The 40,890-nt window shown below is 43.6% G+C and carries 37 protein-coding genes and 1 tRNA gene (1 of these 38 running past the window's edge); 27 read left to right on the top strand and 11 right to left on the bottom strand.

The features are described 5' to 3' along the window. The 7 genes from RBB12_RS04300 to RBB12_RS04270 form a co-directional block, all read left to right on the top strand. A partial coding sequence (locus tag RBB12_RS04300) for a T9SS type B sorting domain-containing protein (RefSeq protein WP_306012924.1) occupies window positions 1-1,536 on the top strand: 1,536 nt, incomplete at its 5' end. Window positions 1,537-1,549: 13 nt separating this feature from the next. After that, complete coding sequence (locus RBB12_RS04295; RefSeq protein ID WP_306012923.1) at window positions 1,550-2,494, top strand: type IX secretion system membrane protein PorP/SprF; 945 nt, start codon at window positions 1,550-1,552, stop codon at window positions 2,492-2,494. Between the two features lie 25 nt (window positions 2,495-2,519). Continuing rightward, on the top strand, window positions 2,520-3,527 hold the full coding sequence (locus RBB12_RS04290; protein ID WP_306012922.1) for an alpha/beta hydrolase: 1,008 nt from the start codon (window positions 2,520-2,522) through the stop codon (window positions 3,525-3,527). Window positions 3,528-3,739: 212 nt separating this feature from the next. Beyond that, on the top strand, window positions 3,740-4,114 hold the full coding sequence (locus tag RBB12_RS04285) for a hypothetical protein (RefSeq protein ID WP_306012921.1): 375 nt from the start codon (window positions 3,740-3,742) through the stop codon (window positions 4,112-4,114). Between the two features lie 271 nt (window positions 4,115-4,385). Further along, on the top strand, window positions 4,386-4,973 hold the full coding sequence (locus RBB12_RS04280) for a hypothetical protein (protein ID WP_306012920.1): 588 nt from the start codon (window positions 4,386-4,388) through the stop codon (window positions 4,971-4,973). 1,029 nt (window positions 4,974-6,002) lie between these two features. Next, window positions 6,003-7,670, top strand: coding sequence for a sensor histidine kinase (locus RBB12_RS04275; RefSeq protein WP_306012919.1), 1,668 nt, complete (start codon window positions 6,003-6,005; stop codon window positions 7,668-7,670). A gap of 11 nt (window positions 7,671-7,681) precedes the next feature. After that, window positions 7,682-8,434 (top strand): LytTR family DNA-binding domain-containing protein, encoded by a 753-nt coding sequence (locus tag RBB12_RS04270; protein ID WP_306012918.1) that lies wholly within the window; start codon window positions 7,682-7,684, stop codon window positions 8,432-8,434. Window positions 8,435-8,438: 4 nt separating this feature from the next. Here the strand turns inward: RBB12_RS04270 and RBB12_RS04265 are convergent, their stop codons facing one another. The 5 genes from RBB12_RS04265 to RBB12_RS04245 form a co-directional block, all read right to left on the bottom strand. After that, window positions 8,439-9,020, bottom strand: coding sequence for a bifunctional precorrin-2 dehydrogenase/sirohydrochlorin ferrochelatase (locus tag RBB12_RS04265; RefSeq protein ID WP_179383550.1), 582 nt, complete (start codon window positions 9,018-9,020; stop codon window positions 8,439-8,441). A gap of 80 nt (window positions 9,021-9,100) precedes the next feature. Next, window positions 9,101-10,039, bottom strand: coding sequence for a type IX secretion system membrane protein PorP/SprF (locus RBB12_RS04260; RefSeq protein ID WP_306012917.1), 939 nt, complete (start codon window positions 10,037-10,039; stop codon window positions 9,101-9,103). A gap of 2 nt (window positions 10,040-10,041) precedes the next feature. Continuing rightward, the gene (locus tag RBB12_RS04255; RefSeq protein ID WP_306012916.1) at window positions 10,042-14,187 is read right to left on the bottom strand and encodes a gliding motility-associated C-terminal domain-containing protein; all 4,146 of its coding nucleotides are present in this window, start codon (window positions 14,185-14,187) and stop codon (window positions 10,042-10,044) included. A 274-nt stretch (window positions 14,188-14,461) separates the two neighbouring features. Further along, window positions 14,462-16,252 (bottom strand): ribonucleoside-diphosphate reductase subunit alpha, encoded by a 1,791-nt coding sequence (locus RBB12_RS04250; protein ID WP_293281935.1) that lies wholly within the window; start codon window positions 16,250-16,252, stop codon window positions 14,462-14,464. Window positions 16,253-16,254: 2 nt separating this feature from the next. Further along, window positions 16,255-17,529, bottom strand: coding sequence for a ribonucleotide-diphosphate reductase subunit beta (locus RBB12_RS04245; protein WP_293288614.1), 1,275 nt, complete (start codon window positions 17,527-17,529; stop codon window positions 16,255-16,257). A 405-nt stretch (window positions 17,530-17,934) separates the two neighbouring features. Here RBB12_RS04245 and RBB12_RS04240 point away from each other — a divergent pair, with 405 nt between their 5' ends. Then, window positions 17,935-18,426, top strand: coding sequence for a PAS domain-containing protein (locus RBB12_RS04240; RefSeq protein ID WP_306012915.1), 492 nt, complete (start codon window positions 17,935-17,937; stop codon window positions 18,424-18,426). Between the two features lie 223 nt (window positions 18,427-18,649). Here RBB12_RS04240 and RBB12_RS04235 read toward each other — a convergent pair whose 3' ends face one another. The 3 genes from RBB12_RS04235 to RBB12_RS04225 form a co-directional block, all read right to left on the bottom strand. After that, window positions 18,650-18,925: a hypothetical protein gene (locus RBB12_RS04235; protein ID WP_306012914.1), complete on the bottom strand. Its 276-nt coding sequence runs from the start codon at window positions 18,923-18,925 to the stop codon at window positions 18,650-18,652. 881 nt (window positions 18,926-19,806) lie between these two features. Beyond that, window positions 19,807-19,953 (bottom strand): ribbon-helix-helix protein, CopG family, encoded by a 147-nt coding sequence (locus RBB12_RS04230; protein WP_306012913.1) that lies wholly within the window; start codon window positions 19,951-19,953, stop codon window positions 19,807-19,809. Window positions 19,954-20,401: 448 nt separating this feature from the next. After that, window positions 20,402-20,486 (bottom strand) — tRNA-Leu (locus RBB12_RS04225). A 160-nt stretch (window positions 20,487-20,646) separates the two neighbouring features. On the opposite strand from RBB12_RS04225, the gene RBB12_RS04220 reads away from it, so the two are divergent. The 3 genes from RBB12_RS04220 (at window position 20,647) to pth (ending at window position 23,037) form a co-directional block, all read left to right on the top strand. Further along, on the top strand, window positions 20,647-21,588 hold the full coding sequence (locus tag RBB12_RS04220; protein ID WP_179383544.1) for a ribose-phosphate pyrophosphokinase: 942 nt from the start codon (window positions 20,647-20,649) through the stop codon (window positions 21,586-21,588). 79 nt (window positions 21,589-21,667) lie between these two features. Then, window positions 21,668-22,318, top strand: coding sequence for a 50S ribosomal protein L25/general stress protein Ctc (locus tag RBB12_RS04215; RefSeq protein WP_293281930.1), 651 nt, complete (start codon window positions 21,668-21,670; stop codon window positions 22,316-22,318). Window positions 22,319-22,407: 89 nt separating this feature from the next. Then, a complete protein-coding gene (gene pth, locus RBB12_RS04210) occupies window positions 22,408-23,037 on the top strand; it encodes an aminoacyl-tRNA hydrolase (protein ID WP_306012912.1) in 630 nt (209 codons plus the stop codon). 1 nt (window position 23,038) lies between these two features. Here the strand turns inward: pth and RBB12_RS04205 are convergent, their stop codons facing one another. Beyond that, on the bottom strand, window positions 23,039-23,725 hold the full coding sequence (locus RBB12_RS04205) for a hypothetical protein (RefSeq protein ID WP_306012911.1): 687 nt from the start codon (window positions 23,723-23,725) through the stop codon (window positions 23,039-23,041). Continuing rightward, a complete protein-coding gene (locus tag RBB12_RS04200) occupies window positions 23,722-27,516 on the bottom strand; it encodes a reprolysin-like metallopeptidase (RefSeq protein WP_306012910.1) in 3,795 nt (1,264 codons plus the stop codon). Before RBB12_RS04200 ends, RBB12_RS04205 begins: the two co-directional genes overlap by 4 nt. Window positions 27,517-27,573: 57 nt before the next feature. Between RBB12_RS04200 and RBB12_RS04195 the strand changes: the two genes are divergently transcribed. The 16 genes from RBB12_RS04195 (at window position 27,574) to RBB12_RS04120 (ending at window position 40,163) form a co-directional block, all read left to right on the top strand. Next, window positions 27,574-28,503, top strand: a complete 930-nt coding sequence (locus RBB12_RS04195; RefSeq protein ID WP_179383539.1) for a bifunctional riboflavin kinase/FAD synthetase — start codon at window positions 27,574-27,576, stop codon at window positions 28,501-28,503. Further along, on the top strand, window positions 28,504-29,820 hold the full coding sequence (locus tag RBB12_RS04190) for an HTTM domain-containing protein (RefSeq protein WP_306012909.1): 1,317 nt from the start codon (window positions 28,504-28,506) through the stop codon (window positions 29,818-29,820). It abuts the gene before it with no gap. A gap of 50 nt (window positions 29,821-29,870) precedes the next feature. Continuing rightward, on the top strand, window positions 29,871-31,142 hold the full coding sequence (gene serS / locus RBB12_RS04185; protein ID WP_293288628.1) for a serine--tRNA ligase: 1,272 nt from the start codon (window positions 29,871-29,873) through the stop codon (window positions 31,140-31,142). Window positions 31,143-31,219: 77 nt separating this feature from the next. Then, window positions 31,220-33,004, top strand: coding sequence for a tetratricopeptide repeat protein (locus tag RBB12_RS04180; RefSeq protein WP_306012908.1), 1,785 nt, complete (start codon window positions 31,220-31,222; stop codon window positions 33,002-33,004). A 90-nt stretch (window positions 33,005-33,094) separates the two neighbouring features. Beyond that, the gene (locus RBB12_RS04175; RefSeq protein WP_179383536.1) at window positions 33,095-33,412 is read left to right on the top strand and encodes a DUF4286 family protein; all 318 of its coding nucleotides are present in this window, start codon (window positions 33,095-33,097) and stop codon (window positions 33,410-33,412) included. Window positions 33,413-33,415: 3 nt separating this feature from the next. Beyond that, window positions 33,416-33,724, top strand: coding sequence for a gamma-glutamylcyclotransferase family protein (locus tag RBB12_RS04170; RefSeq protein WP_306012907.1), 309 nt, complete (start codon window positions 33,416-33,418; stop codon window positions 33,722-33,724). 19 nt (window positions 33,725-33,743) lie between these two features. Then, window positions 33,744-34,616, top strand: a complete 873-nt coding sequence (gene rsmA, locus RBB12_RS04165; protein ID WP_306012906.1) for a 16S rRNA (adenine(1518)-N(6)/adenine(1519)-N(6))-dimethyltransferase RsmA — start codon at window positions 33,744-33,746, stop codon at window positions 34,614-34,616. Continuing rightward, window positions 34,603-35,955: a magnesium transporter gene (gene mgtE / locus RBB12_RS04160; RefSeq protein ID WP_293281915.1), complete on the top strand. Its 1,353-nt coding sequence runs from the start codon at window positions 34,603-34,605 to the stop codon at window positions 35,953-35,955. The genes rsmA and mgtE overlap by 14 nt, the downstream gene beginning before the upstream one ends. Before the next feature lie 8 nt (window positions 35,956-35,963). After that, on the top strand, window positions 35,964-36,329 hold the full coding sequence (locus tag RBB12_RS04155; RefSeq protein WP_306012905.1) for a cupin domain-containing protein: 366 nt from the start codon (window positions 35,964-35,966) through the stop codon (window positions 36,327-36,329). A gap of 19 nt (window positions 36,330-36,348) precedes the next feature. After that, complete coding sequence (locus RBB12_RS04150) at window positions 36,349-37,281, top strand: 2-hydroxyacid dehydrogenase (protein ID WP_306012904.1); 933 nt, start codon at window positions 36,349-36,351, stop codon at window positions 37,279-37,281. Between the two features lie 9 nt (window positions 37,282-37,290). Then, entirely contained in the window at window positions 37,291-37,701 is a 411-nt protein-coding gene (locus RBB12_RS04145; RefSeq protein WP_306012903.1) for a response regulator transcription factor, read from the top strand. 98 nt (window positions 37,702-37,799) lie between these two features. Then, window positions 37,800-38,306, top strand: a complete 507-nt coding sequence (locus tag RBB12_RS04140) for a DUF4199 domain-containing protein (RefSeq protein ID WP_306012902.1) — start codon at window positions 37,800-37,802, stop codon at window positions 38,304-38,306. Window positions 38,307-38,313: 7 nt separating this feature from the next. After that, the gene (locus RBB12_RS04135; protein WP_306012901.1) at window positions 38,314-38,772 is read left to right on the top strand and encodes a DUF1801 domain-containing protein; all 459 of its coding nucleotides are present in this window, start codon (window positions 38,314-38,316) and stop codon (window positions 38,770-38,772) included. Beyond that, window positions 38,769-39,122, top strand: coding sequence for a VOC family protein (locus tag RBB12_RS04130; RefSeq protein WP_306012900.1), 354 nt, complete (start codon window positions 38,769-38,771; stop codon window positions 39,120-39,122). The genes RBB12_RS04135 and RBB12_RS04130 overlap by 4 nt, the downstream gene beginning before the upstream one ends. An 84-nt stretch (window positions 39,123-39,206) precedes the next feature. After that, window positions 39,207-39,593: a YtxH domain-containing protein gene (locus RBB12_RS04125; RefSeq protein WP_306012899.1), complete on the top strand. Its 387-nt coding sequence runs from the start codon at window positions 39,207-39,209 to the stop codon at window positions 39,591-39,593. Window positions 39,594-39,671: 78 nt separating this feature from the next. Further along, window positions 39,672-40,163, top strand: coding sequence for a GNAT family N-acetyltransferase (locus RBB12_RS04120; RefSeq protein ID WP_306012898.1), 492 nt, complete (start codon window positions 39,672-39,674; stop codon window positions 40,161-40,163). Here the strand turns inward: RBB12_RS04120 and RBB12_RS04115 are convergent. Then, on the bottom strand, window positions 40,160-40,890 hold the 3' end of the coding sequence (locus RBB12_RS04115) for a lysophospholipid acyltransferase family protein (RefSeq protein ID WP_293281900.1). 1,090 nt of this gene lie beyond the right edge of the window; the window shows 731 of its 1,821 coding nt (coding positions 1,091-1,821); its start codon lies off the right edge, out of view; the stop codon is at window positions 40,160-40,162. The two genes, RBB12_RS04120 and RBB12_RS04115, sit on opposite strands and share 4 nt — an antisense overlap.

The following is a 40,890-nucleotide window of genomic DNA, read 5'->3' as shown; positions in this document are numbered from 1 at the left end:
GGAACCTACCGGTTTGCCTATACCGTATCCTCGACAGGGGCATGCCCAGACGACTCCGCAACCGTGGAGGTACAGATCGACGGGGCCAACGAGGCCGGAACGCCCACGGACCTCGCCATCTGTGAAGGGGACGCCACAGCCTACGACCTCTCCGCACAGCTCGCCGGTGAGGACCCAGGGGGAACATGGACCGACGTGGACGACGCTTTCGGCAACGGGGCCAACTCCGTGGTGGCAGACCCCGCCAACATGGACTTCAACGCCATAGCACCGGGAACCTACCGGTTTGCCTATACCGTATCCTCGACAGGGGCATGCCCAGACGACTCCGCAACCGTGGAGGTACAGATAAACAATATCCCGACGGTGGACGACCTCGAGGACGTCACCTCTTGTGATTCCTATACATTGCCCGAATTAACGAATGGAAACTACTTTACTGGAAGTGGTGGTACAGGAACACCATTGTTTGAAGGGGATGTAATAAACACATCTCAAACAATTTTTGTATTTAGTCCTGAACAAGGGAATTGTCCGGATTCGGAGGAGAGTTTTGAGGTAACCATAACTGGATTCACCGTTACCACCAATGTTGAACATGAATCCTGTTGGGAAAGTGATAATGGTTCTGTTTTTGTCGTAATTGGAGATGCTGAATTCCCTATTACAGTTCAGCTTAATAATATGGCGCCTATGGTTTTCAACACGGATTCTTTCTCCATAGACGATTTATCTCCTGGAAATTATGAAATAAGCGTAATTGATGACACGGGTTGTGAAACCAATACAAGTTTCAGCATTCAACCTGGCGGAGCTAATCTTGGTGGTTCGGTTGATGTATTGTATTCGTGCGATGCAAACCTTCCATCAAATACCATTGCAGTTACCTTGTTCGACCCATCAGTCAGTAACGATGTGCTCTATGCGCTGGATTCTACCGACCCAAATGATTTCACTCTAAGTCCTGATTTTGGGAATATTAGTCCAGGTGATCATAGTTTATTCATAATGGACAACAATGGTTGTATAGGTGAGATTCCATTTGAAGTTGAAAGCTTTGAACCATTGGAGTTGACATTGACCAGTGAATATGTGAATCAGATTACAGCAAATGTTACTGGAGGAACGGCTCCATATACCTATTATTTTGACAACAATAGCGGAACTGATTCCAACACGTACACCATCAACAGAAGTGGAACAGTAACGGTAAGGGTTGTGGACAGCAATGGTTGTGAGGTTTTTGAAAGCACAACAATGAATTTGATGGAAATAACCATCCCGAATTTTTTCACTCCGAACAACGATGGACAAAATGATTTTTGGAGACCAAGAAACATTGAGCAATTCCCTGATATTGAAACTTACATTTTTGATCGATATGGAAGGAAAATATGGATTATAGGACCTCTGGACCAAGGTTGGGACGGCACCTACGAATCCAGACCTCTTCCATCCGGGGACTACTGGTACATTGTTAGATTGAACGATGGCACAGGTCGTGAATATGTAGGGAATTTCACCCTATACCGTTAAACAGAAAAATACAATGAGAAAAACTCTAGTCTATGCAATGTTGATGAGCACTATATACACATACGGACAAGAATTGACCATCCCGCAGTTGTCACAATATTTAGCGGACAACCCCTTTATCATGTCTCCCGCTTATGCAGGCATCGGAAACTATGTAAAGGTTCGGATGAACGGACTCACACAATGGGTAGGTATCAGGGATGCTCCCGATACCCAGTCCCTATCCGCAGATGTTCGACTTGGAAATAGGTCAGGTATTGGATTATTGATGTACAATGATTCCAACGGCGAAACCAAGCAAAGAGGGGCAAAAATCGCCTTTGCCCATCATTTGACTTTAGACAAGTATGAGGGAAATTATCTTTCGCTTGCCCTTTCGTTTAACCTGAACCAATTTCGTATTGATATTGAGAACTTTGAGGACAATACTGATCTTGCGGTGACGGACGACCGCGCTTCCAGCAATCCCAATTTTGATCTTGGTGCCTTATACCGTAGGGGTGAATTTTATTTGGGGCTTAATGTATCCAACATTTTCAACAAAGACTTTAATAAGTTCAATCCCATTCTTGAGCCTAACACTCTCAGAAACTATTACCTCTATTCTGGATATAGTTTTAGAAAAAGTAAAAGGGCAGATTTTGAAATTGAACCCTCTGTTTTCTTTCAATATTTTGAAAGTGATGGGCGATCCGTCACCGATGTAAACACCAAATTTAAATGGTATGATTTCCTTGACTACTATTATGCCGGCTTTACCTATCGTTTTTTGAACGACCAACTGGGAAGTCCACTTTATGTAGCTCCAATGATGGGCCTTAAGAAAGATGACTTTTACTTTGGGTATAGCTATCAAATCATAGCCAATGAAATTTTGGGATATTCAAAAGGAACCCATGTAATCACTGTGGGTGTGGATTTGTTCCAAGGGATTTCAAACTGTTCCTGCACCTATTGAACGAACTCTTAAAAACTTTTAGCTTATGAAAAAGATTCTTAAAAATTTCAGCATTGCTCTTTTAAAAGTAACTATCCTATTATTGTCTTCTTGTAGCGAAGATGAGAATCCCTTTGGACAATCTGCTAAAGATGCGCCAATCACCCTAAGCAGCAAGTCTAGCGATACACTCGTATACACAAAGGTTGGAAATGCAGCTATTCCTGTTTACATAGCAGTACCTGAAAGTTGTGACATGGAAAATTTTCCGGCGGTTATGGTCCTTCATGGATCAGACGGCATGTGGTTAGACCATGATGCTAGCACAGGTAAAATGTCAGGTCAATTTAACGAATGGAAAGAACTTTTGAACAACAACTGCATTGCCGCGGTTTTTGTTGACAGTTATTCCGGACGCGGCGTACAAACACGAACAGGAAAATGGACCACCGCTCCTGACAATTTCAAAATAAGCTCCCAATTTATACGACCAAGGGATGCCAATGCTGCGCTACGTCTATTGCAGGAAATGGAGTTTAGCAACGGCGAACCTGTAATCCGTAGCAACCAGATTGCCTTAGTGGGTTTTTCGGATGGTGCAAGTGCCGTAGCATCCACTTTATACAATACCGATTCCACTCCTGATGAGTGGCAATGGACCCAAACCTTTGATGGAAAAACCTACGACACCAACTCAGGAGTAATACCTCCCGGGCCAAAACCCGAAACTGGGTTTGCCGGCGGCATTTTTTATTATGGCGGTTCTGGCGCCTATAATTATTGGGGCAAAAGTCCTTGTAGCGATGATGCGGCAGAGGGCAACATATTTCAGCCCTACGCTCCAATGCTCTATCAAGTTCCATCAGAAGGATACCTGAGCGAGAACACACTTTGTCAGGTTGCTCTCTTGAAAGAAAAAGGATTGCCGGTGGAAGTACAGGTTTATCAAGGCGTAGGCCATGGTTTTGACTTTGACAAAGTGGAACAAAGTAAACAGGCAAGAACTGTTTCCATACAATGGTTAAAACAACTTTTTGCCAACCTTGAAGATTAATACAAACCACATAATTACATATAAAAAGCGTCAAATAGGGAACATTACTGAATTTCAATCTCAAGAAACTAGCCTTTTGGAACCACAAGGCGATAGGGAACACCAATATTACTATTGGCCGCCTTTTGAAAAGCTAGCAAATCATCCTCATAACAAAAATGAATGAACGGCCTGGGGCCAAAAAAATCAGAACACCTGAAAAATGAGTTGATATGAGAGACAACTTTCTTGAAAAATGGATTTTGGATTTGGTAAAATCCGAACATGAGTACGGAAACATCCCGAATCACGCCACCTACAGATTAAGGGAGCGATTGCATGATTTTATTGAAGTGACCATTGAATGGATGGATTATGAAGAAAACAACCATAAAATAGTTTACCATGCCCGATCGTATGGTAGAAACAAAATTGGAGCCTCGATAGACCCAATGGAAGATTCCATTTTTGAACTGGAAAACTATTATACATTGGAAATACACACTTATATAAACCATGTTAAAAGGAATTATAGCACTCGAAAAATTGCAAATTATGATGTGATGGGTGTTGTTAGACAGTTAGAAAAGACAGCAAACAAAAAATAAGGCCCCTTAGAAGGCAAATTTGACGAAATCGGAGTGCATTTCATCGATAAAAACTCACTCTTAATCGATGATTTTGTATCCGTCAATTCAAAAGGGCCATCCGTCAATTGGTGGGGCAAAGTGTACTTTTTTATTTGTTACTTGGTATCAGGAAAATTCCCAAATTCTTAAAATAAAACCTGTTATGCATCTATTAACCATTTTTTGGACACTTATTTGTGCCTTCGCCATTATTGGATATCCCATTTATCTTTTACATAAATCCTCATCCATGATGAAGGATCATCACGATAACTGCATACCGTCGGAACCCAATACGGTAGAACTACTATCGTTTGACATAAAAGAACAACTGCCAGGCTGGTCCTTTAGCTTGGATGTCCCACAATTAACCGAGGAAATACTTCGTAAAAATCCAATTCTTTTTTATTTGGAATCGGATAAAGATTGTTTAAAGCTTCCTTTGAATAATGCCTCCATGGGCTACATGGCCAATGTGTACAAAAATGTTGGAAAAGTCTACGTCACCTTTAAGTCCATAAAGGATGGGGTTTCCAACTATTATGTTCCCGCCTCACATTTAAAAAGACTCAAGGTATTGATCATCAAATCGAAAGATGAGCGGATATGCGGTAACCAATTCGTATCGCCAAGCAAAACTGTAATGCACAACAGTATGGCCAAGGCAGGAGTCAATATCAACGATTACGAGGATGTTTTGGGGTATTTCAGCAATTTTGCCTCGATAGATTTTAAAGGACATTTTATCTCAAAAGTCCCTAAACGGAACAAAGTCCAAAGAAAGCCCATGAAGTCTTTGGCAACTTTAAAGAAAGAGGAATTATGTGCCACGGTTTGAAAAACTATCTTTTAGTGTTCTCCTGTAAATGTAAAGTGGGGTTCCTCCATTATTGGAATCCCATTTTACCACTAAAAAAACAAGTTGAAAAATGACCCAAAAATTGCATCCGTTGACTGGGAAGGGGCATCCGTCAGATCAGAAGGGGCATTCGTCAATTGACCACAAATTTTTTATAAAAACCGAAGTAGCTTTATCGAAGATTTTAAAACAAACATACGGGCTGTAGTTGAACTGTAAAGTTCCTGTCTTCGGTTCTGGCGATGGAGACAGTACAGCCCAAAAAAAATATAATTATTAAGCATTATTACACACTAACCAAAACTCACCATTAGTATTTTCTTCAGCTGAGAGCAAGTATGGGGTTATGCTGCGCAACAGTTAAAAATGAGAAAAGAAAGTGGTGAGTCCTTTTTAGAACAGTTTTAGTAATGCAGTTTTTTGAAAAATACAACTATCCTAATTCAAATTGTATAATTCTTCCCCCAAAATGCTTATTTTAATTAGTTAAAAAGCATACTAACATTTAACCAATCAAGGGCTTACCCCTAAAATAAGCTCTGTAACTGATTTACAACTGAGCAAGTAAGTGTGATTTAAGCCCATTTAACATTGCTGTTTTTAGGTACTAACGCAATGATAATACAATGCTCAGAGACAAATGGATAGTCTGAATTAATTGGATATTAAATTCTAAATATAGAAAAATAATTTAATTCTTACAATATCTGAAAGAAATATAATCAACCTACTTGGAGTCATTAACCTTGTAACTCCCTTCTTTGCTGAATGATTGCGGCCACACATATAAACAGACCCTCCTGCACACAAGACTTTCTTGTTGTTTCATTTGCTCGTTTATTCCCAATTAAAACCGTCAAGACTCTATGCCGCTTCCTACTGTGTTTTTGTATTCTTTTGGGGCATTTTGCCCATTCTCAGGAATCTCAGGTTAATCAAGATCGTAAATTAAAGCAGCTTCCGTTCACTTATGCCATAGTAAAAGATTGGGATAGTAGCTTTTCCGAAATGTTGGAATCTTCGTTTTCCAAACCCCATACAAATGTTTTACTCGATGTAGGAAAAACGTATTGGTTCAAAATTGACCTGAAGAATGAACTTGACACTCTGCAGACCCAAGATTTATGGCGATTAAGGTCTAACCATTTTAATAGGGCACAACTTTATTTTAAAGATGGGGATTCCATCGCCACCCATTCCTTTGGACGATTCAAGGAAAACATTGAAAAGAGGTCTTTAAAACACGGTAATGGTGCGGTGTTCCGATATGAAAGCTTAATCTCCGGGAGATACCTTTATGTAAAAGCAAAAAATCATTTTGAATACCCATACCCCGTCCATTTCGGATATTTGTCAAATGAGGCAAACCGATTTTACACCGATTACTACAGCGACCAAGACCTTGAACAGATCACCCCTTCCCTACTCTTTTTGGGGGGCTGCGCCATTTTATTCTTAACATTCGCGGTCATATTCCTAAACGTAAGAAGGTTGGAATTTCTGTTTTATTCATTTTATGTGCTTTTTTTATGTGGCTTCCTTACCGGTCTCGATATTCCCAGAGTATTCACTCTGTTCGATAGCGAGCTTGGCTTTTGGGCTCTCACCATTTCCCAAGTCCTCATCAACCTGTTTTATGTATTGTTTGCCAAATTTTATTTGAACACCGAAAAGCAATACCCTTTACTGGATATCATCATCAAAATCATTGTTTTGGTATTAATTCTCATTGTGCTTGCACATGGAATAGCTTACTTTTCAGAACATTACCAACTGCAAAGCAACATTTTGAATTTCCAAAGACTACTGATGACTCTTTTTGGTCTTTTCGCCATGGTTTACCTCCTTTTGTTGCGCAAGGATATATTGGCCTGCTTTATTGTTGCAGGCTCATTTTGCTATATGCTGGGTGCACTTGCCTTTTGGCTAATATATTCAAAACACTATATGATCTTGGGTTCCATGTTGGAAATCATGATTTTTTCACTCGGTCTCGCTTATAAAATCAAATTGGAGTATGAAGATAAAGTTATCTTGCAAAGAGAAGTTTCCCTTAAGGACATCAGCGCCAAAAGAGCTCAAATAAACCCCCATTTCTTCTTTAATTCCCTGGGTTCCATCCAACATTTGATACTGCACGACAAAAAAAATGCTGCCTTAAATTACCTGAACAAGTTCAGTAAACTCGCTCGTAGTGTTTTGGAAAGTTCGTATGAAACCACGGTGACCCTGACCGAGGAAATAGAACTGCTACGCTCCTATCTGGAACTCGAGTCCTTACGTTTTGATAAAGCTTTCTCATACACCATTACGGTAGCTGATTCCGTTAACACGGATGCTGTGGAAATTCCCTTGATGCTCATTCAACCCTTTGCCGAAAATGCCATTATCCATGGGTTGATGGGAAAAAAGACAGGCGAAAAGAAACTTGAATTCCGTTTTTTCATGGAAACGGAATATCTTGTCATAGAAATTGAGGATAATGGGGTAGGCAGGTATTATGAAAAAACCAAGAAAAGCAAGAAAAAATCCAGAGGTATGGAAATCACCAAAAAGAGACTAAAAATGCGGGACACCTCCGACCTCAATAAAAATAGCATTGAAATCATAGACAAATACGACACCCAAAGCCAGCCCAGCGGCACCAAGGTCATTATACGATTGAATAACCCCTAAAAAACAACCCAATGGTACTAAAAGCAATAATCATCGAAGATGAAAAGCACAGCAGGGAAACCCTTAAATCCATGCTGGAAGAGTTTTGTAAAGGCGTGGAAGTCATCGCCATGGCAGGCACTGTTGATGAAGCGGTCAGAGTCCTCTCCGTGTACAGTCCCGACATTGTTTTCTTGGATATTGAATTACAATCGGGTGTTGGGTTCGACGTGCTTGAAAGAATCAAGGAACCCAATTTTGAGATCATCTTTACCACGGCCTTCGAAAAATATGCTATAAAGGCCATTAAATTTAGTTCCTTGGATTATTTGTTGAAGCCCATTGACCTTAGTGAACTCCAACAAGCCGTAAACAAGGCCCGCAGCAACATGGACACCAATATTTATCGGGAACAGTTGGACAACTTGATGCAGAACATATCCCGGGGCAATATGCGTCCCGAAAAAATATGTTTGGCCACCACCACAGGTATGGAGTTTATAGAAATCAAGGATGTTATCGCCTGCAAAGCTGATGGCTCCTATACCTGTTTTATGATGGACAGCGGGGAAATACCCATGGTAAGCAAACACTTAAAGGAATATGAGCAAATGCTTGCCGAGTATAACTTTATGCGAGTACACAACAGCTACCTTGTCAACTTGCGAAAGGTGAAAAAATATGTAAAGACCGATGGGGGTTATCTTATAATGGAAAACGACCTTCAGGTAAACATTTCGCCCAGAAAAAGGGATGACCTCATTGAGGCAATGAAGCGTCTGTAAGGGATTAATCCTTCTTGTTCACCAACCCTTTGGTAAACTCGTTCAAGGCTTCCACCTTTTCCTCGAAATCACCCTTTAGGGTTTTGCGGTATTCGTTTAGGTTTTGCACCAAATCATCGATATTTTCAGGAATCACGTCCTCAAAAAATTGACGCAAGCGTTTAGCAGTGGTCGGGGACTTTCCATTGGTGGAAATGGCCACCTTTACATTCCCCTTGGTCACGATTCCGCCCATATAAAAATCGCAAAAAGGAGGGTTATCGGCCACATTCACCAAGGTACTTCGCTCTCTGCACTCGTGGTACACCTGCTCGTTCACCTCCGGCTTATCGGTACATGCCACCACCATGTGCTTCCCATCCAAATATTCAGTACGGTACACATCTTTTGTAATCGTCACCTGATGCTTTTGGGCCAACTCCAAGGTAGCGGGCAAAAATTCCGGAGCTACCATCTGCACTTTGGCGTTTGGGCTGGACTTCAGTAAAAAGGTCAATTTTTCCAGTCCCACATTGCCACCGCCCACAATTAGGACGTTCAAATTGGCCACTTTTAAAAAAATTGGATACAGCTCGTTCCTTTCCATTGTAAATTGGTTTTCAACCTCAGATACCTCAAAGATACTGACTATTTATGGCCGGAAGTAACCATATAACTGGCCAAGATCTAAAAAGTTGGTTCTTCTTGCTTCTTTTTTGATGATTTGAACTCATAGCGAACAAATAGCTCGTGCGAGCCTCCGCTATAATTTGCCAAGTTGGAGGTTGTAAGATCATAGGCGTAACCAGCGCTAAAATTAGCATCGATTTGCATCCCTAGCAAGGTAGAGAAAGAGTCGTCCCAGCGATAGGCCAATCCAAATAGGAAAGTTTCCTTGAGCATGGCGTTCACCGAAACATCTGCAATAATCGGTGCACCAGGTACCCATTTTACAAAGAAAGCGGGCTTGAGTTTAACATCGGGCGTTAAGTCCACTACCTTTCCGCCAATAAAATAATAGTGCAAACGCTCCGCCGCTATTTCCTGCTCCTCCCCATCGTAGTGCTTTTGCGAGAAAAAATTGGGAATGGCAAATCCCAAATATCCATTTTTTGTATCGTAGTATAGTCCGGCACCTATGGTGGGGAAAAATTTACTTTTGATGTTGTTTTGAAAGGCCACATCCGCATCATCCGTAAGTCCACGGGAGAAATCCACATCAAAAATGCGACCGCCCAACTTCATCCCAAAGGATAGCTTTCTGTTGGCACTGTCCAGTTGAATGGTATAAGACACATTTCCATCCACCGAAATTTCAGAAGAAGGACCAAGAGCATCCCTTGAAATGATTCCCCCGAGACCCAATTTGTGTTCCATAGGTGTATCCACGGCGAGTACTTGTGTGTTTGGCGCCCCATTAAGACCGACCCATTGGGAACGGTGCAGCAACAAAGCGGTCAAATGTCCATTGGAACCTGCAAATGCCGGGTTTACGCTCATGGTGTTGTACATGTATTGGGTAAACTGAGGATCCTGTTGTGCAAAGCTGACCAAAGGGGTTGCGTAGAGCATAATCAAACAGATTCTCCTTATTTTCTTGGTAATATGTATCCTTGAAATCCCCATGCTTATCTGTTTAAATACAACCAATCTGTTCGTGGTTCCGACCCGTCGCCCAAATCCAAAATGTAATAGTAGGTACCCACAGGGAGTTGGTCTTCGGGCTGGACCATGGCACGACCATTTGGCGTTCCGTCCCAATCATTTTTATAGGATCTTGTTTGATAGACGATATTCCCCCACCGATTATAAATCTGCAATGAGTTGTTGGGGTAACGGGAAATACAATCAATCTTAAAAAAGTCGTTTACTCCATCGCCATTGGGAGAAAACTCGTTGTAGACCACCAAACAACTTGGGGCAACTGACGCTTCTGCCCTATTATTGTCCTCATTGATATCCCATTGATCCACATAGGCGATGTTAACTATGTTTTGATAGTCCTCCACATCCATAACCTCAACGGTTAACAATAGCGTGGCGGTTCCGGAGACGGGCAAGGACTCGATTTCCCAAAAGGAAGCATCGGCATCATACGTTCCCGTTGAAGTCTCCGCACTCACAAATTGATACCCCAAGGGCAATTCCTCCTGTACCCCAATCTGCGTTGCATCATCAACACCTAAATTGGTCACAGTGATTTCAAAAGTCACCTCATCCCCAATATTTGGCTCTGGATTATCCACAGATTTTGTGATGGCCAAATCGGTGGTCTGTGGTGCAACAGAGGCCGTTGCTTCGTCGTCATCCACAACACCGTCCATAAAATCATCCTCATCCATAGCAGTGGATGGATCGCTATCGGGGTCGGGATATAAACTTGATGATACAAAGGCCTCATTGCGATACTCATTTTCCGACCCTGTTGGCGGATTGACCATCGCTAAAACTTCCAAACTTTCCGTATCCTGGCTCAGGACCCTTCTGTTCAGGTTCCAGATTCCCGAAGCTGCATCGTAAATACCCGCCGTTGTGGTATGGGATTGATAGCTATACCCTAAAGGCAACATATCTGTGACCACTACTTCTCTGGCATCGGAGGGACCATTATTTTTCAAGCTGACCACAAAACGAACCACTTCCCCTACATTGGGTGTCGTGTTATCCACTGTTTTGGTCAGCGATAAATCGGCCAGTCCACCGGGAACAGGAACCACCGTTGCTTGATCATCCTCGGAACCCAAGTTGTTGTTGGGTGTGGAATCGGGATCATACGTGTCCAATGCAATGAGTTCTGCTGTGTTCTTATAGTTGCCTGTTGATTTTACAATGGCCTGAATTTCCAAGGTTTGTAATGCTCCATTGGCCAGAAAAGGTAATTCCCAGGTCCCTGCAATTTCATCGTAGACACCTGCTGAGGTTACTGCTGAAACAAATTGATAGCCGTCTTCCAATTCGTCTTCAATCATCAATCCTGATGCATCGTTGGGGCCATCGTTTTGTACTTGAATTGTAAAGAGGAGTTCATCACCCACCTCGGGATTCAAATTGTTCACCGCTTTCGATACGGATACATCGGTTACATGCCTTGGTGTGACAGCCAATTCATCCTGATCGTCCTCGGATAACACTCCGTTGCCCGGTGTGGAATCTGCATCAAACAGGATGGCATTGGTCACTTCTACCCCAAAAACATAGTCGTCTGTTGGATTTACTTCAACCACAACGTTCAACTCTGCTTGGGATTCCAAAGGAACATTACCCAGATTCCATAGTCCGGTGGAAGGGTTAAATGCTCCTCCCGAATCGTCGGAAACATAGGTGAACCCATCTGGTACAATTTGAGTCACTTGCACACCAATCGCATCACTCGGGCCCTCGTTGGTCAATGTTGTGGTAAAGGTGATTTGAGTGGCCACATCGGGAACTGCATTGTCCACGTTTATCGCTACATTCAGGTCGGCTGATGGAACTGGTGTGGTCCCTGCGCTGTCTTGATCATTTTCAAAGATGTTGTTATTGTTCGGTATTGAATTGGGGTCAAATTGATCGGAAGCAAAAACTTCGGTCACATTAAAATAATCTCCGGTATTGTTTACCGAGGCGACGATCGTCAATGTTTCTGTGCTTCCATCGGCGAGAGTCCCGTTGAGTGTCCAAATTCCAGAGCTTGCGCTATACAAACCAGCAGTGGTGCCATGGGAAACATAGGTATATCCATCCGGCAATAGGTCCAAGACCTCAACCCCAGTGGCATCGCTAGGACCCAAATTGGTAATATTTATGGTGAAAATGACATCCTGACCAACAAATGGACTCAGTTGGTTGACCGATTTCCGCAATAATAGATCTGCCACGGGGACCACAATCGGTTCCACCGTTTGCTGATCATCCTCCGCTTCATTGTTATTATTTGGACTGGAATCCACATCGTTCTCCGCCACATTGGTCAATTCGGCCGTATTGGTATAATTTCCTGTCTGTAATACGTCCACGGTAATAGCCAAGGTTTCAGAGCTGCCATTGGGCAAACTGCCCACTACCCAGGAACCATTGGTCGCATTATAGGTTCCCGTGGATGGAACGGCATTTACCAATTGGTATCCAGAGGCCAAAATATCGGTCACTACCACATTGGTGGCATCACTTGGTCCATCGTTGCCCACAGTGACCGTAAACACAATCTCCTGACCTACTTCGGGAATCAGTTCATCCACGGTTTTGGTCACGAAAATATCTACCAAAGGTTCTGGAACTACCGAAACACCATCTTGGTCGTCCTCGCCCGGTATGTTGTTGTTGGGGCTGGAATCCACATCATTTTGATCATGTGCGGTAATTTCAGCTATGTTATTGTAATCTCCTGATGCATTGACCGTGGCCAGTATGCTTAAAGTGGCCGAACTTCCGTTGGCAACGGTGCCAATATCCCAAACACCCGAAATGTCGTCGTATGCGCCTCCACCATTATCAGAAACATAGGTGTAGCCAGAAGGCAACAAATCGGTCACCTCCACCGAAGTGGCATCACTTGGGCCGTCGTTGCTCACTGTTAAGGTAAACCTGACGTTTTCGCTAACCAATGGGGGCGATTTATCGATTGTTTTGGTGAGTGCAAGGTCTATCAATGGTGCTGGTGCGACCACTACATCGCTCTGGTCATCTTCTGAAGACACTCCATTGGACGGAGTGGAATCGATATCATAGGCATCCGAAGCGATGACTTGTGTAGTGTTAGTGTAATTGCCCGAGGGATTGACCAAAACATCGATGGTCAATGTTTCCGTAGCTCCGTTGGGCAGGGTTCCCACCTCCCAAAAGCCGCTTACGGGACTGTAAGTTCCCGTCGTTGCTGCATAGGAAACAAAATTGAAGCCGGAGAGCAACTGGTCTACCACCCTGACATTGGTTGCATCATGTGGACCAGCGTTGGAAATCGAAATCTCAAAGGAAATCTGCTGCCCCACAAAAGGGGACAAATCACCACCCACTACCGATTTGGTCAATGAAAGATCGGCCTGCAGAGGCGCAGCAGTGACATTGGCTTCATCATCTTCGCTTTGATCTCCATCATCGTTATTGGGGCTACTATCGCTATCCAACTGATTGGCAAAAACGACTTCCGCGATGTGAGTGAACTCACCTAGCGTCCCCGTTGGGGTCTGTACGGTAGCATTAAAGTTTAAAGTAACCGTATTGTTTCCCACTGGAACGGTCAATCCCGTCCAAGTGACTTCATCAGTTAAAAAACTAAAGGTTCCGCTATTATTTATGGCAGTCACATTGTCAAAACCACTGGGCACCAAATTGGCTATGGTCACATTGGTGGCATCCACATCTCCAAAATTGCTCAGATGTATGGTAAAGTTGACCACTTCACCAATGGTGGGCAATGTATTACTGGCTAACATTTCCATTTCAAGGTCAACCCCCTCTATGGTTATCCCCACAGTGTCGGATGCGGTATTACAGCTTATATCGGAGACGGTCCATTCAAAAATATAGATGCCCAAGCCCATGTTGAAAACCTGGGTGCTGGGATTATTGGCATCTGCAAAGGTGACCAAGGTGGGGCCGGATAATTGTGTCCAAGTGCCCGTACCAACAGCTGGCGTATCTGCATTCAAAAAGACGGAGGTAGCTTGGTCAAAAGTAAGGTCTGAACCTGCGTTCACCGCACAGTCTTGAGCATATCCTTGATGAAAAACAGCCAACAGTAGGAAAACTGTCAAAAAAAAGTTCCTGAAGACAGGCAGTGACTGAGGTTTGATCATAGCTGGGTTGATGAGGTTTTCCTTATCTGGCAAGGCTTACCCAAACTTATCAAGAACTGGCCTAAAATGGGAAGTTATGTTGTAGGGCAAGTGGCTTTTGTTGTGAAATCACCGATAAATGAAGAGAGAAACACGCTATTCGTTGTGGCATTTTGTCCTTTTGATGAAAGCTGAAACGGCTGCGATTCCAGATACAAGAAATCGAAATGGATGACCTTACATGAAAAAGGGACCTGAAACAGGTCCCTTTTTAAGTATTCAATTGATAGGATTGTTATGCTTCGCAGCTCACACAGTCTTTCTTTTGTTTGAATTTTTGCGCGGCATTCATACTATGCTGATAATACAAGGACTTCAATCCCAATTTCCATGCGGTAACGTGGATTTTGTTGATTTCCTTGGTAGGCATATCTGGGTGTACAATAATGTTCACCGACTGCCCTTGATCGATATGATTCTGTCTGTTGGCCGCTTGGTAAATGATGTCCAATTGGTCCAACTCAGAATAGGTTTTGAAGACCGCCTTTTCCTCTTCGGTCAAGAAATCCAAATGCTGCACGGAACCATCCATATCACGGATGCTCTTCCATACTTCTGGGGTATTTTGACCCTTTTCTTCCAAAAGGTCCATGAGGTATGGGTTCTTGATGGTCACTTTGATCTTGGCAATATCCTTAACGTAACAATTGCTCCAAATGGGCTCGATTCCTTGTGAAACCTGTCCCAAAATAAAGGCCGAAGAAGTGGTAGGCGCAATAGCGTTCAAGGTAGCATTGCGTCTTCCATACCCTTTCAATACATCGGGCTCGCCAAAACGCTCTGCCAACTGCTCTGATGCCTTGTAGGAACGCTCTTTGATTTCCCTAAAAATTTCACTGTTCAAGTTGTAAGCCTCCTGACTATCAAAGGCCAATCTTTTGGACTGTAGCAAGGAGTGCCAGCCCAATACACCTAGACCCAAAGCGCGGTTTTGCTTCGCAAAATTATAGGCACGCTCCATGAACAGGAAGGTTTGTTGGTCTTCCCTATCCGAAGAATCCCTGTATTCTTCCAACTTTTCGATAAATTCGGTAATCACGGCATCCAAGAAGTGTACCATGGTCTCAACAGCATCGGTCTTTTTCCACTTATCGTAGTGCAGCAAGTTCACGCTTGAAAGTACGCACACGAAGGACCAATCATCACTGGAAGGCAACATGATCTCGGTACAAAGGTTACTGGCGTGAATACGGTGTTTTTTGTCCTTATACACATCGGCGGCGCCATCGTTGGCGTTGTCGGTGAAGAATACATAAGGATATCCCATTTCTCCCCTTCTTTGCAACACTTTTGCCCAAACGGTTCTTTTTTCCGCATCTCCATCCACCATTTCCTGCATCCATTGGTTGGTTACGGTAACCCCATGTGTCAATTGTTGGATTGGGTTCCCTTCGGTTCCGATTTCCAAAAACTCCATGATGTCCTTATGGTCAATGGGCAGGTATGGAGAAAAACGACCGCGACGAACCGACCCCTGGCTTACCACATCTACCATGGACTCGAACAACTGCATAATATGTACGGCACCGGAGGCTTGACCGTTGTTTTTAACGGGTGCTCCCCTATGCCTTATTTTTCCAAAATAACCCGAAGTTCCTCCTCCAAGTTTGGACATCATCCCTACCTCCGACTGGGTATACAGGATGTTCCCCATGTCATCATCAATATGGGAACCAAAGCAACTGATGGGCAACCCGCGCTTTTTTCCAAAATTGGACCATACTGGAGAGGCCAAAGAGAAAAAGCCTTCGGACATATAGCCGTAAAATTTATCGGAATATCCCGGGATTCCCAAGATCTCCTCTGCCCTATCCCCGATTTCTCGGATGCGTTCCTCTGGGGACACCCCTTCGGTCAAATATCCGGATGCCAGAAATTTTCGGCTGTATTCGTTCAACCATTCAAAGCCTTTGCTTTCTTCGTTCTTTAGCTTGGACAAGGTGTCTTTCCTTGCGTTTACAAGCTCTTGTGTTTTATTGTCCTGCTTTTGGTCTGCGGCCGGGGTTATTTGTGTTCTCTTCTCCATAATTAAAAAAGGTCGTCGCTAGTTATACTTTGTGTTCTTTTGCTATAGTTGATGGATCTTTTTACAAAAAAGTCTCCGTGTTTTGTTCCTATGATCTCGTCGTCGAACCATTCGGTCTGTTCCAATAGTTTTTGATCGACGTCGAATATTTTGGGGATTCCTATGCTCTCCAACGAATTGTTAAATCTGTTCTTGATGAACTCGTTCACCAAGTTTTTGGGCAAGAAATCCAATTCGCCTGCTTCAAAGATCCAGTCCACTATTTTGCTCTCCGCATCAAATGCCTTCTCACAGATATCCTGGATCATTTCCTTGTACTCATCATCGAACCACTCTGGGTGTTCTTTTTTGATGATATTGATCACATCGATTCCAAAATCGCCATGAATCTGTTCTTCCTTGGATGTGGCCTCAACCACATTGGAAATTCCCTTCAACACATTTTTGTGTTTGTTGAACGCCATAATGATCAAGAACTGGGAAAACAGGGAAACATGCTCGATAAATAGGGAGAACAACAAGATGGATTCGGCATACTCCCTATCGTTCTCACTTTTGGCATTTTTGAGCGCAGTCTCCAAATACTGCACCCGTTTCATGATTACCGGCTTTTTCTTCAAGTTTTCGAACTCTTTGTTCAATCCCAAAATCTCCAAAAGGTGTGAATAGGCATCGTGGTGGCGCACCTCACTCTCGGCGAAGGTGGCTCCTACAGACCCGATTTCTGGTTTGGGCATTCTGTGGTAGATATCGCCCCAGAAACTTTTAACGGCCACCTCGATTTGGGAAATGGCCAACATGGTATTTTTGATGGCGCTGCGCTCCACATCCGTCAACCCCGATTTAAAATCCTGGATATCGCTGGTAAAATTGAATTCCGTATGGATCCAATACGAGTGTCTGATCGCAGGTACATATTCATACAATTGCGGGTACTCATAGGGCTTTAGGTTGATACGTTTTTCGAAGATATTCGACTCACGCATCTGGGCCCTTTTGTTCCTGTAAATAATGTAGGCTTTTGCCGCATCGTGGAACTCACTGTCCATAAGTTCGTTCTCCACCACGTCCTGCACTTCCTCCACAGTGGGTACGTAGTGTTCATCTTCTCTCTTACGTTCCAACAACACTTGGTTGACGTTGTCGGCAATGGTCTGCGCATCGTTGATCTGGCCATGTTCCACGGCCGTCATAGCCTTCAAGATTGCGTTTGTAATCTTGTGCAAGTCAAAATCTTGCGTGCTAAAATCCCTTTTAGTTATCTGAGTAATCTGCATGAAGAAAACGGTTTGGAGTTGAAAAAAATAGCTTGACTGTAAAATTCCTATTTTCTTTACTTAAATTTTAAGTTGACCCGATTAGGTTCTTAACACTTTTATCAACATTTGGGTTTTTCACCGATAAAAAACCATGGGAACAAACGTAAATCAAGGGCTCCGAAAAATTGACGCCAAAACCGATTTTTTCCAAATACTTTTTCACAGTTCTTTAACAATTTTTAGGTCGCTTGTTCATCGTCCCAGTAAACACCGAACATTGGCCCATTTTAACGACGGAAACATCCTTCGGAAACACTCGATCGTTTTTCAAACCATATAGGCCCTTCACCAAAAAATGTTCGATGAAAGTCCATCAGCATTCAATAATGTTTTTATTTTTGACCCAAGTAAATCATTTTGAGTATGTTGATTACGGCTAACAGGGCCATTTCCCCGTTACTGAGTTTTGATTTCTACTTGGAGGCTTACCATCGATTGGTGAAGACCTTAAAAAAGGAGGAGGACCTAAAACATCTTCGGGAAGTGCTTAACGGAAATCTTGGATCCCATATCCAAAACCTGATATTGGAGGAAAACTACGACACCTTGGTGGTAACCTGCCCCAAGCAACACATTGTTTGGGTAAACGATGGTTTCACGCAAATGACCGGTTACACCAAACATTTAGCTATCGGCAAACGGCCCAGTTTTCTTCAGGGCAAGGAAACCCCAAAAAGCACTACCAACGAAATTAGGGAACAACTAAAGGCAACCAACACGTATAGTGGTTCCGTAATCAACCACCGAAAGAACGGGGAGCCTTATCTCTGCAAAATTCAAATATTGCCCCTTTATGATTCCCAAAAGGAGCTTACGCATTTTATTGCGCTGGAGAAAGAATTGCTGGCAGCCTAAAAAGCAAAAACCCTCAAAATCAATGATTTTAAGGGTTTATTTTTGCAGTACCTTGGGTGGGAATCGAACCCACACTCCCGAAGGAACTGGATTTTGAATTTAATTCAGAAAAAAGGGCATCTTTATCCCTTCTGATAATCAGGTAGTTGATTTTTTTCATTTGGCCTATTTTAGCATTTATATACTCACTTATATACCCACCTGTAATTCAAGAAAACGATTGTCAATCATTTATTTTTAACCTGGGTAATGATAACCCAAGTTGGTATAACTCCTCTTCGGATTTAGTCATATTAGGAACTCTATTACAGTTAATAATTAACTCTTTCCTGCTACGTGTCAAATCATCCATAATTAAATCAAAAAGTTTGATTTTATCTGAATCATCTAGTTCATTGTAAGCAGCCATAACAATCTTCAAACTTAACTTTTCGGCAGTTGGCAAAGCACGTCTATCGTTATTTAGACCATTGCCATATATTCGTTTTTTAAAAGGCATCATTATCCGTTTTAAGGTGTATACATATGGGAAAATAAGAAACTCAAATAAATCTCGTTGCCCTTATATTTAAAACATAAAATGAAAAATCTACTCTATTCTTTTCTACCAAACCTCATTAGTTAGCCAAAATTAAATCTTGAACCATATTACCGCAGTAACAAGGGAAAAGACTCAATTCAAAATGGATAGGAGAACAATAATATTGTTCAAAGTTATACGGCAAAAACGAACTACTTCTATGGTTACAACAAACAAATCCAGTACAAAAATGAGCCTTTAAAGCAATTTATTTCTTATCTTTTAGGGGGCAAATATTAAAAATTCTTAAAAAAACGTGCATTTGATCGATCTTTGACCAAAATCATTGTTTAAAAATATACTAGTATTGTATATTCGCCGTTGAGTGATTTTAGGTGAATTTGAAAGAATTCTATAAAATTACGACAAAAAAAGGGGAGTCCCAATGAAACTCCCCTCGGTGTCAACTAGACTCGCAATCTAAAATTACACGACTGGCACCCAGAAAGCAAGACACTTCCCTTTTCTTGGGTAAATTCGTTTTCCGTCTTTTACAACGTACTTACGAAACACCAACTTGTGCAAGACACCATTTACTAATTTGAATCTATTCATCACAAGGATGTTTTAGTGGAGGATAGATTTAAGCATAGTAGCTAGTCCTCAATCACCACCAAGCCGCTACCCGACTATCGGATAACTAAAGACCCTGCCATTGGTGCAGGGTCTTGTTTTGTTAATTGGTTAATGTTATTAAACAGGTACAAACACAGTGATAATCCGGACGGTTTGTTGTGTCCAATTAACAGTAACATCGCAATGATGTGATTCAAATTAGTTTGTCAAAGATACGCAATTTCTTAGATGCCCAACCTACCCACCTCGTTTTTCAGAATTGTCTCTACCATATTGGTAAAATTCCTGTTTTCACGCTCAGCAAGTTCCTCTACTTTCCTAATAACATCTTTATCCAAGCGCAATGATTTGATTCTAGTGTTACTTTTCATAGAGCCGAGTTTTAAGATTCTTGATGTATTACAACAAATTTACCTTGTATATTGGTTGAATCAATGAAGTCATACTACCGGTTATCCACTATTTTATTAACAATCATAATCAGAGTTGGATTAATAAACCAACAATCGATGATCTTTTTAGAAACAAGAATGTCAATCCAGCGTCCAAAACGACTACACTCCCAAAAGGCACTATATATCAGCTAATTAAAAAATTCAAAAGGACTAATTTCTGAAAACCATAAATGGTGTGAGTATATTTCTGAATGCATTTAACGCATTGACAATCAGTATTTAAATTATGTGTGCTTAAGAATCAATCTAGCGTCTATATACTCGCTGTATACTCACTAAATTTAGAAAAGCTACTGAGATTGGTAAAAACAGAAGGGTGTAAAAACAAAGAAACCCCTGTGTTCACAGGGGATTTCGCTGTTTATGGTACCTTGGGTGGGAATCGAACCCACACTCCCGAAGGAACTGGATTTTGAATCCAGCGCGTCTACCAATTCCGCCACCAAGGCATCGGTACCACATTTTCAAATGCGAGTGCAAAGCTAAAAAAATAATTTTATATATCGCCAAAAAATACTTGGATTTATCCTTTAGCAACCCAATTTAATTTTTAAATTTGCACCTCCTTATTTATAAGTACGTTAAAACGCTAGCTAACAAGAAATTGTAATGGCATATCAAGTCCCGGAACCTAAAATTTTTGCTTGCACACAAAGTGTGGAGCTGGGGAACAAAATCGCTGCTTCTTACGGAGCTGAATTGGGAAAAGTCCAATTCTCCCGTTACAGCGACGGCGAGTTTCAGCCCTCCTTTGAGGAATCCATTAGGGGAGCGCGTATTTTTATTATCGGCTCCACCAACCCCAGTTCCGAAAACTTGATGGAAATGTTGCTGATGCTCGATGCGGCCAAAAGGGCTTCGGCAAGGCACATTACCGCCGTTATGCCCTATTTTGGTTGGGCAAGACAAGACCGTAAGGACAAACCGCGTGTTCCCATTGCAGCCAAATTGGTCGCCAAAATGCTGGAAACCGCCGGTGCCACCAGAATCATCACCATGGATCTCCATGCGGACCAGATACAAGGATTTTTTGAAAAGCCCGTGGACCATTTATTTGCATCTACCCTTTTCTTGCCTTATTTAAAAGGTTTGCACTTGGACAATCTTTGTATTGCATCTCCCGATATGGGCGGTTCCAAAAGGGCCTATGCCTACTCCAAAGCTTTGGAATGTGATGTGGTGATTTGTTACAAGCAAAGAGCGAAAGCAAATGTTATTTCCCACATGGAACTTATTGGCGATGTCCAAGGTAAAAATGTGGTTTTGGTAGATGATATGGTCGACACGGCCGGAACACTTACCAAAGCGGCCGACCTGATGATGGAACGGGGAGCGGAAAGCGTACGTGCCGTTACAACACATGGATTGCTTTCGGGCAAGGCGTATGAGCGCATTCAAGAGTCCAAATTAACAGAACTGATCGTTACCGATTCCATTCCTGTGGACCAAAGCCAAAAGAAAATAAAGATATTGTCGTGTGCCGATCTCTTTGCCGATGTGATGCACAGGGTCCACCACAATACATCAATATCATCAAAATTTTTAATGTAGCCTTCGACTACGCTCAGGCTGACAACGCCTAGCACTTCGAAGATAAATTTTATCATAAATTAAATATTAATAACAGATTATGAAGTCAATTACAATCAAAGGATCCCAAAGAGAAAGCGTGGGCAAGGTTGCTACCAAAGCCTTACGTAATGCTGGAAAGGTCCCTTGCGTGCTGTACGGAGGGGATAAACCAGTGCATTTTTCAGCTGATGAAATCGCATTCAAAGACTTGGTGTACACCCCAAATGCCTACACCGCGGTAATTGAATTGGAAGATGGTCAAAAATTTGACGCCGTATTACAGGATATTCAATTCCACCCTGTAACCGACAACATCCTACACGTAGATTTCTACCAGTTGTTCGAGGACAAGCCAATTACCATGAGAATTCCTGTACGTTTGGAAGGAAACTCTCCTGGTGTGAGAAACGGTGGACGTTTGCTTTTCAGAAAGCGTAAACTATCCATCCGTGCATTGCCTGCATTGCTTCCCGATTTTATCACTGTAGATATTTCCAAATTGAGAATCGGTCAGACCATTGCAGTAGAAAGTATTTTGAACGATGATTACACTTTCTTGCACCCAGATAGTACCGCTATCGTTCAGGTGAAAGCTTCTAGAACTTCTGTTGATGAAGAGCTTGAAGATGAAGATGAAGAAGGAGTAGAAGGTGCTGAAGGAGAAGCTACCGAAGGTGGCGAAGCTCCAGAAGCGGAAGCTGCAGAATAGCACTTCTATAATTTTCACAAGAGCATCCCGCTTTTACCTAGGTAAAAATTGGGATGCTTTTGTATTTTTGGGCAAATCCATTTTGGCTGATGCTCCATTTTATCAAACAGCTTTTTGGCTCTTCAAAACAACTGCTTCAAGAAACAGAACCCATGAAAAAATTTTTGATTGTTGGTCTTGGAAACATAGGTGCTGAATACGAGGACACCCGTCACAATATCGGGTTCAAAGTCCTTGATTTTTTGGCCGAACAGGAGAGTTTCACATTCGAAAGTGCCAAACTTGGTGCCGTGGGCACTTTTAAGCACAAGGGCAGGAGCCTTCTCTGCCTGAAGCCGTCCACCTATATGAACTTAAGCGGTAAGGCTGTGAAGTATTGGCTGGATAAGGAAAGTATCCCTATGGAAAATCTCTTGGTCATTACCGACGATATCAACCTTCCTTTTGGAACGCTTCGTTTAAAGGGCAAGGGTAGCGATGGCGGCCATAATGGTTTGAAGGATATTCAAAATGTGCTACAGACCACCACATACAACCGTTTTAGATTTGGCGTAGGTTCGGATTTTGGAAAGGGCCAACAAGTGGATTATGTGTTGGGCAAATGGGATAATGACCAACAAAAATCCATGCCCGAACGTTTGGAAAAATCTGCGGATCTCGTGCGATCGTTCGTCTTCGCCGGTGCCAAAAACACCATGAATCAATTCAACGGCAAATAAGTTAGAGAACTTTAAAGTCGAACACACTGGAACTGGAAACATTCCCTTCCAAATCAGTAGTAATCACTTGCCAGTAATACACCGTACCCGACTCAACGCCGACGGGAAGTTCCATGGTAGACGCATTGGTTACCCCGACCGATGTTTCCGGAGGGTTGGTTTCCGAGAAAAATACTTCAAAGAAGTCGATGTCATTATCCACATCGGCACCTGCCCACTCCAAGGTTACTTCGTTGGCAATATCCTTCTGGACCGTTGCTCCCGACCTAGGACTTTCCAATTGTGCAGGAAAAGGAACATAAGTGGTCTGTGACCCAGCATTGTAAAAAAGCCATGTTTCGCTAGAAGCTACCTGATCGGATTCGGTGTTTTGGCTGGTGACCGACCAGGCATAAGGGGCTCCCTTGGTGATGGTTAAACTTGCTGAAGTGGAAGCCGTGGAAATGGTTTGGGGCAAATTGGTGTTTAAATTGATGACAGAAAGCGTATACCTAGTTGTATTTTTGGACGCATTCCATCTGAAGGTGACCTGGGATGAGGTCTGATTGATATCCGTTCCCGTGGTACATTCCGAATTCTCTTCAGGGAAAACCAAAGTGGCACCTTCAGGTGCTGGGGGAGGTCCATCGTCCCCACCACAGGAAACCAATAATGCCAAAAGGCTCAAATAAATTATCTTCCGAATCATTCCTTGATCAGTTTAAACATTTCCTTTTTACCGGATTTTTCCAAACCTAAATAATACAGTCCTTTGGGCAAGGTGGACACATCCAACTCCAAATCCTCACCGAATACCCTTCTGCGCTCCGTGCGGACCAACTTACCATTGGCAGTGAACAGTTGGATTCCCACAATCCCCTCAAATCCGGCCATGTACACTTTGGTCGTGGTATACACTGGGTTTGGTGACAAAATAGGCCTTTCTGAATAAAAGAAAGACTTTTCAAAACTTCCTTGGCAAGGCAAATTGGTAAAAACCTTTAAGGTGTTGATACCATTTTCCAAAGGAAGTTGAATTTTGGAAGCCTCTGTTTGGGTAACCAGACCATTGAGCTCCACATTGTAGAACGAAGCCCCGCTCAGGTCAAGGTTCAATACCCCAGCATCCAGCAATGCAGACACATCGAGCACATCGGGTTGGGTCAGCATAGCATCGAAACACACCTCCTCATACGTAATCAACCCATCCGTTCCACTTATGCACAAAGAATACTCTCCTGCAGACAGATTGCTAAACGTTTGCGAATTGGTAAATTCAAAAGATTCCGAACCACTGGCACCGTTCAAAACAGCTGTGTAGTTGACCGCGGTATCCAAAGGTGTAATGGTTATGGAACCATCATTATTGCTACGGCAGCTTTCGCTTTCCACTTCAATTTCAAAATTATCGGAAGCAAATCGATATACCGCGCAGCCATTCGTATTCACCTCAACACCTTTTGGCGTGCCCAAGCAGAGGTCGTCACCATCATCAAAAACGCCATCCTCATCAGCATCGGGTCGATAACTACCCTCAACACAGATATCCAGTGAAAAATCGACCAAGGCACCACCATCACTGGCAGCGGTATCTTCTATTTCCAAGACCCACTCGCCCAATATGGACTCGCCATTCAGGGATGATAAAAATCCTATCGGCGCAACTGTTCCCGAAATTGCAGGGTTTTCTCCACAAACAATGGGGTCCCCATCATCGTCAAAAACGGCATTCAAATCGTTATCCGCTCCGCAATTATTTGATAATAGGGTCACCTCGGTTCCCGAAGGAGAGATAAGGGTAATGATCAGGTCTTCCAAATAGGTATGATCTAGCTGCAAGTTTACATTGACATCCGAAATGGGCAAATCTTCCACAAACAGGATGGAGGTAGTAATGGTTGGTGTTCCCGATGATGCAATGGTAATGGGTAAATCCGTTGCGTTTCTATTTCGGCAATTTACCTGTGATGTGGTAAAGCTGAAAGGTGTTCCAAAAGTTCCCGAACCACAACCATTGTTGGGTCTCACTCTCCAAAAATATTCGGTCTCAGCCTCTAGTGTTGTGGCTTTATAGGTACTAAAGGGCAAAGATGCAGATTCTACCACATTGGTAAAGGCCAAATCGGTCGCCACTTCCACATCATAATTCGAATAGGATGGGTCATCCTGCCAATTGAGCAAAGCGTCCAATGAAACGCCCGCCTCCCCATCACTTGGAGAGAGCAATGTCACATCGGCGAAATTTCCATCTTGTACCAGAAGGGATAACGTAACGTTCTTGGTCACCGATGCCGAGGTCGCAGTCACCACAATATCATAAACCCCCGGAGCAACGCCGTTGGTATTGGCCAGCGTAAGGTCTACAACCGTATTATTGGCCGTTGCATTCGTAGGAGAAAAACTGGCAGACATGCCTGCAGGAACGTTGGCGGAAAAAGTAGTGTTCTCGTTGAATCCTGCATAGGTTTCGTATTCAAAAGGAATCACCAAATCATCGGGCTGGCAAACCTCATAGTCCAAATTTTCAAAATTGAGGACCACTTCGGATTCTTCAATGGTAAAATCGGTATTGTTTACGGCAAAAAAAATGTTATTACTAGCCTTTACCATGATGCGCCCCGTATTGGTCGCATTTCCTGGCAGAAGCACTTCTTCGGCACCATCGTTCAGGGTGTTTTCCAAAAGGGTTATTGGATAGGTCAAACCACCGTCCAAAGAAAGGAAGATATCCACCTGCTGTGCATTTATGGGCGCTATATCCGTATTGGACACATCCCAGGTAATTTCTTGTACCGAGCCGGCTACGTAGGTTTCTTCGGAAGTTTGAGAAGTAACGATAAAAGGCCCTGCGGCCTTGATGACCCGAACATCCAATACATCCGAAACTACTTGCCCACCTCCAGCAGCGTTGTCACGGACCGTACAGGCAAATCTCAAGTTCCGTTCTATCTCGGAAACCGTTTCCCAAGCTTCTCCAGTGGCTGGATTTATCTGTGTCAAATTACCTTGGACAACTTCGGAAAGTCTGGGAAAATATCTTTTGGGATCGGTTGATGGTGGCAACGATCTAAAATTGGCCCCGCTCGGGTTCAAGGAGCCAAAAGATGCCGTTGTTACCAATCCGTCATCAATTTGTTCCCAAGTATAGGTCAGCACATCCCCTGCATCGGGGTCGGTCGCGTTGCCTTCCAAAACAAAGGCGGTTCCTCTAGGTATGGTGTAATCATCCACTGGCACCAAAACAGGCGGTGCATTGCTGATTGCCTCGGTTTGGGCACAGGAAGTGGTCTCCAAATAGGTAGAAATCTGAAGTATGCTATTGTAATGGAAATAATCATCGCCCTGCAACGCAACATTGTTCCCTTCTACAATGCCTGCATACCCCATAATGGTGCTTCCACTGGCAGGTTCCGCTTGAACTCCCGTTCCCTCAGATTCGAAAGACCACGTGTGGTTGGCGCCAAATTGATGACCGAGTTCGTGTGCTACGTAATCCAAATCGAACACATCCCCTTCGGGAACGTTGGCGGCGGAAAAGGCACTACCCTTTCGATTATCCACACAGACCGAGGCGATAAAACCAGCGTTACCATTGTCCAATCCCACGCCTACTTGATGGAACAAATGCCCAACATCATAATTTTCTTCTCCAATAATCGATGTGATAGTGGACTGTATCTGCGAATTCAAACTATTGTTGAAAGGATCGGTATTGGCATTGGTAAAAATAAGCAGGTCGTTATTGGGAATGAGTTCCAAGGTGACGCCCAAATCGGTCTCGAATACTTCGTTGACCCGGGTTAAAGTTGCATTGATGCCAGCAAGCGCGTCTTCTACCGTGCCACCCATGTATTGGGTATATTCTCCCGAAGCGGACACCGCCACCCGATACGTTCTGAGCACTTGGTCATCTACCAAAGGGACTATGGTTTTTCCTGCTAAATTGGATGACTTTGAAGCATTTCCAAATAGGTCCTTGCTGGTTTTACAGATAAAATCCATTTTTGAGGAAAGACCTGCTTCCTTGTCATAAAGAACATAAGTATCCGAATCGTTCGAGGCTGGCTCCATGAATGCGATTCGGCTGTCCTCCAAACTCACCATCATGGTTTGGATACCTTTGTGCGAACTGCTCAACTTCACCTTGTATTTACCATCGGCGCTGATACCTGTAAATGATTTGATAGCCGGATATTTCTTGGAAAGATCGGGATGGAGCACGGCCGTTTCCTTCACGTAAAACGGAACAACATCCCCTTCCCCATTGGGCAGATAAACCGTGGTTGCAGAACTTTTGGCCACCGAAACGGAATTGATTGTTCTGGATAAGCCACTTTTGTCCAACGTGAACACTTTTTTGGCATCCGAAATATCCTTTAGGGAACTGGCGCGAAGTCCGGACCGGTTCGGAACGTTTTTCCAATACCCCTGCTGCCCGTAAATGCAAAAGCAGCTAAAAAATATGGTTATTGAAAAAACAAGATGTAACTTAGCTTTCATACACGGTTAGGGCATAGTATATTTTCAAATGTAAGCCTTTTTTTATTTCTAAATCAGTTGGAAACAATCCAAAACATTTCTCATTTTAAGCAAGTTCCGCACCAAACTGTGGTGACCATCGGCACATTTGATGGTGTGCATTTGGGCCATCGCAAGATATTGGAACGCATCACAAACAATGCCAAAAACACCGGACTCAAATCCACGGTCCTCACCTTTTTCCCACATCCAAGAATGGTATTGCAAAAAGATGTGGACATCAAACTGCTGAACACCCTCGAAGAGAAAAAGCAGATTTTGGAAGGTTTGGGACTGGATTATTTGATCATCCATCCGTTTACCAAACAGTTTTCCAGACTATCGGCCATCGATTTCGTAAGGGACATTTTGGTGAACAACATCAAGGCCAAAAGAATCATCATTGGGTACGATCACAGGTTCGGTCGCAATCGAAATGCCAATATCAAGGACTTGATTTCCTTTGGAAATACCTTCGATTTTGAGGTAGAGGAAATTCCTGCCCAAGAAATCGAAGATGTTTCGGTGAGCTCCACCAAAATCAGGAAAGCGTTGTTGGATGGCGATGTAGAAACTGCCAATAGCTACTTGAACTATGCTTACATGCTAACGGGCACGGTAAAAAAAGGACGCGGACTAGGAAGGGATTTTGGTTTCCCCACCGCAAACCTCCACATTGCCGAAGAGTACAAACTCATTCCAAAAAACGGAGCCTATGTGGTAAAAAGCCATTTGGATGGCAAGGAGTATTACGGCATGATGAACATCGGCTTCAACCCTACGGTAGACGGTTCCAAAAAAAGCATCGAAATCAACTTTTTTGAGTTTGACGGTAATCTCTATGAGAAAAAAATACAGGTAGCACTATTGCACCGTATCAGGGATGAGCATAAATTTAACTCGATCGAAGAATTGAAGGAACAGTTGAAGAAAGACAAAAACCATTCTTTGGACCTAATTTCCAAATAAATGTCCACCCAATTTCTATTTCGGAAAATTGACAACGCCCAACTGGTGGTTTTCCGAATATTCTACGGCTTATTGGTCGCTGCGGAATGCTACGGGGCCATCGCCACAGGCTGGGTTCGAAGAACCATGGTGGAGCCCAAGTTCACTTTTTCCTTTATTGGGTTTGAATGGTTACAGCCCCTGCCCGGCAATGGCATGTACATCTATTTTGCCGTTATGGGCACTTTGGGCCTTTTGATTGCCCTCGGATACAAATATCGATTCAGCGCTTTGGCCTTTGCCATCATGTGGTCCGGCGTGTACCTCATGCAGAAAACATCCTACAATAACCATTACTACCTATTGATGCTATTGGCCTACATCATGGCCATTTTTCCCGCCAATAGGGATGCCTCTTTGGATGCCAAACTCAACCCTGGGCTGCGTTCCCAAACCATGTACAACTGGATTCGATGGACCATCATACTGCAATTGTTCATTGTGTACACCTATGCCTCCGTGGCCAAACTATATGGGGATTGGTTGGATTTCAGTATCGTGGAACTGTTGATGGAATCCAAAAAGCATTATTATCTGATCGGGGATTTACTCCAAGAAAAATGGGTGCATCAAATAGTCGGGATTTTCGGGATTGTGTTCGACCTTTTGATCGTTCCCGCCCTACTTTGGAAACCTACGCGCAAAATTGCTTTTGTATTTTCCATCTTTTTCCATCTGTTCAACAGTATTGTGTTCCAAATCGGGATATTCCCCTACCTATCGTTGGCCTTTACGGTCTTCTTTTTTGAACCGCAGACCATTCGAAATCTCTTTTTGAAAACCAAAAAGTTCATACCGGACACCAAAATCGTAGTCCCCAAAAACAAGAACATCATTCTTTCGGTGCTGGGCATCTATTTCCTCATTCAATTGCTGTTGCCCCTTCGGCACCATCTGTTCCCGGATGATGTACTTTGGACCGAGGAGGGCCATCGACTGAGCTGGCGGATGATGCTTCGCAGCCGAGCGGGCAGAATCACCTACAAAGTAGTGAACACCCAAAGTAAGGACTCCACCATCATCAACCTTAATGAATATCTGACCAACAAACAGGAAAGGAGAGTGGAATGCTATCCAGATTTTATCTGGCAATTTGCCCAACACCTCAAAAAGGACTATGCCCAAAAAGGAGAGGACATTCAAGTATTTGTGGACAACAAGGTCAAAGTCAACCAAGGGCCATACAAAACCTTTATCGACCCCAAAGTGGACTTGGCCAGCGTTCCGTGGAACCATTTTTCCCATAACGATTGGATTCTCCCCTCGACCAAAGAATAAAATTGGGCACTTGTTCAGATTCGATTAAATTTGCGGCTCAAAACTAGGCCATGCTTCAACTACAGAACATCAGGGAAAACAAGGAAAGTATCATCACCGCTTTAAAAAAGCGAAATATCGATGCAGCACCGATGATTGCGAAGGTTTTGGAACTCGATGAAAAACGACGTTCCATCCAAACAGAATTGGATGCTACTCTGGCCGAATCCAACAAAATCTCCAAAGAAATCGGCATCCTTTTCAAAACAGGAAAAGCACAGGAAGCGAATGTTCTAAAAGAAAAAACCGCTGGACTTAAAGAAGCGTCAAAAAAGTTGGGCGATGACCTCAACCTTACCGCAGATGAACTTCAGCAACAACTATATTTGATTCCGAACGTTCCGCACGAATCAGTTCCAGCGGGTAATTCCGAAGAGGACAACGAGGAAGTATTCCGGGAAGGTGATATTCCAACCTTAGTGGAAGGCGCATTGCCCCACTGGGAATTGGCCAAGAAATATGACATCATTGATTTTGAGCTTGGAGTAAAAATTACAGGGGCAGGTTTTCCAGTGTACAAAGGAAAGGGTGCCCGTTTGCAACGCGCCTTGATCGCCTATTTCTTGGATAAAAATGCAGAAGCTGGGTATACCGAGATGCAAGTACCGCTCATGGTCAATGAGGACTCTGGCTACGGAACCGGACAATTGCCCGACAAGGAAGGGCAAATGTACCATGTACAGGCGGATGACCTATACCTTATCCCAACGGCCGAAGTGCCTGTGACCAACTTGCACCGAGGCGATATCTTGGCGGAAGGTGATTTCCCTATCAAATACACAGGCTACACTCCCTGCTTCCGACGTGAGGCGGGCAGTTATGGGGCACATGTCCGTGGTTTGAACCGTTTGCACCAATTCGACAAGGTGGAAATCGTGCGCTTGGAGCACCCCAACAACTCTTACCAGGCCCTGGATGAAATGGTGGAGCATGTTAAAAACATTCTTCGCGAACTCAAATTGCCCTACCGCATCTTGCGGCTCTGTGGTGGCGATCTTGGTTTTACATCGGCCCTGACCTTTGATTTTGAAGTATTCTCCACCGCGCAGGACCGTTGGTTGGAAATCAGTTCCGTGTCCAACTTTGAGACCTTTCAGGCCAATCGCCTAAAACTTCGTTTTAAGGACGAAAACGGGAAAAGTCAGTTGGCCCATACCCTGAATGGAAGTGCCTTGGCATTGCCACGGGTATTGGCGGGTATCTTGGAAAACTATCAGACCGAAAATGGGATAAAAATCCCTGAGGTTTTGGTTCCCTACTGTGGATTTGATACCATCGATTAAGGTTTTCAGGCATTTATTTGGATTCGCTTAACAGAATCCCCCGTATTTCTGCGTTATATTTGAAATAAAACAAGCTATTGAAACGCCTTTTATTTTTCATATTCGCAATTACATGCACCCTGTTGTCGGCACAAGAAGATTTTTTGGCCAAACAATACTTTCAAGATGGGGATTATGAAAAAGCATTGGTCTTCTACGAAAAATTGGTGGAGACCAACCCCAGACGCACAGATTATGCAGAGGGATTGGTAGCCTGCTATCAACAATTGGAACGTTACGATGAGGCCGAAGCATTCTTACTTCAAAAAATAGAAGATAGTTATGCCTTTCCCACCTTTTTTATTGAGTTGGGCTATAACCATACCCTAAAGAACGAACCTGAAAAGGCCAATGCCTATTACGACAAGGCCATCCAAAAAATAGAGGACAACCCCAATTACGGATACAGTGTGGGCTATCGGTTCCAAACCTATGCCTTATTGGATTATGCCATCCAAGCCTACAACCGCGCGATGGAGCTAAAACCGGACCTCAACTATGATTTTCAGTTAGCTAGAATTTATGGTGAACAGGGCGACATTGCCAAAATGTATCAGTCCTATCTCAATTTGATTTGGGAAGGCCGCACTTCCCGCTCCAACGTGCTCCGCAATATTGAGGACTTTATTTCCGAAGACCCATCCAACGAAAACAATGTGCTGCTGCGCAAAGTGTTGTTGCAAAATGCCCAAAAGGCACCGGACATTCTTTGGAACGAACTACTGAGCTGGTTGTTTGTCCAACAAAAACAATACAATAGCGCCTTTGGCCAAGAAAAAGCCATTTACAAACGGAGTGAAGGACAATCCATAGACCGTTTGGAAAATTTGGGCCGTATCGCTATGGAAGAAAAAGACCTGGAAACGGCCACATCCATCTACGAGTTCATTGTGGAAAACACGGAGAATCCGAGTACCAGGCTCAATGCAGAACTCAGCTTGATCGACATTGCTCTGGAAAATCCCTCGGAAAAAGTGTTGCAAACGGTTGAGAAAAAATTTGAGGACTTGGTAGAAATGTACGGAAACCAGAGCAGGACGCTTCAACTACAGGTGGCCTACGCCAATTTCCTGACCTTTAAAAAAGAACAGCCGGAACCGGCCATAGCCATGCTCAAACAAAGTTTGGAACTGCCCATGGGCCAGATGACGATGGCGTATTTAAAATTGGCACTAGGGGATATTTTGGTTTTTGACCAGCGGTTTAATGAAGCACTGATTTTATTCACCCAAGTGCAAAAAAGTATGAAGAACGATGTGCTGGGGCAAGATGCCCGGTTTAAAGTGGCGCAGACCAGTTTTTACAAGGGGGATTTTGATTGGGCCCTCACCCAACTTAAGGTATTGCGCGGTTCCACCTCCCAGCTCATCGCCAACGATGCCATGCAGTTAAGTTTGTTAATTTCGGACAACTCCTTGGAGGACTCTACCCAGACCGCTTTGAAAAAATATGCCCGTGCCGACTTGTTGGCCTATCAAAACAAAGACAAAGAGGCCGTTGAAGTGCTCGAGGATATTTTGGAAAATCACAAAGGGGAAAAAATTGAGGACGAAGCCTTGTTGAAGCAAGCAGCACTTTTGGTAGAGCAGAAAAATTATGAAGCCGCCGCCTTCAACTATCAAAAAATAGTCGAGTTTTATTCCGATGGGATTTTGGCCGATGACGCCCATTTTGCCCTGGGAGAACTCTATGAGAACACTTTGAACGAACCTGAAAAGGCCAAGACCCACTATGAGAAAATCATCTACAACTATCAGGACAGCTATTATTTTCCACAGGCTCGGAAAAATTTCAGACGGCTTCGAGGGGATGCCATCAACTAGTTACCTGCTCATTCCTGCGAAGACGGTAATCACTTAAAGAGGTTTCTCAGAATTACACTAACTTCGTCCACGCTAAAACAAACAAAGCAAATGCTCATATACAACGTAACCATCAACATCGATGAAAGTGTACACGACCAATGGCTGGAATGGATGAAGGACAAACACTTACCCGATATGCTGGCCACAGGGAAATTCTCCCACGCCAAAATGGTAAAGGTCTTGGTAGAAGAGGATATGGGCGGTATTACCTACTCCGTTCAATATACCACACAGGACAGGGCCACCTTGGAAGCCTATTACAAGGAGGATGCCGACCGTCTGCGTGCCGATGCGCAACAGATGTTCCCTAATAAATTCGTTGCCTTTAGAACGGAGCTAGAAGTCATCAGTCAACAAATCCCATAGCAATTGGAGTATCTGTTTTCCTATGGAACCCTACAGGACCCACAGGTCCAGAAATCTGTTTTTGGCCACTTGCTCAACGGAAAAACTGACGCAGTCACGGGGTTTCAAAAAATGGAAAATGCCGTTTATGGACGTTACCCCATAGTAGCTCATACCGGAAACCCAAAACACAAAGTAAAGGGCATGGCATATGAAGTGAGTGCCGTTGACCTGAAAAAGGGAGACCGCTACGAGACCGAAGCCTACAAAAGGGAACTCTTCACCTTGGAATCAGGCGCCAAAGCATGGATCTATGTCGAAAATTCCAACTAACTTGCCAAAAAATGCTCCCGTGTCCAAAAAGAAAAAAAAGAAGTACCCGAACAATCCCAAGTACAATCAAAAACAGGTACAGGAGGAGGGCGCGGTGAAGGCCAAAAAACATTTGGGCCAGCACTTTCTCAAAGATGAATCCGTAGCACAAAAAATTGCGCAGACCCTTTCGCTGGATGGCTATCAAAACGTGCTCGAAATTGGCCCGGGCATGGGAGTGCTCACCAAGCATTTACTGCAACGCGATTTGGATTTGGTTGCGATGGACTTGGACGATGAATCCATTGTCTACCTCAACCACAGCTTCCCGCTCGAACACGCTGCCATCTTAAAGCAGAACAACCGCTTGAACATCGTAGAGGCGGATTTCCTGAAGTTTGACCTGACCGAGCTGTATGGAGAGGAACAGTTTGCCATTACAGGAAACTTCCCTTATAATATTTCCAGTCAGATTGTTTTTAAAATGCTGGAAATGCGCCATCAGATTCCTGAATTTTCAGGAATGTTCCAAAAAGAAGTGGCCAAACGTATTTGCGAAGGCCCGGGAAACAAAACCTACGGGATCCTTTCCGTGCTGGTTCAGGCGTACTACGATGCCGAGTACCTTTTCACCGTACCGCCCGGGGTTTTTGACCCACCACCAAAGGTGGATTCGGGGGTATTACGGTTAACCCGAAAAAAGGAACTCACCTTGCCATGCGACGAACGCCTCTTTTTTAAAGTGGTGAAAACCGCCTTCAACCAAAGAAGAAAAACAATACGCAACAGTCTTAAAACCTTCAACCTTTCTGATAATCTCAAAGAAGATGCTATCTTTGACCAACGCCCGGAACAGCTAAGTGTAGCTGACTTTGTAACGTTGACACAGAAGATAGCCAATGACCCCGTTTAAACTCACAGACGAACTTTTAGAAGAAATCAGGGAACTGATCGGCGACAGCAAGGATGCTGCGCTTCAGACCATGATGAAGGAGTTCCACTATGCCGATATCGCGGAGATAGCGGACGAACTGGAGGTCGAGGAGGCTACATATCTTATCAAACTGCTCGATAGCGAGAAAACCTCGGACATCCTTGCCGAAATGCACGAGGACATCCGTGAGGCGGTCCTCAAAAACCTTACCGCCAAGGAAATTGCCGGGGAGTTGGCGGAGCTCGACACCGATGATGCGGCGGATATCATCAACGAACTTCCCAAAGAGCTTGTTCAGGAAGTTATTTCGGAGATTGAGGACAGGGAGCACGCCAAAGACATTGTGGACCTATTGCGCTACGAAGAAGACTCCGCCGGTGGTCTTATGGCGAAGGAGCTCGTAAAGGTCAACGAGAATTGGACCGTTACCACCTGCGTGAAGGAAATGCGTGCCCAAGCCGAAAATGTGACCCGTGTGCATTCCATTTACGTAGTAGATGATGAAGACAAGCTCAAAGGTAGGCTTTCCTTAAAGGATTTGCTTACCGCTCCCGCCAAGAGCCATATCAGGGAAATATACATTCCGAAGGTAGATTCCGTTAACGTAAACGAAAAGGGCGAAGAGGTCGCTAGGGTGATGTCCAAATACGATTTGGAAGCCATTCCCGTAGTGGATGAGATAGGACGTTTGGTGGGGCGAATCACCATTGATGACATTGTTGATGTAATCCGTGAAGAAGCCGATAAGGATTACCAAATGGCAGCCGGTATCTCTCAGGACGTGGAAGTAAGCGATAGTATTTGGATACTTACGCGCGCGCGCCTCCCATGGTTGATCTTGGGGCTTTTTGGTGGACTTGGGGCTGCGGCCATTATGGGAACCTTTGAGGAAATGATTGCCAAACACGCCGTATTGTTCTTTTTCACTCCGTTGATTGCTGCGATGGCCGGAAACGTTGGGGTACAATCCAGTGCCATTGTGGTGCAGGGTTTAGCCAACGACGACTTAAAAGGCAGTGTGAGGAACCATCTGTTGAAAGAAATGCTCTTGGCTCTTCTGAACGGATTTATCCTTGCCATTTTGTTGCTGCTCTTTACCTGGGTATGGAAAGGGGCCTTTGAAACTGCTTTGGCCATATCGCTTTCGCTGATCGTAGTGATTGTGGTGGCCGGATTTATAGGCACCTTTGTACCGCTCTTCCTTCATAAAAGAAATATAGATCCCGCCATTGCCACGGGTCCTTTTATTACGACCAGCAACGATATTTTTGGAATCCTTATTTATTTCTGGATCGCAAAAATCATTTTGGGAATTTAAATCTTGCCATGAAATCCATCAACCTAAAAGAAAAACATGCCGAGTTTACCAAACAGTGGCATCCGCATCAAATTGCCATAGTGGACGATATGCAGGTCCTTTTGGCCAAACTCCAAGGTGAATTTGTTTGGCACGCCCACGAAAACGAGGATGAACTGTTTCAGGTTATCAAAGGCACCCTTTATATGCAGTTTCGGGATAGGACCGAAGTGGTGAACGAAGGTGAGATCATTGTGGTGCCCAAAGGTGTGGAACATAATCCCATGACCAAAAATGGCGAAGAAGTGCACGTGCTTCTTTTTGAGAAAATGAGCACAGCACATACCGGCAACGTGCTCCATGAAAAAACACAGACCCATTACCCAAAAATATAGGAGTCGTATATTTGCCCCCATGAAAGTTCTCCACCTCGACACCAACCATCCCCTGCTCTTGGATCAATTTGCCGAGCTCGGGTTCGAAAATCATGAAGACTACGACTCCACCAAGGAGCAAGTAGAGAAAAAAATACACCTATACGACGGCATCATTATCCGAAGCAGGTTTACCATCGACCAACAATTCTTGGAAAAGGCCACCAACCTTAAATTTATTGGAAGGGTCGGCGCCGGCCTGGAAAATATTGATGTGGACTATGCCAAATACAAGGATATTTTCTTGGCCTCGGCACCTGAGGGCAACCGAAATGCAGTGGGCGAGCACACCCTTGGCATGCTGCTCTCCCTGATGAACCAGATGGGCAAGGCCGACCGACAAGTGCGAAAAGGCAAATGGAAACGCGAACAAAACAGAGGCGTTGAACTTGAAGGCAAAACAGTAGGGATTATTGGCTATGGAAACATGGGCAAAGCCTTTGCCAAAAAATTGCAAGGATTTGATGTAGAGGTCATCTGTTACGATATTGTGGGTGGCGTAAGTGATGACAACGCCCGACAAGTCGGCATAATGGAATTCCAGCAACGTTCGGATGTAGTGAGTTTGCACGTTCCCCAGACAGAGGAGACCATAGGAATGGTAAATACTGAATTCATAGAAAAATTCCATAAACCGTTTTGGCTGTTGAATACCGCCCGTGGAAAATGTGTGATTACCAAAGACCTGGTGGAAGGACTAAAATCCGGTAAGGTGCTTGGCGCTGGATTGGATGTACTCGAATATGAGCAAAAGTCCTTTGAGAATATGTTCACCAAAAAACCAAAGCCGTTCAAATACCTACGCAAGGCAAATAACGTGCTCCTAACACCCCACGTGGCAGGATGGACCGTGGAAAGCAAGGAAAAATTGGCGCAGACGATTATTGACAAAGTCAAAGCAAGATTTTGTTAATTTTAATGGGTGAAAAAAACCATTTTTGTTTTCTCGGCACTTATCGTATCCTTGTTGGCACTCTTCAAGTTAAGCAACCACGTTTATCGCTCCGGGGATATTTCAGCTGAAATAATAATTGCTGTTATCGCCATAGTCTTTTTTGGCATCGGGATATATATCAACAAAAAAGCACTCCACAAAGAAAGGCCCAGTGTTGTCAATCAAAAGAAAATTGAACAATTGGGCATCAGTAAAAGGGAATATCAGGTCTTGGTGCATATTTCAAAAGGACTTTCCAACAAGGAGATTGCCAGTGCTCTTTTTGTTTCGGAGAGCACCATAAAAACCCATGTTTCCAATCTTTTGATCAAATTGGACGCCAAGCGAAGAACCCAAGCTGTTCAAAAGGCAAAAAGTCTTCATATTCTCCCCATTTAGCAGATTTTCAACTTCATCTGAAGTGTTTTTGGTACTTTAGTATGAGCCCAAAAACCAAGCTCAACCCTACTTTTGAACCAACCATAAAACTAGAAATGATGAAACAAACAGTTTTAAGATATGGAGCGTACGGAGCACTTACCATCTGCGTACTATTTATAATCAGTTGGTATGCGTTGGGCAATCTATCCATGTCCGTACAGGAACTATTGGGATATGTCTCGATAATTGTCTCCCTAAGTTTTGTATTTTTTGGCATCAAACATTTTCGGGATAGGGAAAATGAAGGAAAGATAAGCTTTAAAAAAGCACTTATCATCGGTATTTTGATCAGTATCATCACCGCCTTGGCGTTTGGTCTTTTGGATGTTTTGTACACTGAAGTGCTAAACCCTGAATTTATGGATACGTATTATGAAGAAGTGATTCAAGAAATGAGGACTAACCTCCCATCCGAGGAGTTTCAAGTCAAACTGGCAGAATTGGAATCGCAACGGGAACAATTTTCCAATCCTTTACTGTCGTTTATTTTTATGGGCATGACTGTTTTTCTTATTGGATTCATTATTTCCTTGCTGTCCTCCCTTATTCTTCAACGAAAATAAGCCCATTATGACCATAGATGCCCAAACACCGGACGAGTATATTGAAAAACTTCCTGATGACCGCAAAGAGGCGGTCTCCAAATTACGGGAAACCGTAAAATCCAATTTGCCCAAGGGTTTTGAGGAATGCATCAACTATAAAATGATTGGCTTTGTGGTGCCACATGCCATTTATCCAGAGGGTTACCATTGTGATCCTAAATTGCCATTGCCCTTTATCAATATCGCCTCACAGAAAAACTTTGTGGCACTCTACCATTCGGGCATCTACGCAGACCAAGAACTCCACGACTGGTTTGTGGGCGAATATCCAAAGCATGTAAAAACCAAATTGGATATGGGCAAAAGCTGTATCCGATTCAAAAACGTGAAACACATACCGTATGATCTTATTGCGGAATTGTGCCAAAAAATGACCCCACAACAATGGATCGGTTTGTACGAACAAAACATTAAGAAATCATGAAAAACAGAGTAACGGGATTGGGCGGCTTTTTCTTCAAAAGCAAGGATCCGGATCATATGAAAGAATGGTACAAAAATCATTTGGGCCTCAATACAGACCGGTATGGATGTACCTTTTGGTGGAAGGACAAAGATGGAAACGACTGTTCTACACAATGGAGCCCGATGGATGAAAAAACGGAGTACTTTAAACCTAGTGAAAAGCAGTTTATGATGAACTTCCGGGTGGAAAACCTGGTTGCGCTGCTCGAAGCCCTTAAAGAAGAAGGCGTGACGGTGGTGGGTGAAATGGAAGAATACGAATACGGTAAGTTTGGCTGGATTTTGGATCCCGAGGGCAATAAATTGTAACTTTGGGAGCCTGTTGATAAAGCCTTTCTGTAGATATGGATTTATTTGCTACATTTAAAACTCATTAACCAACACATAAAAAACATGTCAGAAGAAAAAAAAGACTTCGGTGATAAAGCCGAAGAAGCAGCCAAAGACTTTAAGGAGGATGTAAACAAGGCATTCGATCCAGCAAATCCGGAAAGTGGAAAAACCGTAGCCATTATTGCTCACTTGACCTTCATTGGATGGATTATCGCTATCATCATGAACAGTAGCAACAAAACGGAAATAGGTTCCTTTTACATAAGGCAAACCTTGGGGATTTATCTCGTTGGATTTGTCTTAGGTATAATACCCATTATTAACCTTTTTGGAATACTTATCACCTTCATTCTTTGGATCATTAGCTTGATTGGTGCCATTAATGGAAATCAGAAACCTGTATTTTTGGTGGGCGAGTATTTCCAAAATTGGTTCAAGAGCCTATAAAAAGTATGTAAAAGCCAGATCAGATCTGGCTTTTTTTGAGGACTTATTCATCGTAATATTACAATAAATAGACAGCATATGGTCATTAGAACCATGCAAGCTTCAGATTGGGAAGCAGTCGCGAAGATTTATTTGGAAGGCATCGCAACCGGTTTTGCCACATTTGAGACACAAGCACCCTCCTATAATGATTGGGACAAAGCCCATACCAGCGAGTGCCGCTTGGTCGCCGAAATGGATGGCATCATCATGGGTTGGGCAGCGCTCTCCCCCGTATCAAGTCGATGTGTGTATGGCGGTGTGGCCGAGGTCAGTGTTTACATTTCGGCCCAGAGCCGTGGCCAAGGTGTCGGAAAAGCATTGATGCAGCATTTGATCGGGGAAAGTGAAAAAGCTGGATTTTGGACTATTCAATCAGGTATTTTTCCAGAGAACACGGCAAGTATCAAATTACATGAAAGGGTGGGTTTTCGCTATATCGGAAAACGGGAACGCGTGGGCAAGATCCACGGGGTCTGGAAAGATAATTTGCTGTTCGAAAGACGAAGCTCGACAGTTGGCGTGGATTAATCCTCCTCAGAATGGCCGTTCCCTTCCGCTACTTTGCGCTCCAGTTCGGCCTGAAACTCTTCCATTACGGGTTTTACGGTACTCTCCGGTAAATCCGCTATCCGGATGTACATTAATCCGTCCACCGAATTATTAAAAAGCGGGTCCACATTAAAGGCCACCACCTTCGCATTTTGCTTGATGTACTTTTTGATCAACACCGGTAAACGCAAACTTCCCGGCTCCACCTCGCTGATTAGTTTATCAAATTTATTCAGGTCGGCTTGGGTCTCATCAAAAACAAACTCCTTATCCGCATCCTTCAACTTTACCTTGAACTCCTTTTTGGGGCGAATGTATTGCGCCACGTAGGGATCCCAGTAATTGGATTTCATGAATTCGATCATCAAGGATTTGGAGAAATTGGAGAATTGGTTGCTGATGCTTACCCCTCCAATCAAATATTTATGCTCTGGATGTCTCAGGGTCGTATGTACGATTCCTTTCCAAAGCAGGAACAAGGGCATGGGCTTTTGTTGGTATTCCTTTACAATATAGGCACGGCCCATCTCAATGGATTTCTCCATCATTCCGTACAACTCCGGTTCAAATCGAAATAAATCCTGCAAATAAAAACCGTCGATACCGTACTTGCTAAAAATTTCTGAACCCAATCCCATACGGTAGGCCCCAACAATGGCCTTGCTGTCGTCATCCCAAAGGAACAAATGGTGGTAATAGGAATCAA

Source organism: Allomuricauda sp. MMSF_3307, from assembly GCF_030733585.1.
GTDB lineage: Bacteria > Bacteroidota > Bacteroidia > Flavobacteriales > Flavobacteriaceae > Flagellimonas.
This window is presented reverse-complemented; position numbering and strand designations above follow the sequence as displayed.

Bases quoted from the DNA above. Each gene is read 5' to 3' on its own strand.
- RBB12_RS04295 (WP_306012923.1), top strand. From the start codon at position 1,550: ATGAGAAAAACTCTAGTCTATGCAATGTTGATGAGCACTATATACACA.
- RBB12_RS04290 (WP_306012922.1), top strand. From the start codon at position 2,520: ATGAAAAAGATTCTTAAAAATTTCAGCATTGCTCTTTTAAAAGTAACT.
- RBB12_RS04285 (WP_306012921.1), top strand. From the start codon at position 3,740: ATGAGAGACAACTTTCTTGAAAAATGGATTTTGGATTTGGTAAAATCC.
- RBB12_RS04280 (WP_306012920.1), top strand. From the start codon at position 4,386: ATGATGAAGGATCATCACGATAACTGCATACCGTCGGAACCCAATACG.
- RBB12_RS04275 (WP_306012919.1), top strand. From the start codon at position 6,003: ATGTTGGAATCTTCGTTTTCCAAACCCCATACAAATGTTTTACTCGAT.
- RBB12_RS04270 (WP_306012918.1), top strand. From the start codon at position 7,682: ATGGTACTAAAAGCAATAATCATCGAAGATGAAAAGCACAGCAGGGAA.
- RBB12_RS04265 (WP_179383550.1), bottom strand. From the start codon at position 9,020: ATGGAAAGGAACGAGCTGTATCCAATTTTTTTAAAAGTGGCCAATTTG.
- RBB12_RS04260 (WP_306012917.1), bottom strand. From the start codon at position 10,039: ATGGGGATTTCAAGGATACATATTACCAAGAAAATAAGGAGAATCTGT.
- RBB12_RS04255 (WP_306012916.1), bottom strand. From the start codon at position 14,187: ATGATCAAACCTCAGTCACTGCCTGTCTTCAGGAACTTTTTTTTGACA.
- RBB12_RS04250 (WP_293281935.1), bottom strand. From the start codon at position 16,252: ATGGAGAAGAGAACACAAATAACCCCGGCCGCAGACCAAAAGCAGGAC.
- RBB12_RS04245 (WP_293288614.1), bottom strand. From the start codon at position 17,529: ATGCAGATTACTCAGATAACTAAAAGGGATTTTAGCACGCAAGATTTT.
- RBB12_RS04240 (WP_306012915.1), top strand. From the start codon at position 17,935: ATGTTGATTACGGCTAACAGGGCCATTTCCCCGTTACTGAGTTTTGAT.
- RBB12_RS04235 (WP_306012914.1), bottom strand. From the start codon at position 18,925: ATGCCTTTTAAAAAACGAATATATGGCAATGGTCTAAATAACGATAGA.
- RBB12_RS04230 (WP_306012913.1), bottom strand. From the start codon at position 19,953: ATGAAAAGTAACACTAGAATCAAATCATTGCGCTTGGATAAAGATGTT.
- RBB12_RS04220 (WP_179383544.1), top strand. From the start codon at position 20,647: ATGGCATATCAAGTCCCGGAACCTAAAATTTTTGCTTGCACACAAAGT.
- RBB12_RS04215 (WP_293281930.1), top strand. From the start codon at position 21,668: ATGAAGTCAATTACAATCAAAGGATCCCAAAGAGAAAGCGTGGGCAAG.
- pth (WP_306012912.1), top strand. From the start codon at position 22,408: ATGCTCCATTTTATCAAACAGCTTTTTGGCTCTTCAAAACAACTGCTT.
- RBB12_RS04205 (WP_306012911.1), bottom strand. From the start codon at position 23,725: ATGATTCGGAAGATAATTTATTTGAGCCTTTTGGCATTATTGGTTTCC.
- RBB12_RS04200 (WP_306012910.1), bottom strand. From the start codon at position 27,516: ATGAAAGCTAAGTTACATCTTGTTTTTTCAATAACCATATTTTTTAGC.
- RBB12_RS04190 (WP_306012909.1), top strand. From the start codon at position 28,504: ATGTCCACCCAATTTCTATTTCGGAAAATTGACAACGCCCAACTGGTG.
- serS (WP_293288628.1), top strand. From the start codon at position 29,871: ATGCTTCAACTACAGAACATCAGGGAAAACAAGGAAAGTATCATCACC.
- RBB12_RS04175 (WP_179383536.1), top strand. From the start codon at position 33,095: ATGCTCATATACAACGTAACCATCAACATCGATGAAAGTGTACACGAC.
- mgtE (WP_293281915.1), top strand. From the start codon at position 34,603: ATGACCCCGTTTAAACTCACAGACGAACTTTTAGAAGAAATCAGGGAA.
- RBB12_RS04155 (WP_306012905.1), top strand. From the start codon at position 35,964: ATGAAATCCATCAACCTAAAAGAAAAACATGCCGAGTTTACCAAACAG.
- RBB12_RS04150 (WP_306012904.1), top strand. From the start codon at position 36,349: ATGAAAGTTCTCCACCTCGACACCAACCATCCCCTGCTCTTGGATCAA.
- RBB12_RS04140 (WP_306012902.1), top strand. From the start codon at position 37,800: ATGAAACAAACAGTTTTAAGATATGGAGCGTACGGAGCACTTACCATC.
- RBB12_RS04135 (WP_306012901.1), top strand. From the start codon at position 38,314: ATGACCATAGATGCCCAAACACCGGACGAGTATATTGAAAAACTTCCT.
- RBB12_RS04130 (WP_306012900.1), top strand. From the start codon at position 38,769: ATGAAAAACAGAGTAACGGGATTGGGCGGCTTTTTCTTCAAAAGCAAG.
- RBB12_RS04125 (WP_306012899.1), top strand. From the start codon at position 39,207: ATGTCAGAAGAAAAAAAAGACTTCGGTGATAAAGCCGAAGAAGCAGCC.
- RBB12_RS04120 (WP_306012898.1), top strand. From the start codon at position 39,672: ATGGTCATTAGAACCATGCAAGCTTCAGATTGGGAAGCAGTCGCGAAG.